The following is a 57,671-nucleotide window of genomic DNA, read 5'->3' on the forward strand; positions in this document are numbered from 1 at the left end:
GGCGTGATCTCCCTGGACGGCAAGGGCGAGACCCAGCCGGCCAAGGCCACCGGCGACGGCGTGCGTGAGCCGCTGAACCGCCGCGCCACCGTCGACATCAACTTCTAAGGCGCTAGGGGGCCGGTCGTGATCGGCCCCCGAAACCTTGGTCGATTGATTGATCAGGCCGCCGAACTCGATCTGGGTTCGGCGGCCTTGATTCAAGAGCTTAGGTTCAAAATCGGGTTCAGTTTCGCCTTGCCAAGACTCCCGCCGGGCTATTAATAGAGCTCGCTCCTCGAAAGATATCAGCGTTTGCTCGCGCCGTTTGATCCTGACCAGTTTGAGCTAGGTCTTCAGGTCCAGGTTGATCTGACTGGCCGTCGCTTCCTCATCGTGTCCGCGCCTTTCGGCCGTTTCGGACGCGTGCTGGCGCATGCCATTGAGGCGCGTGGCGGTGACGTGCGGCGTATGCTATTCAACGCTGGAGATGTCTCGAACTGGGGCCGTTCGGGCGGTCTGCCTTTCCGCGAGAGAGCGGAGCTGTGGCCAGAAAGACTGGCGGCTCTCGAGACCGAGTTCACAGATATCATCGTGTTCGGGGAGGGCGGTCCCTATAATCAGGGCGTCCTGAATCAGGCGAGCCGGTTGAAGGCGCGCGTCTGGGTTCTCGAGAATGGTTACTTCCGGCCTGACTGGATCACTCTGGAGCGCAACGGAGTGAACGGCTCCAGCGCCTTGCCTCGCTCGGCGTCAGGCTATCCGCCGCCGCCGCCGGAACTCCCGGTCTCGCGCCCTGTCGGCAAAATTCTGCCGCACCACGTCATCAACATCAGTCTCTACCATGCGGTGCAGCCGCTGGGGTGGTTGCTGTTTCCGCGCTTCCGCCATCACTATTCGGCGTCGCCATGGCGGCAATGCCTTGGTCATGTTCGCCGCTATCTGGGGCTAGGCATGCGGCCGCAAGGCGCCAGCAACGCTGACCGTCTTCGGACCAAGGGGCCTTTCTTTATCGCCTGCTTGCAGCGCGACGGCGACGCCCAGTTGCTGCGCTATTCCGACATCCACGACAATCTGTCCTTCCTGGCGCGGGTCATGGATAGCTTCGCCGCCGGCGCGCCGGCGCACAGCCGCCTGGTCGTCAAGAACCATCCCCTCGACCCGGGTATCGTCAATCTCGCCCGCGAGACGCGCCGGATGGCCGAGGCGCGCGGGCTGAAAGGCCGCGTCGATTTCATCGACGGCGGCAATCTGGCTCAGTTGTGCCGGGCTTCGGAGGGCATGGTGGTCAACAACTCCAGCGCCGCCTTGTCGGCCCTGGGGTTCGGCACGCCGGTCAAGGTGTTGGGGCAGGCCTTCTTCGATTTCGAGGGGCTGACGGATCAGCAGCCCTTAGACGCCTTCTGGCAGGCGCCGCGGCCCGCGGAACGCCAACTGTTCGCCGCCTTCCGCGCCTATGTGATCAATCGCACCCAGATCAACGGCAATTATCATGAGCCGCGCGTCATGGCGGCGACGGCCGGGCGGGTGGCGGACGCTCTGTCGACTCGGCTTATTTAGGTCGCTGAAAGGCCCTTTTTCGGTGTGGCGCCCAAGCCACCCTGAAGCGCTGTCATCATTCTGTCATCTAGCTGTCGCCCGAGCGTCGGACGGGGGGCCTAAAGCCGCCTCATCAATGACCGCGCGGATCGTCGTTCTGGCATCTGGCGTCGTAAAGGGATCACAGCACCAATGTTGAACCGCAACCTCGCCTATGGGGTTTCCGCCGCAGCCATCCTGTTGGCGACCTCCAGCGCCGCCTTCGCCCAGGAAACCACGGGCGGTATCCGGGGCGTGATTACGGATGCTTCGGGCGCGCCGGTCGCCAACACGGCCATCGTCGTCACGCACGTGCCGTCGGGCACCAGCACCACGACCGTGACCAATGAAGACGGCCTGTACACGGCGCGCAACCTGCGCGTTGGCGGCCCTTACACTGTGGCTGTGGTCATCGATGGCCAGACCGAGACGGCGACGCTGGGCAGCGTCGGCATCGGCGCCCCGACGGTGTTCGACGTTACGGTGTCGGCTGAAGTCGATGCCGGGGCTACGGAAGTCGCCGAAGTGGTCGTGCGCGGCGTGCGCGCCGTCCGCACGTCGCCGACGGCTCGTCTGAACCTAGAAGACATCGAGACGCTGCCGTCCATCAGCCGCGACATTAAGGACATCGTGCGCACGACCCCGTTCGCCACGGTGGACCCGACGAACAACGACGCCCTGTCGATCGGCGGTCAGAACACCCGCTACAACGCCATGCTGATCGACGGCATCAAGCAGAGCGATGACTTCGGCCTGAACGGCAACGGCTATCCGACCCTGCGTTCGCCAATCTCGCGTTCGGTGCTGCAAGCGGTCAGCGTCGACGTGGCTCCCTACGGCGTGCAGTACGGCAGCTTCACCGGCGGCGTGATCAACTCGGTCACCAAGTCGGGCGGCAATGAGTTTCATGGTGAAGCCTTCTGGGAAGTCACCAACGACGATCTGCGCGGCGACAGCTTCAGCTACAAGGACTTCATCTCGGGCGAGCGCCAGAACCGCACCCTGACCGGCGCCTTCGAAGAGAAGACGTGGGGCGCCACCCTGAGCGGCCCGATCATCAAGGATCGCCTGTTCTTCCTGGTGAACTACGAGAAGTATGAATCGACCCAGCCGGTTCTGTCGGGTCCGGAAGGCTCCAGCGCTGTCAACCAGGCTCCGGGCATCACCCAGGCTCACGTCGATCAGGTTCGTGATATCGCCAAGCGTGTCTATGGCTATGATCCGCTCGACTGGTCGGCCGACGCCCTGACGGTTCAGGACGAGAAGTATTTCGCCAAGCTGGACTGGAACATCAATGACCAGCACCGCGCTGTGTTCTCGTACCAGCAGACCGAAGGTAGCGATCTGCGCCTGAACAACACGACGACCAGCGGTCCTTACGTCAGCGTCGGTTTGCTGTCGTCGGCCTATCAGATCGACCAGAACCTGAAGGCCTATAAGGCCCAACTATTCTCGGACTGGACCGACACCTTCTCGACCGAGTTCTCGATCAGCCGCAAGGAAGTCGAGAACCTGTCGACGGGCCTCGCCGGCAACGACTTCGCCGCCATGCAGGTCTATCTGGACGCGCCTTACGGTACGAATACTGGTGTCCGCCGTTCGGTCCGCTTCGGCCCCGAGCGCTCGCGCCACGCTAACATGCTGACGGTCGACACCACCCAGTATCGCCTCGTCGGTAACTGGGAAGCTGGTTTCGGTCACCGCATCACGGCCGGCTATGAGCGTGAAGAACAGGATATCTTTAACCTGTTCGTCCAAGTGGCCAATGCTGAGTATGAGTTCGCGTCGCTGGCTGACTTCGAGGCGCGTAAGGCTGCTTCGGTCGGCTACACCAACGCCGCCAGCAACAACAAGAACGATGGCGGCGCCAGTTTCGGCTACGCGCTGAACACCCTGTTCTTCCAGGACGAATGGTCGGTCAGCCCCGAGCTGACCCTGACGGCTGGTCTGCGCTACGATTGGTACACCTCGGATGACAAGCCGCAGTTCAACCAAGCCTTCTACGACCGCTTTGGCTTCCGCAACGACACCAACCTGGACGGCATCAGCATCCTGCAGCCGCGCTTCGGCTTCAACTGGCGCCCGGACCCGACCCTGACCGTCTACGGCGGCTTCGGTCGCTTCCAGGGCGGTTCGCCGAACGTCTGGATCTCGAACTCCTATTCGAACCCGGGCAACCTGACCGGCTCCTACCAGTGCAAGCGCGACCGTAACTATCAGTCGCAGTTCGCTGGCAGCTTCGGCCTGTGCGAGAGCGGCGTCTATCTGGACAACATCGACGGCCTGAACCCGAACGACCAGTTCAAGGACAAGGTCACCGAGAGCGCCGAGAAGGGCACCGGCAACATCAACCTGATCAGCCCGTCCTTTAAGACGCCGTCGATCTGGAAGACCTCGCTGGGCGTCAACAAGATCTTCGACCTGAGCCGCTTCCACATGGGTGCCGGCTGGAGCGTGACGGCTGAGTACGTCCACTCGGAGCTGGAAAACGCCATCGGCTGGGTCGACCTGAGCATGGCCGACACCCAGAACGGGACGGCGCCGGACGGCCGTCCGATGTTTGACCCGAACCCGGTGCGTCGTGGTCAGCAGGTGCTGATGCTGACGAACCTGAACGGCGGCAAAACCGATCAGTTCGCCATTGGTCTGGACAAGGCTTGGTACGAAGGCTGGCTGAACGGCGCGGGCTTCAACCTGTCCTACACCTATCTCGACAGCACGGATCGCTCGCCGGCTACGTCGTCGACGGCCAACTCCAACTTCGGCAATATCGCCCTCTCGGATCCGAATGACCCGGAGCTGGCGACCTCGAACTATGAGATCGAGCATGCGCTGAAGCTGAACCTGACCTACTCGCGCGCCTTCTTCGGCGACTACCGCACGCGCTTCAACCTGTACGCCCAGCGTCGTTCGGGCCTGCCGTTCAGCTATACCTTCGGCACCAGCCCGGCGAATCTGTACGGCGAGTATGTCACGACCCAGCGCCAGCTGCTGTACGTGCCGACGGCTGACTCGGCGGGCAATGTCACGGCCACTAGCGACCCGCGGGTCACCTATGGCCCGAACTTCAACGTTGGCACCTTCAACGATTTCCTGCACCAGTCGGGCTTGATCAAGTACGCCGGTGAAATCTCGCCGCGTAACGCCTTCAACTCGCCGTATGTCACGACGGTCGACCTGCACATCTCGCAAGAGCTGCCGGCCTTCTTCCCGGGCGGCGCCAAGCTGGAAGGCTACCTCGACGTCAAGAACCTGGGCAACCTGATCAACGACGAGTGGGGCACGATCCAACAGATCGGTTTCCCTTACACCTCGAACAACGTCGCGGCGTCGATTGTTGACGGCAAATATAACTTCACGGGCTTCACGCCTCGCAGCCCGGCCACCTTCGGCACCGAGTCGGTGTGGCAAGTGAAGGTCGGCGTCCGCTACCGCTTCTAAGAAGCAGCGCTGATTGAACGAGACGGAAAGGGCGGTCCAGCGACGGGCCGCCCTTTCTCTTTGTTCGCTCTACAGGGCCGTCGCGTTGCCTGAGGCGTCAGGCGCTTCCCGTCGCCATTGAACCCGGAAGCGTCAGGGCCTATCTCGCCCCCTTCGTGCTTCATCCTTTTGTGTGGACGTTTTCGCCCTATGACCCTGCCTGTTCCCGCTGAATGGACTCCGCATCGCGCGATGTGGGTCGGCTGGCCCAGCCACGCCGATCTGTGGGAGGAGAACCTCGAGCCGGCTCAGGCCGAGGTCGAGGCCCTGGTGCGCGCCCTGGCCGGGCCGGGCCGCGAGCAGGTCAAGCTCATGGTCGGCAATGACGAGGCCCTGGCCGACGCCCGGGCGCGCTTCGCCGATGTGGCGGGCGTGACGGTTGTGGCCGGGCGGTTCGGCGACATCTGGCTGCGCGACACCGGGCCGATCTTCGGCGCCAGCTCGGCCTCGGCTCAGGCCTTCGTCTTCAACGGCTGGGGCGGTAAGTACGACCTGCCGCACGATGATGAGGTCGCTGATCAGATCGGCGAACAGACGGGCGTCGCCCTGACCCGCCATGACTTTATCCTGGAAGGCGGCGCTGTCGATCACGACGGCGAGGGCACGGTGCTGACCACGCGCCAGTGCGTCCTGAACCGTAATCGCAACACCGGCTGGACGCAGGAGACGGCCGAAGCCGCCTTCGCGCAAGCCCTGGGCGCCAAGAAGGTGCTGTGGCTGGGCGACGGCCTGCTGAACGACCACACCGACGGCCACGTCGACAATCTGGCCCGCTTCGTCGCGCCGGGCGTAGTGGCCTGCCCGGTCGGCTTCGGCCCCAAGGATCCCAACGCCGAGGTCTATGACCAGACGGCCCAGGCTCTGGCCGCCATGACCGACGCCGCCGGTCGTCCGATCAAGGTGCTGCGCATCCCTTCGCCCGGTCTGATCTTGGACGAGGACGAGCGCCCGGTCCCGGCCAGCCACATGAACTTCCTGATCGCCGACGGCGCCGTCGTTGTGCCGACCTATGGCAATGACATGGCCGCGCGCTTGGCCTGCGAAGCCCTGGCGACCGTCTTCCCCGATCGCGAGATCATCCCCCTGCCGTCGACCGCCATCCTGTCGGGCGGCGGTTCGTTCCACTGCATCAGCCAGCAGGAGCCCGCCTGATGACCCGTCAGATCACCGTCGCCGCCATCCAGACCGCCTACGGCGAGGATATGCAGGCGAACATCGACAAGACCATCGGCTTCATCCGCGAGGCGGCGGGCAAGGGCGCTCAGGTCATCTTGGCGCCGGAGCTGTTTCAGGGGCCGTACTTCTGCGTCTCGCAGGAAGAGAAGTGGTTCGGCGCCGCCTATCCCTGGCGCGAGCATCCGGCCGTGACGCAACTCCAGCCGGTGGCCAAGGAACTGGGCGTGGTCCTGCCTGTCTCGATCTTCGAGCGCGAAGGGCCGCACTACTTCAACAGCCTGGTGATGATCGACGCCGACGGCGAGCTGATGGGCGTCTATCGCAAGAGCCACATCCCCGACGGCCCCGGCTATCAGGAGAAGTATTACTTCCGCCCCGGCGACACCGGCTTCAAGGTCTGGGACACGCGCTTCGGCTGTATCGGCGTCGGCATCTGCTGGGACCAGTGGTACCCGGAAACGGCGCGCGCCATGATGCTGCAGGGCGCCGAGGTGCTGCTGTATCCGACGGCTATCGGCACCGAACCGCATGACGACACCCTGGACACGGCCGCCCCGTGGCGCCGGGCCATGCAGGGGCACGCCGTGTCCAACGTCGTGCCGGTCGTCGGCGCCAACCGTATCGGCTATGAGCAGGTGACGGAAGCGGGCCAGACCTACTACGGCCACTCCTTCATCGCGGATCATCGCGGCGATCTGGTCGAGAGCCTGGACCGGGAGGAGGGCGTCCTCGTCCACACCTTCGACCTGGACTTCCTGGATCGCCACCGCGCGGCCTGGGGCTTCTTCCGCGATCGCCGCACCGACCTCTACGGCGCCTTGGCGACAGGGCGCCCGGCCTGATCCGGCTCTAGCGGAATACCTGATCCAAACGAAAAAAGAGGCGGAAGACCGGGGTCTTCCGCCTCTCTCATTTTACGCGTTGAACGCTATCAGAACCTCAGCGTGGCGCCGAAGGTGAAGTAGCGGCCGATCGCGTCGTAGGTCTGCGGGAAGGTGTTCCCGTTGTTCGCGGCCGTGGTGCCGATCTGCGAACCGACGATCGGCGGCGACTTGTCGAACAGGTTGTTGATCGTCGCCGTCAGACGCACCGACTCGGTGATGTCCCAGCGGCCGCTTAGGTCGAAGTAGTCGTAGCTGTCGATCTGGGCGTAGTCCGGGAACCACTTGGTGTTGCTCGGCTCGACTTCGACGTCGGACAGGTGACGCCAGCTCAGCGAGGCCGAGTAGTCGCCCAGCGTCCAGGTGGCGCGGCTGTTCCAGCGTTGCTTGACCTTGGGCTCGCCGCACGAGACCGAGTAGTAGTCGACGCAGTCACGCAGCACGGAGACCGGGGTGGCCTGGGTCTCGTGCTTAGTGAGGATGCTGCCGTTGACGCTCAGGTCGAGACGGCCGACGTCGCCCAAGCCGAAGTCGGACAGTTCGACGCGGTAGTTGGCCGCGATATCGAAGCCCGAGACGCGCTCGTTGCCGGCGTTGGTCGTAGGGCGGATGACGCCCTTAGCGTCGACGCCGTTCAGCGAACCGTTGGCGGCGCTGCGCTGGATCGCCTTACAGCTGTCGTTGAACGCCAGCGTTGGGTTCAGAGCCTTGTCGTAGCAGCCGTTCATGACATCAGCCAGGCTGGGGCTGTTGATCGTCTTGTCGATCTTGATGTCATAGTAGTCGAGGCTCAGGCGCAGGCTCGGCACGAAGGCCGGTTGCCAGACGGCGCCGATGGTCCAGGTGTCAGCCTCTTCCGGACCCAGGTTCGGGTTGCCGCCGGTCTGCTGGTTGACCTGGCCCGAGTTGGGCTTGGCCACGTAGCCGATCGCGCCTTCCGGCACGCCGGTTAGACGGCACAGGTTGCTCAGCGTGCCGGCGGTGTTGGCGTCGGCGCTGTTGATCAGGTCCAGCTGGCACGGATCGATCGCCATGTTGCCCAGGCCGGTGACCTGCGGGTTGAACAGTTCGCCGATGTTCGGGGCGCGGGTGGCGCGCTGATACATGGCGCGGACGCGGACGTCCTCGATCGGCGACCAGTCGCCGCCGAACTTGTAGCTGCCGTAGTTGGTCTTCGAACCGCCGGCCTTGAACTCGGTCTGGCGGTAGCCGGCTTCCAGGTTCAGGCTGTGGATGAACGGCATGTTCTCGATCAGCGGCACCGCCAGTTCGGCGAAGGCTTCACGCAGTTCGAACTGACCGTTGCGATCCGGAACCGGCGCGCCGGTGCCCAGGATTTCGCCGTTGGCTTGCGAGGCCGCATCGCCGCGGGTCTCGGCGCTGGACCGGCGCCATTCCGCGCCGAAGGCGACGGCTATCTGACGCTCGCTCCAGGGGCTGCTGAACTGCTCCGGCAGGATGCCCGAGATCGAGCCCGAGGCCACGTCCTGCTTGATCGTGGTTTTGCTCATCGACGACAGGTTGATGTAGTCGATCATTTCCTTGGTGATCGTGCCTTCAGGACCGAAGACGTTGATCGGCACGCAGCCCGCGACCGGGGTCGAGGCGCCGGGAACCAGGCACTGGGTCGACGAGACGGTGTTCAGGGCGTTGCGCAGCTTGGACAGCGAACCCCAGTTGCGGCGCGTCAGCAGCTGCTGGGTTTCACCGTGCGAGATGTAGGCGTCGTAGTTCCAGTCGGCGTTGATGTCGCCACGCACGCCGGCCAGCAACTGGACAGTCTTGTTCTCGATGTCGACGGGACGGGTGCCCATCTCGGTGAAGCGACGGTTGATGGTCAGATCCATCATGGTGTCGCCCGCCGCGCCGGCGACGCACTTGGCCGGATCGATCAGCAGGGCGCCGCAGAATTGCTGGCGCATGGCGTCCGGAATGAACGGATTGCCGATCGGCACCTTGTAGGTGTTGCCGAAGGTGCCGCTGGAGGCGTTGTCCAGCGAGACGTCGCTCTGGACATAGGTCAAGTGGCTGTAGACTTCGGCGGCCGAGTTGATCTTGAAGCTGCCCAGACCGTTGATCTGGTAACGGCTCAGCGGCGTCTGGTACAGGTTGTACGGATTGTAGTTATAGCCGGCCGAGTTGTAGTTCGGGTGGTCCGAGCCGATCAGGGCGCCCGTGGTGGGGTCCAGTTCAGCGCCCGACGGCAGGGCGACGCCGCCCTTGACGGGGGTCAGGTCGAAACGACCGGGGACCGAGGTGCCCGAACCCAGCGGCTTGCCAGAGGTCGAAGACAGCGCGACTTCGCCCCAGGGGCGACGCACCTGATACAGCGGATCGGTCTTGGTGTAGCCGAAGCTGACGACGGCGTTGCCGCGGTCTTCGGCGAAGTTGCCGCCGATGGTGACGTCGAACTTGCGACGAACGGCGTCGTCCTCGCCCGAGAAGCCGTAGGAGGAGTTGACCTCAACGCCTTCGAAATTGTTCTTCAGGATGAAGTTGACCACGCCGGCGACGGCGTCGGCGCCGTACACGGCCGAAGCGCCGCCCGTGACGGTGTCGACACGCTCGACCAGGGCCAGCGGGATGGTGTTGGTGTCGACCACGCCTTCCAGGTTGAACGGCACGACGCGGCGGCCGTTGATCAGGACCAGGGTGCGGTTGGTGCCCAGGCCGCGCAGGTTAATGGTCGCGCCGCCGCCCGAGCCGTTGTTGGTGGCCGAACCGACGGCCGGCACGGCGGCCGGCAGATCCTTGACCAGTTCTTCAACCGCGACGGGCTGCGACATGGCGATGGATTCGGAGCTCAGCGACGTGATGGGGCTGGACGCCTCATAGCCCGGCTGGCGGATGCGCGAGCCGGTGACGACGATGGCGCTGACTTCGGAAACTTCTTCTTCGGCCGTTTGGGCGAAAGTCGGCGTGGCGGCCATGAAGCTGAGGGCGGCGCCCCCGATGATGGTCGAGGCGAGCAAGGACTCGCGGACAATTCTCTTTCTCAAAAGAGACCCTCTCCTGAACAAAACAAGCCGTCGCCCGCCCCCTACGATGGGGCTGAACCGACGGCTCGCGGTACGTGCAGGACCGAACGGCCTGCGCCGACGACATTACGGCGAGGCTTGCCTCAAGCAAGTCAGAATTGCGTCAATAATGGCACAGACTGGAATAAATTGCCCTATACTGAAATATATTCGGAATATGAGGCAAAAATTACGCTCATTTTCGAAAATTGTCACGAACCGTGTTCTGCGATGCGCCGTCGCGATCATCGGCGCTGCTGCCCCAGGGGTAGCCCTTGTCGGCGCCGCAGTAGGCGCGGCCGCCTTGCCGGGCGTTTTCGACCACCAGGCGCGGACGCCAGCGGGCGACGCCGGTGAAGGCGTTGTCGGTGATGATGTTGTACGACGGCGTCTGGTGGCGGATGACGCCGCGCTCGCCGCAGTTGCGATAGAGGAAGACGCCGGGCCGCCCGCCCAATTCGAAGCGATTGCCGGTGATGCGGTTTCGCGCCGATCCGTCGACCGCGATCATCTCGCGCTCGGTGCGGGTGCGGAACAGATTGCCTTCGATCCGATTGTCCGCGCTTTCGGCGTCCAGGTAGAGGGCGGTGGCGACGCTGCGGCCCTCGAGCGTGGATCGTGTCAGGCTGAGACGGGTGACGCCGGGACCGACGTAGAGCGGGATTGATCCCGTCCCCCGGATGATCACCTCATCGAGCGCAATATGGCTGGGCGCGGCCGCCTGGGCGGCGGCGGTGTGGTCGGCGGTGCGGGAGGAGGCGCGCAGGTCGTCATAGCTCCCGTCCGCCCCCATGCCCCACACCCGCACCGAGCCGTGGATCAGGCAGCGCGAGATGCGCACGTCCGTCGGACGGCTCCAGCGGTCGACGGCGATGCGGCGCGACCAGACGGCGATGGAGGGCGAGCGGGTGCTGACGGCGACGCCGGGGCGGCCGACGGCGCCGCCAGCGCAGTCCAGGCCCGCGCCGGAGGCCTCGGCGCCTTCGATCAGGAGGGGGCGCACGATCACCTGTCCGGGCGTCAGGAACGCGCGGCAGGTCAGGCGGTAGGGCGTTGTCGTGTCGGCGGTCAGTTCGGTCAGTTCCGAAGCGTCGCACGGGCGGGCGGCGGGCAGGGACCAGGTCTGAGCGCCGGTCAGGATCAATCCCGCCAGCAGAGCCGCCATCAGGGCAGGGGCGTGGCCAGCGCCAGCGCCTCGGAGGCGCAGCCGGGCGCCGTCGCGCCGCGCGCGCAGGGCCGCCATCCCCGCGCGGGCGGCGGCCAGGTCGGCGGCGAAGGCGGGCTGAGCGGCGGCGGCGGCGAAGACAGCGCGGCCCAGATCTTCGCCCGCGGCGACATCGCTGGGATAGTGCATGCCGCAGACCAGACGGCTTTGACCGATCGCATGGGCCATGCGGCGGACCTCGTCGGCGAGCGCGGGGTCCAGGGCGGCGAAGGCCTCGCCATAGACTACGGCGACGGTCGAGCTGCCGGAAGGATAGGAGGCGCTGCGGCGTCCGGCCTCGGTCAGGCGTTGGCAGGCCTGACGGGTCGGGTCGTCGCCGACGGGACGGGCGCGAAAGGCGCGCGACTTGACGGATTCAGCGGCCGTGTCGGCATCGTGGAACAGGCGCTGCATCAGCCGCGTCAGCTCCGGCGCGTCTTCGGGCGTCAGCTGAACGCCCAGGGCGCAGTTGAAATGCTGCAGCGCCAGCGGCGGGCGCAATTCGGCATGGGCGGTGGCCAGCAGCCAGCGGTCGGTATCTTCCAGCGCCGCCATGCGCGTCGAGCGCGCCTTGTCCGTCTGGTCGACGATCGAGCCGGGCGCGGGCGGGCCAGGCAGGGCGGCGGCCAGCGTTTCCAGCGCGGAGGCGTCCAGATAGCCGGATGGGGCGGCGGCGGCGCGAGCCGCTTCGGGGCGCAGGGCCGCCGGGGTGCCGGCGCAGGCGCCCAGCAGCAGAGTCGCGGCGGCGGCGGTCGCGACGAGCGCCGGGCGGGTGATCACGCCCCGTCGCTCCAGCTCAGCTGAACCGAGGTCAGGCCGTCTTCGTCGGGCGCGGCCACGACCTGAAGGCTGGCGCCTTTTTCCGTACGGGCGGAGGCGCCGTAGGCGCGCGCTTCGCCCTGGTTCATCGCCATGATGGGGAACAGGCCCGCCTTTTCGGCGCGCTGGCGATAGAAGTCGATTACGGCGTCGGGCGTGGCGTCGGTCGTGAAGGTGACGATGCCGCCCGGGCCGTCGGGGCCGGACGCCGTGACGGGCGCCGCATCGGTCTGAGCGCCGGGATAGAGGGCGGCGAAAGCCGGAGCGCCCTTGATGGCTGTGGCGGGCGCGGCGGGCGTCGCCGCGGCGGGCGGAGCCGCCGCAGGCGCGGCCTCCCTCGCCGGTTCGGCGGCGGGAACCGAGGGCGATTCGACTTCGGGCGCGGCCTGACTGCGGTCATCGCACGCCGCCAAGCCGACGCTCAGCGCCAAGACGACGGTTGCCACGCTACGCTTCATTCAGCCTACGTCCTTAATCCCTATGCGACTATCTGCACCGTGGCCTATCCGTGCGGCGGCAGCAAGGCGGTTCAACCCGTAGGAGCGTCCACGTCGTCGCCGGGCTGGCCCGTCGACTTGCGGGCCTGTTCCGGGCCTCCCGCCGGACGCGAGTGGGTTTCGGCCATTTCGCGGCCCTGGCGAGCGATATCGGCGTTGATGGCGTCCTGGTCCGGATCGATCTCCGAGCCGGAAGCCGAGCCTCCCCGCAGCGAGCCGGCGCGGGTGTCGGAACCGGAATCGCTGCCTTGCAGGGCCTTCTTCAGGGCGTCCTCGACGTGGCCCAGATCGGGTTTCTCGCCCATGGCGGCGGCCTCGCGGGCGTCTTCGTTCTCGGCGGCGGGATCGGTCATGGAAGGTCTCCTTGCTCGTGCAAGACAAGCGGACCGGTCGCGCGGAGGTTCCCGCATTCACGCGAGGCAATGTTGCGCGTGCAAAGAAAAAGGGCCGGCGGAGCGATCCGCCGGCCCTCGTCTTTGTCGCGGGATCGAGAAGGCGCCGCCTTCCGTTCCGCGCGGGTCTTACTTGCCGAACAGCTTGTTCCAGCGGCGCGGCTGGCGCTTCTTCCACGTTTCGCGGTGATAGGCGTCCGAACCGATCAGCGGCACGACGGTCGTGGCTTCGGCGAAGACCATCTGTTCGTAGGTGGTCTGGACCTTGCCCCACGAGGCGGCTTCCTGAAGCGTCGAGGACGAGCAGGCGCCGTCGCGCACGTCGGCGACCGTGATCTGGACCGCGTACTTGTGCATGTCGGCGTCGACGCCGAGGATCTCGGCGCAGACGACGGTGTCCTGGGCGAAGTTCTTCGGCACGCCGCCGCCGACCATGAACAGGCCCGTGACGCCCGCCGCGATCTTGATGTCGGTCAGTTCGCGGAAGTCGGCGATCGCATCCAGCATCATGTAGGGCTTGCCCTCGGCCATGCGCTCCTTCTGGTGCTTGACCAGGCCGAAACCGGCCGAGGAGTCGACGAAGGCCGGGCAGAAGATCGGCGCGCCTTCTTCATAGGCGGTCTGGATCAGCGAGCCGGGCTTCTTGGCGTTGCCTTCCGACAGCCACTTGCCCATCTCCCAGATGAACTCGCGCGAGGAATAGCCGCGCGGCTCCAGGCGGCTGGCGATCTCATAGATGGCGTGGTCGCAGGCCTGCAGTTCTTCTTCGTCGATGTAGGTGTCGTAGATGCGGTCGATGTAGTGCGAGCGCAGGATGTTGTCGTCCACCTGGCCGGCGGCCTGATAGTGCTTGAAGCCCAGGGCTTCGAAGAAGTCCATGTCGACGATCGAGGCGCCGGTGGCGACCACGGCGTCGACCATGCCGAACTTCACCATGTCGCGGTAGACGTCCATGCAGCCGCCGGCCGAGGTCGAACCGGCCAGGATCAGCCACGGCGAGCAGGCCTCGTCTTCCAGGGCCATGTTGAAGATGTCGGCCGCGCGGGCGGTGTCGCGCGAGCTGAAGGACATCTTGCGCATGGAATCGATAATCGGGCGCGCGTCGAAGCTGGTGATGTCGATGTGCTCGACAGTGGTGGCCAACAGCTCCGCCTTGGCGTTGGAACGAACCGGTGCGTTCATCTCTCGGGTTTCCCTTTGGTTTGAGCGCCCGTCGTCAATAAGGAACAGCGGCCCGGACGGAGCGACGGGCCGCTGCTTGTACCAAAGCCTTGAGACATTTTTCAGTTCAAGGCGTGATGCGATGGATCAGCGCTTGCGCTTGCGCTGGCCCGCCTTGCCCTTGGGACGCGACAGGCGGACGACCTTGCGGGCGTTCTCCTCGGCCGTGGTGCGCACGGTCGGGATGGAGCGCGGCGCCAGGCCGTACATCGAGCCCATGGGAGCGTCCTCGACGGCGGCGATCTCGTGTTCGCCATAGCCGTTGAAGCCGGTCGACATGGCGACGCCATAGGCGCCCATCATGCCGATCTCGATGAAGTCGCCTTCCTGGACATCGGCCGGCAGCCAGAACGGGCCCGGCATGTGGTCGATGCTGTCGCAGGTCGGACCATAGAAGCGATAGGGCTTCAGCTCCGACGACGACTCGCCGTCCCGGACCAGCTTGGTCGGGAAGGGCCAGCGCGAGTGGGTGGCGTCGAACAGCGAGCCGTACGACCCGTCGTTCAGATACAGGGCGTCGCCCTTGCGCAGGTCCACGCGGCACAGCACCGACGAGGCCTCGGCCACCAGCGCGCGGCCGGGTTCGCACCACAGCTCGGTCGTTTCCGACACCGGCATCTCGTTGAAGCCGCGATGGATGGCGTCGGCGTATTCGCTCAGGTCCGGCGGGACCATGCCCGGATAGACCGAAGGGAAGCCGCCGCCGACATCGACGATATCGACGAAGACGCCCGCCTTCTTGATGGCGCGGCCGACCTGAGTCATCGCCGCCTCATAGGCCGAGGGGCGCATGCACTGCGAACCGACGTGGAAGCTGACGCCCATCTGACCGTCCTTGACCGCGTGGCGCGTGGCCTGCAGCAGGGCGGGGGCCTGGTCCGGCGAGACGCCGAACTTGCCCGACAGGGAATAGGCGGCGCCGTCCGCCGACACGCCCATGCGGACGATCAGGTTCAGGTCGTCGGCGTGGCCGGTCGACTCGAGAATCTTGTCCAGCTCGTCATGGCTGTCGAGCACGAAGGTGCGCACGCCGTGGTCGGCGTAGGCGGCCTTGATCGCGCCGCGGCTCTTGACCGGGTGCATGAAGGCCAGGCGCGCGTTCGGGCTGACCGAACGAACCAGTTCGATCTCGGCCAGGGAGGCGACGTCGAAGGCGTTGACGCCGTTCTCGACCAGAACCTCGATGATCCAGCGCGAAGGGTTCGCCTTCACCGCATAGAAGACGTCGGCTTTTAGATTATCCTGGAACCACTGCGCCGCTACGGCAACGGAGCGGGGACGCACGAGTGCGACCGGACGCTCCGGGGACCGCTGACGGACCAGGTCCAGGGGAAGCTGGTACGTGTGCAATTCACGTAACCCCCTGATGATTGTTAAACCCAGACCCGGCGTTAGCGGCGCAAGATAGGACCTACGGGGTCCGCCGGAACGCGCGATATGGGGGCATTGGCCTGTCATGTAAAGTGGAAATTTCATGGCGGGGTTGCATGGCGCGCGCGCCGCAGCGCTCGGCTGAATCGGCGCCGCACTGGACGAAATCGACGCAGACATGCCATTAAGACTTGCCCTTGCGCCCGTCTCGCGTCATGCGGCGCCCCCTTTGTCGCAACCTCATCCATGGGTTCATGAGTTCTTCAACAGCCGCCGTCGCGTCCGTTCGCGACGTCTCGAAGACCTACGGGGCCAGAAAGGCGCTCGACGGCGTGTCCGTCGAGGTCGGCGCCGGTGAAATGGTCGCCCTGATCGGTCCCTCTGGTTCGGGCAAGTCCACCCTGCTGCGTTCGATCACGGGTCTGCACCCCATCGATCCCGGCGGAACCATCACGGTCTTCGGCGAGGTCGTTCAGCAGAACGGCCGCGTCACGGGCGCCGTGCGCCGCGCGCGCAGCCGCCTGGGCATGATCTTCCAGCAGTTCAATCTGGTGGGGCGGCTGAGCCTCTTCTCCAACGTCATGCTGGGCGCCCTGGGGCGCCTGCCGTCGTGGCGCGGCCTGTTCGGCGTCTGGCCGGGCGCGGACAAGGACAAGGCCATGGCGGCCCTGCACCGCGTCGGCGTGTCCGACTACGCCGCTCAGCGCGCCAACACCTTGTCGGGCGGCCAGCAGCAGCGCGGCGCCATCGCCCGCGCCATCGTCCAGGGCGCCAAGGCCATCCTGGCCGACGAGCCGGTCGCCTCGCTCGATCCCGTGTCGGCCCGCAAGGTCATGGAGCTGCTGGTCGAGCTGAACAAGCGCGACGGCATGGGCGTGATCGTCACCCTGCACCAGGTCGACTACGCCATTCGCTACTGCAACCGCGTCATCGCGCTGCAGAAGGGCAAGGTGGTCTATGACGGTCCGTCCACGGGCCTGGACACCCAGCGCCTGATCGAAATCTACGGTCCCGAGTACGAGGACGCGTTCTGGGAAGCCAAGGCATGACCCGCATCGCCATCAATCGCCGCCTGCTGGGCGCCGCCGCCATCGCCGCCATGACCCTGGGCCTCGCCGCCTGCGGCAAGGGCGAAGAGACCAAGTCGGGCGCCGCGCCCAGCGAAATCACCTTCTCCATCCTGTCGGCGGAAGGCCAGGCCTCGGCCGGACCGCTGTGGCAGCCGCTGCTGGACGACATGTCCAAGGCGATCGGCGTGCCGGTGAAGCCCTATTTCGGCTCGAACTACACGGTTCTGGTCGAGGCCATGCGCGGCAACCACACCCAGGTCGGCTGGTTCTCGGCCAAGCCTGAGGTCGAGGCCATCGACCGCGCCAACGCCGAGGTCATCGCCCGCACCGTCAACCGCGAAGGGCTGGACTCCTATCAGTCGACCCTGATCGTCAAGAAGGGCTCGGGCATCACGCTGGACAAGGTGCTGGCCTGCGGCAAGCAGTACAATTTCGGCATCGGCGACGCCCAGTCGACTTCGGGCACGCTGGCGCCCATGACCTTCCTGTTCAACGCGCGCGGCGTCGTGCCGTCGCAGTGCTTCAAGACCGTGCGCTCGGCCAACCACCAGGCCAACGCCTTCGGCGTGGCCACCGGCGTGATCGACGTGGCGACCTCCAACAGCGTCAACCTGGTGTTCATGCGCCGCGAGAACGCCCAGCTGGCCGATCAGATCGAAGAGATCTGGACCTCGCCGCCGGTGCCCGAGAGCGGCATCGTCGTGCGTGAAGACCTGGACCCGGCCCTGAAGGAAAAGATCCGGGGCTTCTTCCTGACCTACGGCCAGGGCGAAGGCCCCGAGGCCGAGCGCCAGCGCAAGGTGCTGGCGGGCCTGGAGTATTCCCGTTTCGCCCCGGCCGATGATTCCTATCTCAACCCGATCCGCGAGATGATCGCCGACCAGAAGCGCGGCGAAGCCGAAGCCAAGGGCGACAAGGCCGGCGTCGCCGCCGCCGAAGCCGAGCTTCAGCGCCTGCGCAGCCTGCGTGAGGTCCAACCTTGACCGCAGCTCCGCTTCCGACGTCGCCGGTTCCGGCCGCGCCGCAAAAGTCCGCCGTCTCCTGGGCGATGGACGTCCTGGTCTGGGGCGGCGTGATCGCCGTCCTGCTGTACAGCGTCGACGCGGTCGACCTGGGCAACATCTCGCGCCTGTTTTCGGGCAACGACAGCATGAAGATGTTCGTCCACGACCTGCTGCGGCCGGATTTCTCCGACTGGAAGATGTTCGTCGCCAAGATGTGGGAGACGATCCAGATCGCCCTGTGGGGCACCTTCCTGGCCGTGCTGTTCGGCATTCCGCTGGGCCTGGCCGCCGCCCGCAACATGGCCCCGGCCTGGGTGGTGACGCCGGTGCGCTGGCTGATGAATCTGCTGCGCTCGGTGCCGGACCTGGTGATCGGCCTGCTGTTCGTCACCGCCGTGGGCCTGGGCCCGCTGGCCGGCGTTCTGGCCATCACCCTGAACACGGCGGGCGTCCTGGCCAAGCTGTTCTCCGAAGCGGTCGAGTCGATCGACAAGGGTCCGGTCGAAGGCGTGCGCGCCACCGGCGCCTCCAAGCTGCACGAGATCGTCTGGGGCGTGATTCCCCAGGTGGCGCCGCTGTGGACCTCCTTCGCCCTCTACCGTTTCGAATCGAACAGCCGCTCGGCCACCGTGCTGGGCCTGATCGGGGCGGGCGGCATCGGCCAGGTGCTGTTCGACAGCATGAACGCCTTCAACTTCAAGGCCGTGTCCGCCATCGTCATCATCGTGGTCATCGCCGTGACCCTGATCGACACCCTGTCCCAGATCATGCGCAAGCGCCTGCTCTGACGACGTATCGGGCAGGTTTGCCCTGACTGTCACAAAGGTCTGGCCGGACCGTCACATTTTCCTGCTTTAAGCGTCGTGCACTGACGACTGGAGAAGGTCCGGCCATGATCCGCACACTGAAGTTCACGGCCTGCGCGGCCGCCCTGCTGGCCCTGGCGGCCTGCGGAAACAACGAGGGGGGCGGCGCCCCCGGCTCGCAGAAGGCTCGGACGGGCATCTGGGCCGCCGGTTCCTCGACCGTCTTCCCCTTCGCCACCCGCGTGGCTGAGACCTTCGCGCGCAACGGCGGCGGCGGCTCGGCCCCCCGCGTCGAATCCCTGGGCACCGGCGGCGGCATTCAGGCCTTCTGCTCGGGCGTCGGCCCTTCGACCCCGGACATCGCCAACGCCTCGCGTCCGATGAAGCAGAGCGAGTTCGACCGCTGCGTCCAGAACGGCGTCACTGACATCGTCGAGATCAAGATCGGCTACGACGGCATCGTCGTCGCCACCGCCCGCACGGGCCAGAGCTTCAACCTCGAGCTGAACGACCTTTACGAGGCCCTGGCCAAGGAAACGCCGGGCGCCGACGGCCAGCTGGGCCCGAACGCCGCCAAGACCTGGAACGAGGTCAACAAGGCCCTGCCGGCCACCCGCATCCAGGTCTACGGCCCGCCGCCGACCTCGGGCACGCGCGACGCCTTCCTGGAGCTGGGCATGGCGCCGGGCGCCAAGCTGATCCCGGCCGTCGCCGCCATCGAGAAGCAGGACAAGACCCGCTTCGAAACCATCGCCCACACCCTGCGTGAAGACGGCGCCTGGATCGACTCGGGCGAGAACGACAACGCCATCGTCCAGACCCTGAACCGCACGCCGGGCTCGCTGGGCGTGTTCGGCTTCTCCTTCCTCGAGCAGAACATGGACACGGTGAAGGCCGAGACCATCGACGGCGTGGCCCCCTCGGTCGCCACCATCGCCGACGGCTCCTATCCGCTGGCCCGCAGCCTCTACATCTACGTCAAGAAGGCCCACATCGGCGTGACGCCGGGCCTCGAACAGTTCGTTCAGGAGTTCATGTCCGAAGGCGCCGCGGGCCGCGGCGGCTATCTACAGGACCGCGGCCTGGTGCCGCTGGTCGCCGACGAACTGGCCGCCGAGCGCGCCAAGGCCTCGGCCATGACCTCGATGGCCCGCCCGAACTAGGCGGCGAGCAGACTCGAAGAAAGACAGGCCGCCCGTTCGCCGGGGCGGCCTGTTTTCTTATGCGCCGGCGTCCGGCCGGATCGCGCAGGCCTCGGCCAGTATGGCGAAGGGCAGCAGCACCGCCCCGTGCCGCGCCCGGAAGGATCGGGCGGCGTCGAATACCTCGGGCGTCTCGAGGCCTTCGACCGCCGCATCCTCGCCCTCAAGGCGGCGCTGCATGGCGTCATGCCATCCGGCGGCGGCGTGCAGCCTAAGGCCCTGGGCGCTGCGCACGACCAGAGCCGTCGCCGCCGCGCCCAGGGTGCAGGCGCGGACGCGCCAGCCGAAGGCCTTGATCCGCAGCGCCGCGTCGAGGGCGATATCCAGCGTCACTCGGCTGCCGCACAGGGGGCTGACCTGGGTCAGAGACAGGTCGGCCCCCTCCAGGCGGCGATCGTTGCGGACTGTCGCCGCCAGCGTCCTGATCCGATCGTGATAGAGGCTCGCGAGCGGATCGTCGGGGGTCATGCGGCGCCGTCGTCCTTCATCTGACGGCCCAGCACGCCCAGGAAGCGGATGGCGAAATGCAGGCCGCGGCGGACGTCTTCGTCACCCGCCGCCCGCACCAGGCCCAGCAGCGACGGCGGCGGCGTGTGGGCGGCCTGGGCTCCGGCGTAGCGCGCGGCGTTGCCCAGGGTCCAGGCGGCGCCGACGCCCTCCTCATAGACCTTCATCAGCTTCTGGATCATGGCGTCGTCCGACATGTCGACCGCGTCGGACAGCAGGGACAGAAGGTCGATGACGTTGTCGAAACGCTGTCCCTGAAGCAGGGGGGCGGCCTTGTCGATCAGATGCTGGACGCCGCGCTCGGTGGCTTCGTCGATGACGATGGCCGGTGCGGGGGCGGTGGTTTTGGCGGTGCTCATGGTGTCTTTCCCCTTGGTTTCAGTGTCTGCGGCCATGGATCAGACGATCCCGCGGGCGACGGACCAGTAGATGCCGCGGTTGAAGGCCTTGCGCAGAAGGCCCCCGACCTTGGTCGGCGGGGTGGGGTGGACGTCCTCGTCATAGTCGTACCAGAGCGGCATTCCGACCTCGAGGCCCATCTGGGCGACGGCCTGAACCTTGCCGTCATAGGCGTCGACGGTGCGGCCGATGCGGATGTCGCCAGCGATGTTGTTGACGATCACCGGGCACTGGTTGTGGCAGGAGCCGCCCGCCTTGCTGACCGGCAGGTCGACGGTGTCGCCCATGACATAGGCGTTCGGATAGCCTTCCATCTGCAGCGTCTGGCGGTCGGTGGGCAGCCAGCCTTCGTTGTTCGCCGCCTGGGACACGCCGCTTTCCAGCACGGCGTCCACCGCCCGGATCGGCGGGGTGCACATCAGCAGGTCGAAGCCCTCTTCCTTGCCCTCGGCCGAGGTGGCGATCTTCTTGTCGGGATCGACCGAATTCAGGGTGAAGCCGCGCTGGTATTTGATGCCCTTGCTCTCGAAGATGGAGGGCAGGATCTCGCAGGTCTCGTGCTGCAGGAACAGGCAGTTGCGCAGCAGCTGGGCCACGCTGGGATAGGTGTAGACGATCTCGACCTGATCGCGGATGCCCCGGCGACGCAGGTACTCGTCCAGCATCAGGGTGGTTTCGATCGGGGCGATGCCGCACTGGTGCGGCACGTTCGGGGTCTCGGGGAAGTTCACCGTGATGAAGATGCGGCCCTTCTCGAAGCGGCGCAGCTTGTCGGCCAACTGGCGGGCCGGGTCGTGCTGATAGAAGTAGTCGCCCGCTTCCTTCAGTCCGGGAATGCGTTCCGGCGCCGGCAGGCAGCCGGTCGAGACGACGATGTAGTCATAGCCGATGACCTGACCGCTCTGGGTCTTCACGCGTGAACCGGCGAAGTCGAACTGCACCACCTTGTCGACCATGAAGTCGATCTCGGGGCGCAGCAGGCTGCGTTGCTTGCGGCGCAGCTCTTCGTTGAAGAACATGTCGAAGGCCACATACATGAATGCAGGCTTGTAATAATGCCACGGAGAATCGCTCAGCATGGTGACCTTCACCTTGCCGCTGGCGATTTCAGGATACAGCTTCGCGACCAGACTGTTGGCGGTCATGGTCCCGCCGATGCCCCCGCCGACCACCAAGATGTGCTTGGTCAAATTCTCGCCCTCCTCAAGACGTCGCGGACGGCTCGCCCTTCCGCCTGACTGAGGACGATAGCCGAAGGATTTGTGCGCCGGAGATCGGAGCTTTCCATTTTGCAAAGGTCGCCGCCGAGCCTAGGCTGCGACGGTGCAGGCGGTGAGGATGGGGTGTGATGGAACCGGATGCGGAGGAACGCATCAAGGCGGCCGCTCAGGCTCAGGTGATCGAGTGCCTGAACCGGTTCTATGCGATGGAAACAGGGCTGTGGGGCGGTCCTCTGGACGCCTTGATCGTGCGGACCATCATCGTCGGCGACATTCAGGGACGGCCCTATGACCTGTCGGCGCTGGCCGGCGTCCTCGACATTCCGGTGTCGACGATCCACCGCCGGGTCAACGATCTGGTCGAGCGCAACTTGCTGGAGCGGAGCGCCGTCGGCCGGTCAGTCTATCTGAAGCCCACGGTTCAGACGCGCCAGGCGCTGGACATGACGTTCGACGACATGCTGGCCACGTTGACCCGCCTTTACCGAGGCGACGTGGGGCCGCGCTGCGGCGTACCTGAATGATCAGGCGGCGACGCGCCGCCGCAGCCGCGCCACCCGGCGCAGGCGACGCCAGAAGCGGCCGCGCGCGGGCTCGGGATAGGGCTGCAGGTTTTCGACGAACTGCTCGGCCGAGGCGCGCCAGCTGAACTTCTCCGCATAGGCGCGGACGTCCTTGCGATCGAGCTCCAGGCACTTCAGGCAGGCGGTCTTCAGGTCGTCGTCGATGAAGCCCGCGCCCGAGCCGGGGATGATGTCGATGGGGCCGTGCGCCGGATAGGCGGCGACAGGGGTGCCCGTGCCCATGGCCTCCAGGATCACCAGGCCGAAGGTGTCGGTCCAGCTGGGGAAGACGAAGACGTCGGCGTCGGCGAAGCAGCGCGCCAGATCCTCGCCGAACTTGGCGCCGAGGAATTTCGCGTCAGGATACTTCTCTTCGAGCTCGGCGCGGGCCGGGCCGTCGCCGACGATGATTTTGGTGCCGGGCAGGTCCAGCCCCAGGAAGGTCTCGATGTTCTTCTCGACCGCCACCCGGCCGACGTTGAGGAAGAAGGGGCGAGGCCAGTTCTCGCCGCCCATCTCCTTGTAGATCGGCTCCAGGTCGGGGCGGAACAGCTCTGTGTCGACGCCGCGCGTCCAGGGCGAGACGTTCTTGAAGCCGTGCTCGACCAGTTCGTCGCGCAGGGTCGGGGTGGCGACCATCAGCCGGCCCGACGGCTTGTGGAACCACTTCATATAGGCGTAGCCGACCTGCACCGGGATCGGGAAACGGGCCGAGACGTATTCCGGGAACTTGGTGTGATAGCTGGTGGTGAACGGCAGCTTCCACTCCACGCAGATGCGCCGCGTGGCGATGCCCAGGGGGCCTTCGGTGGCGATGTGGACGGCTTCGGGCTCGAAGGCGCGCAGACGTTCGCGAATCTCTTCCTCGGCGCCCAGGGCCAGGCGGATCTCGGGATAGGTCGGGCAGGGGATGGTCTTGAACTGGCTGGGTTCGATGACCTCCACCTCATGGCCCATGTCGCGGCATTCAGCCACGGTGCGGGTCAGGGTGCGGACGACGCCGTTGACCTGAGGCTCCCAGGCGTCGGTGACCAGAACAATGCGCATGAAGTCGATAGGGCCTTGAGCCGTTTCGCGGAGCCGAAACTTCTAGACGCTCCGCATGACGAAGGCGAGACGGCATGATAGAGCAGGGTGTGAACAGGCTTCACCTCTTCGCGAACGGCCATGTTGAGCCGCACCTCATTTCTGGTTGAGGGTTTTTCCAGAAGATTCTGCGCGCCGTCGAATCCTGTGCGGCGTATGTCGCAATCATGCGATGCACATTCGGTCTCAGTCGCCATATATGCGGAAATTCACAGGATGGATTTCATGACGTCGACCGATCTTCGCCATTGGGATGAGCTGGACCGGAACAAGTACCGGGACGAACGTGAGGTGGTGGCCGAACTGCTGGCCGCCGAACCCTTGACGCCTGACGGTCGCGCGGCGGTCCTGAACGATGCTGTCGGCTTGGTCGAAAGCGCCCGCAAGAGCCAGAAGCGCCAGGGCGTGGTCGAAAGCTTCCTGCAGGAGTTCAGCCTGGGCACCCGCGAAGGTCTGGCTCTGATGTGCCTGGCCGAGGCCCTGCTGCGAACGCCTGACGCCGACACCCGCGACCGCCTGATCGCCGAGAAGATCGGCTCCGCCGACTGGGCCAGCCACATGGGTCAGTCCGACAGCCTGTTCGTCAACGCCTCGACCTGGGGCCTGATGCTGACCGGCAAGCTGGTGGACGTCGACGATGAAGCCCGCAGCGACCTGCCGAACTTCCTCAAGCGTCTGGTCGGGCGCCTGGGCGAGCCGGTCATCCGTCAGGCCGTCGCCACCGCCGTCAAGATCATGGGCGAGCAGTTCGTCGTCGGCCGCACCATCGAGGCGGCCCTGAAGCGGTCGGACCGCGAGAACTGGCTGTGCAGCTTCGACATGCTGGGCGAGGGCGCCCGCACCGCCGCCGACGCCGAGCGCTATGAAAAGATCTACGCCGACGCCATCGAGGCCGTGGGCAAGACCGCCAAGGGCGAAGGCCCCGAGCGCGGCCACGGCGTCTCGGTCAAGCTGTCGGCCCTGTCGCCGCGCTATCAGGCGGTGCAGGAAGACCGGGTGTGGGAAGAGCTGTATCCCCGCATCCTGCGCCTGGCGCTGATCGCCGCCAAATACGACATCAACTACACCATCGACGCCGAAGAGGCCGACCGTCTGGCTCTGTCGCTGAAGCTGCTGGAGCGGCTGGCCCGCGAACCGGCGCTGGGCGACTGGCAGGGGCTCGGCCTCGCCGTTCAGGCCTATCAGAAGCGCACGACCGAGACGGTGGCCAAGCTGGCCGAACTGGCCAAGTCGTCGGGCCGCCGCCTGATGGTGCGCCTGGTCAAGGGCGCCTATTGGGACACGGAGATCAAGCTGGCCCAGGTCAACGGCCGCACCGACTATCCGGTCTTCACGACCAAGCCGGCGACCGACCTGAACTATCTGGTCTGCGCCAAGGCGCTGATCGAGGCCTCGCCCTACATCTTCTCGCAGTTCGCCACCCACAACGCCCACACCCTGGCCGCCGTGCACCGCATGGCCGCCGATCGCGGCGTGACCATCGAGTTCCAGCGTCTGCACGGCATGGGCGAGGCCCTCTATGACGGCGCCAAGGCCGAGTGGGGCGACGTGGTCGTGCGCGCCTACGCCCCCGTCGGCGGCCACGAAGAACTGCTGCCCTACCTGGTGCGCCGCCTGCTGGAGAACGGCGCCAACTCCTCCTTCGTCCACGCCCTGCTGGACGAGCGCGTGCCTGCGGCCGACGTGGCCGCCGATCCCATCATCTCGGTCGAGGCCCAGCCTGACCGCCATCCGAAGATCCCTGTACCCATGAACATCTACGGTGACCGCCAGAACTCCCTCGGCCGCGACTATTCGCAGGCTTCCGACCGCGAGCGTCATGCGGCGGCTCTGGAGCGCGTCGACAGCGAGAAGCTGACCGCCGGCCCGATCATCGGCGGCAAGCTGCGCGCCGGGGTGAACGCCCAGGACGTCACCAACCCCTATGACCGCTCGCGCGTGCTGGGCCATGTGTCGGAAGCCTCGGTCGAAGACGTCGATCTGGCCGTCAACACCGCTGCCAATGCTCAGCTCGCCTGGGATCGTCTGGGCGGCGCAGGCCGCGCACCCGTCCTGCGCGCCATGGCCGACGCCCTGGAAGCCGATCTGGACCGTCTGGTCGCCCTGCTGTCGCGTGAAGCGGGCAAGACGCTGAACGACGGCGTGGCCGAGGTGCGCGAAGCCGCCGACTTCTGCCGCTACTACGCCCTGCTGGCCGAGCGCGACTTCGGCGGCCGCCAGACCCTGAAGGGCCCGACCGGCGAGACCAATGAACTGGTTCTTCACGGCCGCGGCGTTTTCGCCTGCATCAGCCCGTGGAACTTCCCGCTGGCCATCTTCACCGGCCAGATCGCCGCCGCGCTCGCCGCCGGCAACGCCGTGGTGGCCAAGCCCGCCGAGCAGACGCCGCTGATCGCCGCAGAAGCGGTGCGGCTCTACTACAAGGCCGGTCTGAACCCTGACCTGCTGACTCTGGTCCCAGGCCGCGGCGAGACCGTCGGCGCGGCGCTGACCAACCATCCGGGCGTCGACGGCGTGGCCTTCACCGGCGGCACCGACACCGCCTCGAGCATCAACCGCGGCCTGGCCGCGCGTCCGGGCGCCATCATCCCCTTCATCGCAGAGACGGGCGGCCTGAACGGCATGTTCGTCGACACCACGGCGCTGAAGGAACAGATCATCGACGACGTCATCCTGTCGGCCTTCGGCTCGGCCGGTCAGCGTTGCTCGGCCCTGCGCGTCCTCTATGCGCCCAAGGATTCGGCCGACGCCCTGATCGAGGGCCTGAAGGGCGCCCTGGCCGCCCAAGTGCTGGGCGACCCGACCGACGCCAAGACCGACATCGGCCCGGTGATCGACGCCGAAAGCCGCGCCAACCTGGAAGCCCACGTCGAGCGCCTGTCCAAGGAAGCCAAGATCATCGCCCGCGCGGAACTGCCGGCCGGCGCCGAAATGGGCGACCTGTTCGCCCCGACTATCGCCGAGATCCCGACCCCGGACTTCCTCGAGCGCGAAGTCTTCGGCCCGATCCTGCACGTCTATCGCTACGAGCCGAAGGATCTGGAGAAGGTCGCCGGCAAGCTGGCGGCGCGCGGCTTCGGCCTGACGCTGGGCGTACACAGCCGCATCGACGCCTTCGCCCGTGAGGTGATGGAACTGGTCCCGGCGGGCAACGTCTACGTCAACCGCTCGATCATCGGCGCGGTGGTCGGCGTGCAACCGTTCGGCGGCGAAGGCCTCAGCGGCACCGGCCCCAAGGCCGGCGGCCCCAACAGCCTGATCCGCTACGCCGCCGAAAAGGCCATCAGCATCAACATCGCCGCCCAAGGCGGCGATCCGGCGCTGCTGAATCTTTAGCGTCTGATTTGTGACGGCCTTAGCGACGTCTCGGTCGTAGCAATCCTACGCAGTCCGAGACGTCCTAAAATTTCACATGGCCTAGATTGCCTTGATCCAATAGCGCACCTATCCGCAGGCTCTGGGCCAAGATATGCATTAGTGACTGGTGAATGTCTTCGATGACACCGTAGTTGCTTGCTGCCACGTGCAAGGAAATATCCGCCTCTGAAGCTACGGGGCCTCCGTCGAAGCCTGTCAGGGACAGCACCTTCATACCCTTGTCGTGAGCGGTCCTGACCGCTGACACGATATTGGGGGAGGTTCCAGATGAACTTATCGCCACTAGAACGTCATCTGGTCGACCGAGTGAACGCAGCGGTAGTGCGAACATCTCTTCGACGCCGATGTCGTTGACGATTGCGCTCATCAGTTCTGGTGCCGACGACAGACTGTGAACCCGTGGCTTGAGCGATGTTCCAGCCTGAACGCCCTTTAGGCAGTCGCATAGCAAATGATTGGAAATCGCCGCCGAACCGCCATTCCCGCAAGAAAAAATCGTACGATCACTCGATATGGTTTCTTTCAGGAGTATTTCTGCAGCCAGTATATTCTCTCTTGAGACTGAATCCCACGCCCTGATGATTTCTTCAAGATAGGCTTCGAGATACTGGTCGGCACCTGAAATCGGTTGGCTTGGAAAGAGCGTCATTTTATTTCTGCTCGTTATCTTTTCTAAGTGAAAGCAAGATTTCCGACCCGGCCGGCTCAAAGTTGAACGCTACGCGTCGAAGGCCGACGGCTTTCTCAATACCGTCGTGGAGATCAGGTGGCGCGAAGAAAGCCAAAAAGCCGCCCGAGCCTGCACCCAGCAACTTGCCGCCCTCTGCGCCTGCGGCAATAGCGGCGTCATGCCAACGGTCGATGTCTCCGTTGCTGATGCCGCTTGCTAACCCCTTCTTCAAGGACCAGTTCTCGCGCAAAATTTCGCCGAAACTGTCAAGTCGGCCTATGCAAAGCTCATCTCGTAAAAAATAAGCCAGCTCGACCATGCGGCCTAGTTGTGCACGTGATTTTGAATCGTCCGTAACCTGTTCAGATTGTCGTGCGAGAATGTCAGACGCGCTGCGCGTCACGCCCGTGTAGAAAACGACCAGCTTTGAAAATAGCTCAGTCAGGATTTCCGGTCGAATGCTCAGGGGCTCTACCGAAACGCTGCCCTCAGGATTAAACGCGATGAGGTTCAACCCTCCGTAGGCCGCAGCATACTGGTCCTGTTTACCGATCGGCGCGCCGCACCGTTCGATCTCGATCTCGCTGGCAGTGGCAGCCAGCCACTCGGCAGAGGAATTTAGGCCCTTGTAAGCATTGACAGCATTCAAGAGCCCGACGGTAAAGCTGCTCGAGGATCCTAATCCCGTTCCTCTGGAAGGGATGTCCGCTGTGGTCGTTACTTCGACGCCGCCCTTGATGTCCATGGTCTCAAATGCTGCGCGGAAAAGTCTATGCTGGATTTGGTCAAGCGAGGCGACTTCTTCGGTTTGTGAGTAGGCTAGGCGGATGCCACCGTCGAACTTCGGATTGATGCTGACGTAGACATACTTGTCGATCGTCGTACTCAAGACTGCGCCGGGCGCCGTCTTGTAGAATGCGGGTAGGTCGCTGCCGCCGCCCACGAAGCTCATTCGCAGCGGAGTTCTTGATATGATCATAGTGAGAAGGTGGGCAAAGAAGCAGTTTGCCGCTGGGACCGAACGGAAAATCGCGACAGAATTCGCATGTGGCTTGTGTAATCCATCAGGCGTGCTGCTCCGGCCCGACGATTTCCTCGATGGCGCGGATGATCGTCTGGGCCGAAGACCGCGAAGGCTTCCAACCTGTGTCCGTCAAGCGCTGAACCGAATACCGGAAGGAAGGAACATCGCCGACCCAGCCGCGGGAACCCTTGCCGTAGACGATGGCGGCGTTTGGGGAAACACGGTCACGCACCGTCTCGGCAATGAAGCGAACCGTCACGCCGTCGTCGCTGGGGCCGATGTTGAAGGTCAGGCGGCGGCCTTCCAGTGTTGAAATATGCAACATCGCCTCGATCAGATCATCGACGTGGAGATAGGCCTTCCGCTGAGTGCCGTCTCCCAGGACGTCGAGTCGTGCAGGGGTGGCGCGCAACTTATTCACGAAGTCGAAGATGACCCCGTGTGTCGCCGGCGCGCCGACGACGTTGGGAAAACGATAGATTTCAGCCCTCGGAAGATAGGCTTCAACCGCTGCATTGATCTGGGCCTCTGAAGCCAATTTCATGGCGCCATAGTTCGAGATCGGCGCCAGTGGGCCGATGTCCTCAAAAATAGCGACATCCCCGAATGGCCCATAGATCGCGGAGCTCGAAGCAAATCTGAGAGTATGAGCCTCGGTTCGCCTCATCAAATCCAGCACGCCAAAGGTTGTCTGGAACGTCCGGTGCAGGTCGATATGAGGATCTGCAATGCCTGCGGGAATGTCTGAGTTGGCGGCGAGATGCCAGACATCGTTCAGTTGACCGCCGACGGAGGTCAGGGCTTCGGCCATGGCGCCGGCGTCAGCGCAGTCGACCTGACGAAACTGGACGCGCGAATCCTGAACAAGCGCAGCGATGCGATCTTCGCCCCCGCGTGAAAGATCGTCTAGAATCAATATGCGGCGACCTGAGGCGGCCAGATGCTCGACAAGGTTCTTGCCAATGAAACCGGCTCCGCCGGTGACGATGTCGATCTTGTCGAAATCCATGGTCGCTCCCTGAGGCTGGCCTTATAGTCAAAAAATGGCGATCACAACCGCTTACTGTTCGGAGGCCTAAGAGGCGCTTTCAAGCCTTTAGGCTTTCCTCTATTCAACCCGCTCTCGGGATTAATAAGGCCGCACTTGACGGGCGGCGAGGGCACCATGTCATCCCGACGGATTATTGTCAGTGAATGCAACCATCGAGATCCAGGCATGACCGTACAAATTCGTCAGGCTGTCATCCTTTGCGGAGGGTTGGGTACGCGTTTGGGCGGGCTGACGCGTGACACGCCCAAGCCTCTCCTACCGGTGGACGGTACGCCGTTCCTGCAGATGTTAATGCAGGAGATCACACGCTACGGCATTGATCGCTTCTTGCTTCTTGCGGCCTACAAGTCCGAACGCTTCCAAGATTTTGCTGGGCAAGCGGCTCAAGCTCTCGGGCGTTCTGTGACGGTTGAAGTCTCCATCGAGCCCTCCCAGGCTGGTACGGGAGGCGCCCTGTTTCATGCGCGTGAAAGACTGGACGACGCCTTCTACCTCTTTAACGGCGATACTCTGCTGGATGTGCCTCTCGACGCCCTTGCCCGGAAACTTGCAGATTCGCGTAACATTGGCTGCCTCGCTCTCAGACATGTACAGGACGCCTCGCGATATGGCGTAGTGGATGTTGACGCGGATCGGATCGTTCGGTTCGGCCGAGCGCCATTGCCTGGAGAATCTGCGTGGATCAACGGCGGCGTGGCGGCGTTTCGCCGGTCTTTCGTCGACAGATTGCAAACTCGGGGGGCATTCGAGGTCCAAGCCTTGCCGGACCTCGCCAGCGAGGGGGCGCTTGCTGCGGTCAAGGCGCAAGGTTTTTTCATCGACATCGGAGTGCCGGCTGATTTTGAACGCGGCCAGATCGAAATACCCAACTACCGACGCCGACCAGCCATCTTTTTCGACAGGGACAGCGTGGTCAAGCTCGATCATGGCCACGTCGGTCAAGTCGGGCGATTCGAATGGGTGCCCGGTGCTCGAAAAGCGATCGCCATGGTCAATTCGAAGGGCTTTTACGCCTTCCTGGTTACAAACCAGGGGACAGGCGCCAGGGGGCTATATTTGGAAGCGGACCATCACACGTTAAGTCGGCATATCCGCGCCGGATTGTCGCAGTTTGGTGCGCGGTTTGATGATGAGCGGTACTGTCCTTTTCATCCTGATGGTGTAGACCCTGCCTGCAAGAAGGCGTCAGATCGGCGCAAACTCGAGCTAGGCATATTGCTGGATTTGATGCGGTTTTGGCCGGTTGATAAGGCTCGAAGCGTAATGATCGGAGGCCGGGACAGCGATATGAAGGTAGCCGCTGCAGCAGGAATTGTCGGTCGTCATTTTACCGGTGAAGGCCCTCTGGATGATTTCGTTTCCGGAGTTCTGGACGACCTGTCGGAAGGGGACGGCGTTGAAAGGATGAAGTAAGTCGCCCGCAGTGATTGCGCTGTGAGGGCCATAAGCGCAAATGGCGTGCGACTTTAGTGAAATTGCCTTCGAGCCGATCTGCTTCATGAATAACAAGACGCTAATGACTGCAGACGGTGCCGACCTGCCTCGGCCCCTGCGCGTGCTGAGAAAGCGTCTTCGTGCGTTAGGCCTATGGTCGACCGCCAAAGGAAGGGGCAAGGCTTCTCCGGATTGGGGATCGCTGGCTGAGATGGGCAAGGCCGCTCCTCGCGCTTTGCAGCACTGGTTCAAGCCGATGGACCGTTATTCGGCGTGGCGGGCAGTCAACGTCCTTACGCCGGCCGCGCTGTCGGATTTGCAGCAGGCGATAAAGGCCGCGAGGCCGAAAGTCCGATTTTCGATCATAACCCCTGTCTACAATACCGGTGCGGAGCATCTGCACGAAACCGTCCAATCTGTGCTTGGTCAGGTTTATGGCGATTGGGAGTTGTGGTTGTCCGATGACGCCAGCACCAACGCTGACACGCTCCGCGCCCTGGACGAGGTTGCTGGTCTGGATAAGCGTATCCGTACCCTCACGTCGTCGCAGAACGGGGGGATCAGTGTGGCGACGAACGCTGCGGCGGCCAAGGCGAAGGGCGATGTTCTGGTCTTTCTCGACCATGACGACTTGTTGACGCCAGATTGTTTGGCGGAACTGGCCCTTTACTACACGGCGCATCCGGACGCGGATATCGTTTACAGCGATGACGATAAGCTCGATGACGAGGGGCGGTTCTATGCGCCTCAATTCAAGCCCGACTGGTCGCCGGCGCTTCTGACCAGCTTCATGTATATGAGCCACGTGTTCACGGTCAGGCGTTCGTTGTTCGCGGAACTCGGCGGCTTCCGATCCGATTTCGACGGCTCCCAGGATTATGACTTCGCCCTGCGCGCCAGCGAACGAGCCAGGCATGTCGGCCACATTCCCCGTGTCCTGTACCACTGGCGCGCCGTCGCGGGATCGACCGCGGTTTCCGGCGAGGCCAAGCCGCACAGTTTCGAAGCGGGAAGGCGAGCCGTTCAGGGTCATCTAGATCGAGTAGGTGTTGCTGGGCAGGTGACGCACCCCGACTGGGCGCAGGCCGCCAAGGTGGGCATGTTCTCGATCCGGTTCCCGGATGAGGGGCCGTGGGTCACAATCATTGTGCCGACATACAACGCAGTAGATCTGCTGTCCGTCTGCCTGAAGTCGCTCGAACTCACGACGTATCGCAATTATCGGGTGATGGTCGTGGACAACGACAGTGATTGCCCGGACACTCTGGCCTACCTTCAGAGCGTGTCGCTGGAGCCTCATGTTTCGGTCGAGCGCATTGCAAAGAGCGACGGCAAGTTCAACTACGCAGCCTTGATGAATGAGGCGGTGGCTTGTGCGGACGGCGATCTGATCCTGTTCCTCAACAATGACACCAAGGTCATTGAGCCTTCCTGGCTCAGCCAGATGGTTGGGTTGGCGGGGTTCGAAGGCGTTGGTTCTGTCGGCGCACGCCTTCGGTTTGCGGACGACCACATTCAGCACGCAGGCATCATCCAGGGGTATCACGACGGGTTGGCGGGCCATGCTTTCCGAGGGCTCCATGCCAGCCAGTGGGGCTATCTGGGCTTGATGCGCGCGCCTCACGAGCAGATGGCGGTGACGGCCGCCTGTATGCTGACGCCGCGTGCTCTATTTCAGGAGATGGGCGGGTTTGACGCCACGACCTTCGCGGTCGCCTATAATGATGCGGACTATGGTTTCCGGCTGCATCAAGCGGGCTACCGGAATCTGTATTGCCCGGAGGCGGAACTCTATCATTTTGAAGGCCGCACCCGGGCCAAGGTCGACGATCCCAGCGAAGTCGCATCAATGCGCAAGCTCTATGGTCGTGCGGTCGATCCTTTTCACAACCCAAATCTATCTCTAGATGACGGGTTGTTTCAGGTTGCCGCAAGGCGATTGCCGATGCGTGCTAGTCGGCCCGTGAGGGTGGGGGTTTTTAGCCACAACCTGCGCCAGGAGGGAGCTCCCAAAACCCTATGTGATCTCATCATCGGACTCGCCAGCTCCGGCGTGATCGAGCCAATCATTTACGCGCCAGCCGATGGGCCGCTCGGACTTGTTTATGCAGAAGCCGGTATTGAGGTGCGTTTATTGCCTTGGCCGTCGCCCAGATCAAATTTGCCTGATTATATAGCTGCGCAATCCGTCCTTGCGATGGAACTGCGGTCTGCGAAGTGTGAGGTGATAGTTGCCAACACGCTTATTGCTCATCACGTCATCGGTGGGGCTGCCCGCGCAGGCCTTCCTTCGATTTGGTGTCAGCATGAGAGCGAGCCTTGGTATGATTATTACAGCGCTCTCGAGCCGGCCGTACAATTTCATGCCTATGCAGCTTTTGCTCAGGCCTACGCCGTCACCTATGTAGCTGATGCTACAAGGCTAGCTTGGGCTCCCACTCAAACCCGGCACAACGCGGTCACCATACGGCACGCCATCCCCGCTTCGGTTCTAGCTGAAGAAACGTCGCGATGGACTCGACGGGAAGCTCGTCGGCGGCTTGGTCTTCATGAAGACGAGGTCGCTGTGATCCTCCCCGGTACCGTGTGTGCTCGCAAGGGCCAGCAAGATATCGTTGATGCGGCGTTCCTCCTGTCAGCCGGCGCACTACAGCAGGTCAAGATTTTTATCGCCGGTGCGCTGGTTGAGGATGAATACGCTGTGCGTTTGGCCGGCATGATCGAATCTGGGCATCCAGCCGCCGCTGAGCGGATTGTATTGGTTGGGCCTGTCGAAGACATGAGCCTCTATTATACGGCAGCAGATATACTAGTTTGCACATCCCGGATCGAAAGTGCGCCTCGCATTCTCGTTGAGGGCATGGCGTTCGGTCTACCTATCATCACCACCCCTGTATTCGGCATCCCTGAGGTGGTCGAGGAAGGGGTAAACGCCATCTTTTATCGTCCAGGCGACACGAAGGCGCTTGCTGGGCACATCTCCGCACTAGCGATAGATAGTGAGCGTCGAGCAGTCATGGCTGATGCAGGACGCGAAGTTCTCGAGTCACGCCCTAGCTATGACGATATGATCGTTAAATATGCCGCCCTTGTCCGAGAGGCGGCTCTTTCCGGGTCTTGGAAGCTAACAGATGACCAATATTGAAACGACCTCTGCTCACTGGGACGCCAAGTACGCGGCTGCGACCCAATCGGCATGGGTACAAAATCCGCTGGTTGCTGAAGCTCTCTATTATCGAATGACGGGCCAGCGGGGATACTGGCTAGATTGGGTTTTCAGCCAACTCGTTGGGCCGGTCCAAAATCTCCTTTCGGTTGGATGCGGCGATGGCGGGCATGAGTTGCTCATGGCGCGGAGGGGCTTCGCTGAGAACGTGGTTGCGTTTGATGCTGCGCCCGACGCTATCAAACGGGCTCAGGAGACAGCGGTAGCGGAAGGGTTGCCAATTGAGTTCAGCAATCTTCTTTTTGAGGAGTTTGTCCTGAATCAAGGGCCAGAGAATAAATACGATGCCGTGTTCTTTTCTGGTTCTCTCCATCATGTCACAGATCTCGAAGGCATGCTTTCTGCAGTTCAGAAGGTTTTAAGGCCAGGTGGGAAGGTGATTGTGAATGAATATTGCGGTCCCTGTTATCAGCTTTATCCGCCGCATCAGGTGGAGATCGTGGACAGAACCATCGCATCATTGCCCGAGGAGTTTCGCTCGTCTGACCGGTTGGAGTTGCCGAACATGCAGATGATTATGGCATCCGATCCAACCGAAGGAGTGCGTTCTGCACTGATACCAAAGCTTGTGCCGATGTATTTTGAGCCAGAGTATGAACGGTTCGTTGGTGGAGCTTTGCTTCACCCTCTGTTCAGTTGTTTGAACGCAAGTCGCGTGAATGACGGATCACCGGAGAGCAACCTTCTCGTTAGAATGCTGATATTCCTAGAGGATGAGCTCACCCGTTCTGGCGCGCTCCAGCACGACTTCATGTTGGGCGTTTACGCTAACACATTAAAATAGCCTAAATATTTCCTTATTATTCTTGCGGTAACCTTTTTGAGCCCGATGGCATCTTGATGTGCCGTTGACCGTCAGGGGGAGCTATGTAGCCTCCCCCAGACGATATGGGTGCAGCGTGTTCGAAGGTGCGCAAGTATTTTTACTGTCTGGTTTGAATGTGAAATGAAAAGATGAGCTTTCGCTAGACTGTTTTGATGGGCGTTTGATGATTGTGAATCAGCAGTGCTGAGCTTTAAGTCGCTAAGGTTGTGTCGAAGGGGTTTTCTTTGTCTGTGCTTTTACGTAATCTAAGGAATGTGGGGCGCGCTATTAAGCGTCGCAAGCGGTGGCGACCGTCCCTAGCTTTGGCGAAGGCCGTCTATTTCAATCCTCAGTGGTATCGTAAACAGCATGCGAGCTCGCTGACAGCTCAACTTGATCCGTGGGGGCATTACAAGCGGCATGCGCGTCTGCCAGGCTATGACCCAAATCCGGCCTTTGCGAGTTCTTGGTATGCCGAGAAGTATTTGGCGAATAACGCTCAAGAGACGCCGATAGGCCATTACGTCCGACTTGGCGCATCTTTGGATATGCGTCCGTCGCCGATTTTTGACCGCGGCTGGTATTTGAAGGCTAACGCGGATGTTGCGGCGGCCGGGATTGAACCGCTTCGGCATTTTCTGGAGCATGGGTCCGCCGAAGGTCGCTCTCCAGGGCCCTATTTCGATGCTAAGTGGTACAAGGCGCAGCACAAGTCGTCCGGAGCGGCTCACGCTGATCCACTAGGGCACTATTTCAATCATGCGAGGCAGGCGGGCTATGATCCCAATCCAGCCTTTGCGAGCGCTTGGTATGCTAATCAGGCGTCGGATTTAGGTAGGCAAAATCCGCTTATCCACTATCTAGATCGGGGAGTTGGGTTAGAGGCGAACCCGCACCCACTCTTTGATGCCGTGTGGTACCGTGAAGAAATAGGGCCCGACAAGACAGAGGCGCTGCTGCATTATCTAACACAGGGAAGCGATGCTGGTCGCAATCCCCACCCCTTGTTTGATGCCAGATTCTATTCGGAGCAGGCGGGGCTGGAAGGTGTTCATCCTCTGACGCATTATATGGTCGCGGGTTTGACCTCCACGATATCGACCCATCCCTTATTCGATGCCATCAAGTATGCGGCGGCGATGAGGAGTAAGCCAAAATATCGAACCCTTCTTGAGCATTTTGAAATGCACCCTGCTGGCCAGGCGGGCATAAGCCCCCTGTTGGATGTCGAATGGTATCTTGCAAGCCACGGTTTGTCTGGGGAAACTAATGCCCTGGCTCATTACCTCAGAATGGGTTCACGCAGGAACCACAACCCCAACGAGTTGTTCGACTTAAAGTCCTACGTTGAACGCTATCCTGATATTCGGCGCGCTGGCCTGGAACCGCTCAGTCACTATGCCCGTTGGGGGTGGATGGAGGGGCGTCAGCCTAGCCCGAAATTTGACGGTCGCTTCTACAGCCTAACTCAGAAAAAATGGCCCGCTAAAACCGATCCATTAGCCCGCTTCCTTGAGGAAGGCTCGGACGAAGCGTTGATGCATCCGTCGAGGGCTGACACTGCTCTTTCCCAAAAGATGAGGGGCGTACGCTGCACGCCTGATAGCCTCGTCGCTGCCATTGGCGTTGTTGTTTACAACGAATCTGAAGAGCAGATCGCGCGCATAGTCGAAACGTCTTCAGTGGCCCTGAGGAGGGCGGGTGCACAATCGCCCAAGGTTATAATTTTCGACAATGGTGGTACGATCCCGGATGCGCATATTCCGGATGGAGTAATATTCATACGCCGTGGATTGGATCAGGGGTTTAGCGTTGGCCACAATACGCTGATGCGCACAGCTTTTGACGAGGGGGCTGATGTCTATATTGGCGCCAATCCAGATGGGGCCTTCCATCCCGATGCGGTGATAGAGCTATTAAAGATGGCGACGGCTCAGAATTCAGGAGCAATAATCGAAGCTATCCAGTTCCCAGATGAGCATCCTAAATTTTATGATCCGTCGACTTTGGAAACGGATTGGATTTCGGGTGCCTGCTTCTTGATACCGCGTAAGGCCTATGACAGTGGCGTTATGTTCGATGAGCAGTTCTATCTTTATTGTGAAGATGTCGACATTTCCTGGAACGCAAGGCGCCTGGGTTTTAAGACTCTGATTTGCCCTACAGCGCTTTTCTATCATGACGTGTCGGATCGAGGACACGATCCATACCGCTATGGTCTCATGCTAACGAGTGCCCGATACCTCGCACATAAGTGGGATAATCCAGCCTTTAAAGAATGGGCTGAAAGGCAGCTTATTGAGAGCGGACTTGCCAGCGCGCTGCATGAACTGCCTGACGTGTCACAGCTTCCCATTATCGACGAGGCGAGCGAATTCACTGATTTTGATCATTACTTCCATTTTACGGGTGTTCGATGGGACTGAGCAGCGCTTTGAAAATGCCGATTGCTGACGCTTATGCGCCGGGTCTCGATGTCATTATTCGAGTTCACGATTCTAGCCGGCTATTTGAGCTCGACAGAGCAATTTTTTCGCTTGTGAATCAACAGTTTGCGCCAATACAGCCTGTGATTGTCATGCAGCGCTTCAGCAGCGATGAGGTGGAGGCAGTTAGGAGGCTTGTAAGTCGGTATAATTGGAATCGCCACCATCAGCCTGTGATGGTGGAAGTTGAGGGAGTGGGCGATCTTCGCTCGAAACTCCTGAACGCCGGATTCGCGATTGATAAAAATAGATATGTCGCCATTCTTGATAGTGATGACTATGTTTACGAAAATTCATACTCCCGCCTTATAGGCAAGCTGCAGTCTGGAGGTTCTGCGGTTGCCTTTGGCAATATTAAAGTGAAGCACGTCGTGGTTTATGACGAGGAGTGGATCTACAATCTTTCTTCTAAATCAGATGTTTATATTGGAGATGGATTCCTCGACTTAGTTCGAGAGAATTTCTGCCCTATTCATAGCTTTGTGATTGATAGGTGCGTCGTTAAGGCTGAGGATCTCTATGTCGATGAGTCCTTAACGAGGCTCGAGGACTATGATCTTTTGCTGCGGTTGGGCCGTAAGTATGTTTTCGATTTCTCTTGCCGCGATAAGCATGTCGGCGTTTATAACTGGCATATAGATGGAAGAAATAGCATTCAAGTTTTCGGGCAAGATCCTGAAGTTTCCCGGCTGAATGAAGAGCAATGGGTTGGTGCGAGGGCGAAGGTTTGGAATAGGAAACTTCTACTTCGCACAAAATCTAGCGCAAATAACGAAGTTCGGTAAAGATATAATGTTCAGTTGCAGCGAAATGATAAAATTGTTTGTGCCCGAAAGGTGTTGTTGCAGCCCAATGCAGGGGCCTGTGGCGGATCCATTTGTCATTTGTAAGGCCGATGCTAAGTTTAATTTTTGCTTGGTAGGTGCTTGAAGATGGTGCCTGCAGACACGCCTGTCTTCATACTTGCCGGTGGCTTGGGTACGCGACTGAAAGAGCACACCGAGTTCCGACCCAAGCCGATGGTCGAGGTCGGCGGCCGGCCGATCCTGTGGCATATCATGCGATGGTACGGAAAGTTTGGCTTCCGCAAGTTCGTTATCTGCGCCGGTTTTAAGTCGGAAGTGATCAAGGATTACTTTCTGAACTACGACGCTATGAATTCGGACTTCACCACTAATCTGGCAGACAGAAGCATCGAGATTCACGGCGCTCACCACGATGAGGACTGGGAAGTCACGGTCGCCTATACGGGCGAACTGACGATGACTGGCGGCCGCATCGGTCGGGCCGTGAGCAAGTATCTGGGTGATGCGGAGCATTTCGCCGTGACTTACGGCGACGGCGTTACCGACGCCGATCTGGAAGCTGAGTTCGCTTTCCACCTGAACCACGGCAAGGTAGGCACGGTGCTCGCTATCAATCCGCCCTCCCGCTTTGGCGAACTGCTGACCGACGGAGACACTGTGACGACCTTCGCTGAAAAGCCGGAGTTGTCGAACACATGGATTAACGGCGGCTACTTCTTCTTCCGCCGCGAGTTCGCCAAATACCTCAATGAGAATGAGGGTTTGGTGCTCGAGAAGGAGCCCCTGACCCAACTTGCGGCTGACCACGAGCTAAACATATTCCGCCATCGATCGTTCTGGGCATGCATGGATACGCAGCGCGACCGTGACGAACTCGATGAACTCTGGCGATCACGCAATGCGCCGTGGGATACCCGCGACAAGTGATCGCTGACTTACACCTAACGCTCTGATCTCAAGGAAAAACATGGCCAACCCTATCGTCCTCGAAGACCTCGAGCGCATGTATTCTATCGTCGGTCGTCGTGACCGTTTCGAAGGTTCGACGATCGTCGTTACGGGGTGCGCGGGGTTCCTGGGTTTCTACTTCCTGCAGTTTCTCGTACGCAAGGCAGGGGACCTCGGCATCAAGAAGGTGATCGGTCTCGACACCTTCCTGCTCGACAAACCCAAGTGGCTGACTGAGCTTGTCGAGGAGTTCCCGTCGGTCTTGGATTTGCGCGCGTTCGATATTTCGAAGGACGACATCGCCAAGGTGGATGGCGCAGCAGATGCGCGCTTCGTGATTCATGGTGCCTCGATTGCCTCGCCGACCTTCTATCGCCAGTATCCGGTGGAGACGATCGACGCTAATATCTGGGGGCTTCGCCACCTCCTCGATTTCTATCGCGGTCGCGACACCCTCAAGGGCTTCCTGTTCTTCTCCTCGAGCGAAATTTACGGCGACCCTGATCCCCAGTTCATCCCCACGGACGAAGAGTATCGCGGTAGCGTTTCCTGCCATGGGCCGCGCGCCTGCTACGACGAATCCAAACGTTTCGGTGAGACCATGTGCTGGGTTTACGCCAAGCAGTATGGCATGCCCGTAACGGTCGCGCGGCCGTTCAACAACTATGGTCCCGGCATGCGCCTAGGCGACAAGCGTCTGCCTGCCGACTTCGCGACGTGTGTGACCGAGGACCGGGACATCGTGATTCTGTCCGACGGCACGCCGACGCGGACATTCTGCTACGTGTCAGATGCGGTTACCGGCTATTTCCTGTGCCTGCTGCACGGTCAGTACGACTATTTCAACATTGGCATCGAGAAACCCGAAATCATGGTCAAGGATTTCGCTAAGCTTTACCAGCAGGCCGGTGCTAAGATTTACGGCTACAAGGGGCAGGTCTTCTACGAGAAGAGCGACGATCCTGAGTATATGACGGACAATCCTAACCGTCGCAGCCCAATCATTACTAAGGCGCGCACTATTTTGGGGTATGATCCTCAAATTCTCGTCGAGGAAGGCATTGGTCGCTACCTCCGATTCCTTAAGCACGAAAGTCAGTAAGCATGAAGCTCGCAGTCGTCGGCACCGGTTACGTCGGTCTCGTTTCGGGTGTTTGCCTGGCCGCCAAGGGCCACGACGTCACGTGTGTGGATATCAATCCCGCGATCGTGGATCGGCTCAACAGGGCTGAACCGACCATCTATGAAGAGGGGCTGCCAGAGTTGCTGAAGGAGGTTCGCGACAGCGGGCGTTTCCGAGCGACTACCCAGATCACCGAGGCGCTGGATGGATCCGATCTAGTCCTCATCGCGGTGGGAACGCCGTCCGAAAACGGCGTGATCGATCTCAAATATATTCGCCAGGTCGCCGGCGAGATCGGGGCTTATATCAAGACCGCGGGGCGACACATCTCGGTCGTGGTCAAGTCGACCGTCGTGCCCGGAACAACGGACACTGTTGTGCGTGAGGAAATCGAAGCCGCGTCGGGCTTTAAGCACCCGGCTTTCGGCCTGGGCATGAACCCCGAGTTCCTGCGTGAGGGCGAGGCGATCGAGGACTTCGCCGAACCGGATCGTATCGTGCTAGGCAACGAGGATCCCGAGACGCTTGCCCGTCTGGAGGAACTCTACGCTCCGTGGAGCGTCGACAAGGTTCGGGTCAACACCCGCACTGCGGAGATGATCAAGTACGCCAATAACGCCCTGCTCGCGACGCAGATCTCGGCCGTGAACGAGATCGCCAACCTCGCGGCGGCGCTGGGGGGGATCGACGTGCTGGACGTGGTGGGTGGCGTGCATTTGGACAAGCGCTGGAATCCGATCCTGGAGGCCGGCGCGCGCGCCAAGCCCCAGATCCTGACCTATCTCGTGCCGGGTTGCGGTTTCGGCGGGTCCTGCTTCCCCAAGGACGTCCAGGCTCTTCGTAGCCAGGGCGAGCAGAATGGGCTGCCCATGCGTATGATGAACGCGGTTCTGGACGTAAACGACGCCCAGCCGTCGCAGGTGCTGGATATTGTCGAACGCGACCTGCCGGACCTGTCCGGCAAGCGTGTGCTGGTGCTGGGGCTGGCCTTCAAGCCGGGCACGGACGATGTCCGTGAATCCGCCTCCCTGAAGATCGTCGATCAACTCGTGGCCAAGGGCGCCGACGTGGTCGCCCACGACCCCATCGCGGTCGACCACTTCAAGAAGGCGGTCGGGCCGGCAGGCGAACAGGTCCGCTATGTCGAGGACTGGGAAGCCGAGGTCGCGTCGGCCCAGGTCGTTATCGTCGCCACTAAATGGCCGGACTACGCCGTCCTGACGTCACAAGATCTGTCGGGTAAGTTGCTGTTCGACGCCCGCAGGATGTTCCCGCCGGCTCAGGTCGGGGGCGCCCAGTATCTTTCCATCGGCCGACGGATCGCTTGAGATGAAGTACCAACCCACTGCCGTCGAAGGTTGTTTCGTGGTCTCGCTGGAGCCGCGCGGGGACGAACGCGGCTTCTTCGCCCGGATGTTCGATTCTGAGGAGTTTGCCAGCATGGGGATGGACAGCCTCTATCCCCAGATTAACACTTCCCTCAGCGCCCTAGCCGGCACTTTGCGGGGATTGCATTATCAGGTCGCGCCTCATGGGGAAGCCAAGTTGGTGAAATGCCTGAAGGGCTCGGCCTTCGACGTGGTGGTCGATCTGCGGCTAGGCTCGCCGACCTACGGTCAGTGGGCTGGCGAGACGTTGACGGACAAGAATCGGCTGATGATGTATGTGCCGAAAGGGTGTGCTCACGGCTTTATGACCCTGGAGGATGATACCGAGATGCTTTACCCCGCGTCCGGTCCCTACAATGGTCCCGCTGAGCGGATCCTGCGGTGGAATGATCCTCGTTTTTCTATTGAGTGGCCGCGCCAACCAAATGTCCTATCTGACAAGGACCGCGATGCCCCCGACTATGACCCTGATTGGCATGAGCCAGGATATTGAATTAAGAAAGAGATTGCAGGCGGTGTGTTGTTTTTCTGCTTGTTTCGGGCGCGCGTTGAGGTGTTGAGATCTTGAGAATTGGCTGCCGTTTTGTTTTATTTATGTTGGATTTAATTCTATAATTCGCGCCGGGCATGTGCTGGATTGTTTTGGAGTTCTGTCTAGGAATATTTGGACCGAATCTAAAAGATTTATCTATGGTGCATGATTAGTATGTAATTGGTGCCCCTGCATCTCAGAGTATGATTAATCTTGTTCCGAGTTCGGTCTCTAAGTTGCCGAGTGAAGTGCATGTTGAGGCAGGGTATCTAAACCTGTTCGTGGATCCGCGAGTTGACTGGGTAATGGAGCGCTTGGGTGGATGTTTGGCGAATCTTTCATTGGTCCTGGTCCGCTAGAAACTATGCCTACCTATCAAATAATAGGAAATAGGGGTGCCCTTTTTGCGTTCTATTGAGGTTAATCATTTAGCATTCATGAGAAGTAAGCCCGTTTTAATGGAAGTGGGGCGCTATTTTAATTATTAAAGAGTTGTGATGTGCTAAAATTTATATCCTTTCGGGCGCCCTTGATCTTCTGAGGGGGCCATTTTTGCGTTTTGGTGAGTAGATAGTTAAGGGTATTGGAATGAAAATTCTGCTGACTGGCGCGAGTTCATTCACCGGGTCATGGTTTGCGTCGGAGCTCACTGCCGCGGGCCACGACGTGACTGCGACCTTCCGCGGAGCTATGGGAAGCTATGTCGATACGCGCGCAGAACGCATTGCGGGTGTTTTGGATATGGTCGAACCGATCTGGGGTGTTGAGTTCGGCGACGCCGCCTTCTTCGATGCGTTGGGAGGTCGGTCCTTTGATCTTGTCTGCCACCACGCCGCAGAGATGACCGACTATCGCAGCTGGGATTTCGACGCGATCGACGCCACGGCCAAAAACACCCGTGGCGCGCGCCGACTGTTGACCGATCTTGCCGAGAGAGGCGGGGGGAGGTTGATGCTTACAGGCAGTGTCTTTGAACCTTACGAAGGTGTGGGCGACCCCGATCAGCGTGCTTTCAACCCATATGGGCTTTCCAAGCATCTGTCGTTCGAGGTTTTCCGTCTTGAAGCGGAACGTCTCGGTCTTTCTCTCGGAAAGTTCGTGATTCCTAACCCGTTCGGTCCTCGGGAGGAATTTAGGTTCACCTCCTACCTTGCTCGGGAATGGTCCCTCGGAAAACGGCCGGTTGTTGGAACGCCCGCCTATATTCGCGACAATATTCACGTCTCCTTGCTGGCTGTAGCCTATAGGGAGGCGTGCGATGGCTTGCCACTGTCGGCCGGGCTGACCAGAGTGGCGCCAAGCGGATATGTGGAGCAGCAGGGTGCCTTCACGCACCGGTTTGCCCGAGAGATTGCCGCCAGAACGCCGTGGGAATGCGATTTCGCCAACGCCGACCAGCAAGATTTTCCGGAGCCTTTGTTCCGAACCAACGCTGATCCCCATCCCAACAAGGGTGAGTGGTCAGAGTCTGACGCCTGGGATGCTCTCGCGGTCTATTATCTAAGAATGTTCCCAGGGTAGGCTAATGCGACCAAGCGTTTCTAGCCTATCTACGGAGGCACCGTAGGGCATCGTCGGTTGTCTTGACGGTGGCAAGTGGGCGAAGGATCTAACGAAACAAGAGGGGCTTGGTCGCCATCAGATACAGTACAAGAACGAGCAATTTCAGGTCCGAAAGTTGGCCGCTGATCGCAGCGTTCCGTAAATCGACCAAGGCGATCTCGTAAGTTTCGATCATTTCGTTTTCATCAGCGAGGCCTCCGCCCGGTCCTTGTCGGTTCGCCAGACTATAGGGCGCGACATACAAGCATGATCGTTCGGTGGAGATGCCGGGCATCGTCCAGGAATCGACCACGAGTTCAAGAGAAGCCAGGGCAAGCCCAACTTCTTCGTAAGCTTCTCGCCGGGCGGCCTGTTCAGGCGTTTCGCCTGAGTCTACCAGGCCGGCAGGGCACTCGAGAATGCGTGTCTCCTCGCCTCGATGAAGGAGCGAACTGCGAGGCATAGAAATGACGGTAGCCACGCGGCGATCAGGGTCAAACGGTAGAACGACGGCGGCGTCGCCGTGGTGCTCGACGTGCCGCGCACCTAAGCACTGGCCTGACTGCGACAGGCTGACCCTATGAACCTGGAGCCAATCCGAATAAACGGCCTCGCTTCGCGATATCCGGGCGGTTTCTATAATGGGCTTCATGATTGCGGCCGCATGATACGGGTGGTTTGGCACGACAGCGACTATAGCATTGCGTCTGAGCCGGGTTCAGCGCAAATGTTCATATGCCGAGTCATGCTTTGACTTCGGCTCAATTTCCAAGGATCAAGCTCGGGTTTGTATGCGAGAGATCAAAAATCAGGCGCGGATTATCGGTGCCCTTTTGATGCGAGAACTGATCACGCGTTACGGGCGTGAGGGTTTGGGGTTTTTGTGGCTGGTCCTGGAGCCGCTGATCTTCTGTCTTGGTGTCATGGGGATGTGGACGCTAATTAAGCCGGAGTACGAGCATGGGGTTCGCATCGCCCCGTTCATAATGACAGGCTATATGGGTCTGCTCCTGTTCCGTCACATGGTGAGTGCCTCGATGGGAGCGGTGCAGGCCAATATTGGCCTCTTGCATCATCGGCGGGTTAGACCCATTCACATTTATATAACGCGAGCCATACTCGAGACCACGGGCGGAGCTTTGGCGTTTATGATCGTCTATGTGACGCTTTTAATCTTGGGCGTGGTGCAAATGCCGTCTGATTATCTGACGCTTTACAGCGGCTTTCTGTTGATGGCTTGGGTGGGGATGGGGTTCGGAATTACTCTCGCATCCTTGGCGATCCGATTCGAAGTGCTGGATCGAATTGTCTCTGTCTTAATGTACCTTATGATCCCCCTATCAGGAGCCTTCATAATGGTGGACTGGGTGCCCTACTCTTATAGAGACATCTATCTGCTGATCCCGCTTCCTCACACGATCGAGATGATGCGTGCAGCAGTTTTCGGTGAGTTTGTTCCGACTCACTACAATCCCTACTACCCTCTCTACTTTGGGGCCGTGATGAATGTTATTGGACTGCTAGTTTTGAGCGATGCCCAGAAGTTCATTGAAGTCGACTAAAATTAGGTTCCTGAAAAGCGATGTCTGAAGTCAATATCCGATTCTTGGGGCCTATTTTGCGCCCGCAGCCAGGTGATCCGTCTTCTGGACGACGTTCCTTGCCTTGGGTTTTTATTGCTCTCGTACTGATGCCAACTGCGGTCGCAGCGGTTTATTTTCTTATGATTGCTTCGCCTAGGTACGTGTCTGAGGCGCAGTTCATCGTTCGGTCGTCCGAGGAAAGAACCGTAAGTTCTTTGGGGGCGGCTTTGGAGGGGGTGGGTATTGGCGGTCAGTCAGCTAATGCTCATGCTGTACTAGAGTATATAAAATCTCCTGACGGTCTCGCCGAATTGTCTAGAACGGTTGATGTAAGGGGGGCTTACGCTAGGCCAGGGATAGACGCATTCTCGCGTCTACCTCGCCCATTCTCAGATTCCTCGAACGAGACATTTAGGAAGCAGTTCAATTCGTACATAACTGTTGGGTATGACTCTCAAACTGGTATTAGCACTTTACGAGTGCAAGCTTTTGCTGCGGATGACGCACAACGAATCGCTGATGGATTGCTGAATGGTGGTGAGGCACTCGTCAATCGTTTGAGCGAGCGGTCTTCAGCGGATGCTGTCGCTCAGGCTGAGCGCAATGTGATTGAGGCGCAGGCTCGCCTTGATCGATCCCTTGGAGCATTGACAGCGTTCCGAAACCGCGAAGGGATCATTGATCCCACAAGCAGCGCTCGAGCGAGCGGAGAGCTTGTGGGGCAACTGAGCTTGAACCTCGCTACTATGCAGGCTGAGCGCAATCAGATTGCTATGGACACTCCGAACAGTCCGCAGTTGCCGATTGTGGACGGCCGCATTCGTGCTTTGGAGCGGCAAATCGCCATCGAGCGTGCAAAGATCGTTGGTGACGCTTCATCATTGGCGCCCCGGATTTCAAGCTACGAGAACCTTCAAACCGAGCGTGAGTTTTCTGAGCGACTACTTGCTTCTTCAACAGCTGCCTTGAACGCAGCACAGCTCACAGCGCGGAGTAAACGGCTCTATATCGACCGTATTGTGAATCCAGACCGTCCTGACCGAGCCGTGGAGCCGCAACGCCTATTGTCCTTACTGACTGTTTTCGCGTCTTTGATGTTGATCTACGGGCTTGGATGGCTTGTGTTTGCTGGAGTTCGTGAGAGCCGCGTTCACAGATGACGTCAGAGACTGGTATCGGCCTGCGAGTTAAGGACTTGGGTATGACTTACCCAGTCCACGGCGCTCGCCCTGTCTTCAAGGGGCTTGAGTTCACGTTGAGCGAAAAGGGCCGAATGGGTATCCTGGGTCGAAACGGCCAAGGAAAATCCACCTTGATCAAGATACTGGGCGGTATAATGCGGCCAACGTCTGGTAGTGTTCAGTGGAACATGAAAGGCTCTTGGCCGATCGGCTTTGGTGGGGGGTTCCAGGGCAGCCTGACAGGTATTGATAACATACGATTCATTACGCGGGTGTACGGTAAAAAATTCGATGCAGTATTTGACCGTGTGGAAGGTTTTGCAGAACTGGGAGCCGCGCTGAACAGGCCTGTGAAACATTATTCGTCAGGCATGCGAGCGCGTTTAGCCTTTGGTTTGTCGCTGGCCATCGAGTTCGATTGCTACCTGATTGACGAGTTGGTCGCCGTAGGCGATGCTCGGTTTCAGCGGCGCTGCAACGAAGAATTGTTTGAACGCAGGGCGGACCGCGCCTTTCTGATGGCTTCGCACGACCTCCACATGATTGCTGAACTCTGTGAACGCGCTCTTGTCATCGAGAGCGGACGGGCGAGAATTTTCGACGACGTGCACGAGGCCGTCGACGTCTACACATGGCTGAGATCTAGCTAATGGGGGCGGCTGAGCGTATCTGGCTTGTCCAGGCACCGTCCTTAAGCGCGCAGGCTTGGCGAGACGTTCTGGCTCAGGCCTGCCTCGAGCGTGGGTGGGATTTCGCCGTTCATGAGCGAGGAGATGAGCTCCCAAACGGCGTTCCAGACCGCTCTCTATTGATTGTGGCTTGGTTTGATGAGGCGGAAGAATCTGAGGGCACTCGCCGGGCGGTGCAGTTGTCTCCACCAATGGAAGCGGTCGCCGTTTTTAAGGCTCAGTGGAATCTTGACGATCACGATGCCTACTATTGTGCCTCCCAAAGGCTTGCTGCGGCGTGGGAGGTGTTTGAGCGGGGCGCATCATTAGTGAGTTGGTCCGACGATGCGGCAATCGAGCTTGGGGGCTTGGGACGGATTGCAGGACCGGAAATTCAACCTTCGGTTGACGCTGCGCTTGTAGATCATCCGCTTTCGATGTTCGAGCGAGGTTCACGAGCCGGGGAGCGGACAACGTCGTGGAGCCCTGGAATCTTTCTCTATCCGGACGCGCGTCCCAGCGAGGGGCCAATAGGCTCTTTCCCCTTGCTGGGGCGTCGCCGTCTGCTGATGAACGGACCCAACATCTCCCTGCCGGCTGGCTCGTGGAGCTTTGTGGCTGAGATTTCGATAGAACCTCCAGGCAGAACCGAACTTCTGGTCGAATGGGGCCACGGGCACGACGTCGCTTCTATCCTTACCCCAATCAGCGTCGCCGGGAGGTATGAGCTGTCTCTCAAAAAAGAGTGGGAAACATCATGCCCGGCTGATTTTAGGATTAGTCTTATGATTCCTGCGCTTGATGGAGATTTTTGTTTCCATGGCGGCATTCTGACGCGCAACATTGGTTGAGTAGTCAGTAAATGTTGTAGCGCTAATTAAATATTGAGGCCCCGTTTAAGGCGTTGGTGAAGGTACTGACCATACTCTGATTTTCCCAAAGTGTTGGCGAGCCGTTCTAGTTGACCTGCGTCTATAAAGCCCTTCTCGAAGGCGATTTCTTCAGGGCAGGCGATCTTAAAACCTTGGCGTTTCTCAAGCACGCGAACAAATTCCGCAGCTTCTAGCAAGCTGTCGGGTGTGCCTGTGTCGAGCCAGGCAAAGCCTCGCCCCATAACCTCGACAGATAGTTTATTCCGTTCGAGATAGATGCGGTTGACGTCTGTTATTTCGAGTTCGCCGCGATGTGACGGCTTTAAAACTCGCGCGATTTCCACCACTTCAGCATCATAAAAATAAAGACCTGTAACAGCCCAATTCGACTTGGGCCTAGTTGGCTTTTCCTCAATGGATAAGGCGCGCATTCGGCTATCGAAATCAACCACGCCATAACGCTCGGGGTCCGTGACGTGATAGGCGAACACTGTCGCCCCATCAGAGCGGTCTATGGCGGCAGCAAAAAGGTCTGTTATGCCGTGCCCGTAGTAGATGTTGTCGCCCAGAATAAGTGCTGATGGACTTGCCCCGACGAAATCTGCGCCGATGATATACGCCTGCGCCAACCCGTCGGGCGTGGGTTGGACGGCGTGCTGTATCTCCATTCCCCATTGTGAACCGTCCCCAAGTAAGGCTCTAAAATTGGGGGTATCTCTTGGGGTCGAGATCACAAGGACCTCTCTAATCCCTGCAAGCATCAGGGTTGATAGGGGGTAGTAAATCATTGGTTTGTCGTAGACAGGCATGAGCTGCTTCGATGTGACCAGTGTCATTGGGTGCAGACGGGTTCCGGATCCACCGGCGAGTATGATGCCTTTCATTGAATTCGATTCCGTAATATTCTTTGTCTGTAGTATATTGTATTTTAATTTGCTTTGAGGGTTTAGTTGTTGTGGTTGCTTCTGAGCCCGGCGCGTTTCGTGCATTGACCTGCATTTAAGATGGCTTTCCACCAGGTCTGGTTCTCCAGATACCATGTCACCGTCTTCTCGATCCCCTGTTCGAAGGTGAGTGATGGTTCCCAGTCTAGGTTATCGCGGATCTTCGATGCGTCGATGGCGTACCGATGATCGTGACCCGGGCGGTCGGGGACATAGGTGATCTGGTCGGCATACTTGCCGCCGGGCTTGGGCTGCACCCGGTCTAGGATCGCACAGATGGCTGTCACCACTTCGATATTCTTGCGCTCGGCGTTGCCGCCAATGTTATAGGTTTCACCGGGCCTGCCCTTCTCGAAAACAGCCTGAAGCGCGCGGGCGTGGTCATCGACAAACAGCCAGTCGCGTACATTGGAGCCGTCGCCATAGACCGGCAAGGGCTCGCCGTTCAGGGCGCGAATGATGATCAGCGGGATCAGCTTTTCAGGGAAATGATAAGGACCGTAGTTGTTGGAGCAGTTGGTCACCAGCACCGGCAGGCCATAAGTATGGCCCCAGGCGCGGACCAGATGGTCCGACCCGGCCTTGGAGGCCGAATAAGGCGACCGAGGATCATATGCAGTCGTCTCGGTGAAGAAGCCGTCCGCACCGAGCGAGCCAAAGACTTCGTCGGTCGAGATGTGATGGAAACGGAAGGCGGCTTTTTCGGCCGGGGGCAGGGTCTGCCAATAGCGCAGCGCCTGATTCAGCATGACGAAGGTGCCGACCATGTTTGTCTGGACGAAGGTGTCGGGTCCGTCGATAGAGTGATCGACATGGCTTTCGGCCGCGAGGTGGGCGACGACAGCGGGCTTGAATTCGCGCAGTGCGCGGGACACCGCATCGGCGTCGCAGATATCGGCCTGAACAAAGCTGTAGCGGCTGTTGGACGCAACCGGCTCTAACGAACTCAGCACGCCTGCATAGGTCAGTTTGTCGAACACGAAGACCTCATGGTCAGTGTGTTCGATCAGGCGCCGCACCAGGGCCGAGCCGATGAAACCGGCGCCGCCGGTGACCAGGATACGCATCGGTTCTCTCACGATCAGCCTGCGGACAGCGGCTTGAGTGGCTGCCCGTTGTATTCAAAGGGGCTTTCGAACTCGGTCAAGAAGGGCAGGGCCCTGTCCTTGTCGGACAGGACCGCGCCCGAGGCGGGCAGAGGCCAGTCTATGCCGATGGTCGGATCGTTCCAGACGATGCCGCCGTCGCAATCTGGCGCATAGACGTCGGACACCTTGTAGGCGACCTCCACATTCGGCTCGAGGGTGATGAAAGCATGGCCGAAACCGACCGGCACGAACAGTTGCTCTCCGCCTTCGGTGGTCAGCTTCGCGCCCACCCATTCGCCATAGGTCGGCGAGCCGCGACGCAAATCCACTGCATAGTCCATGATCGAGCCTCGAACACATCGTACCAGCTTGGCTTGAGCATGAGGGGGGCGCTGGAAGTGTAGGCCGCGAATCGTGCCAGTTTGCGCCGAAAACGATTGGTTATCCTGAACGAAGCGGACGTCGAAGCCCACAGCCCTGGCGCGTGCCTCGGAGTAGGTTTCCATGAACCAACCGCGCGCGTCACCGAAGCGCGGCGCGTGAAGCAGGACAGGAGAGGAATTTATCATGCCGGGAATCACGATCGCAATGTAGTTTTGAGTGTGTGTCTAATATCTAGCAGTCGTTCTCCCATGGTACGAGAAATGAAATCAACACATCGGCGCTTCCTTCGTGAGGCTTTTTAACACCCTGAAAATGCGCCTGCTTGGAATTCGGCGGGAGCGGATGCGTCGCCGCTTGGGGGCGACAGCGGGGGATGATGCTCGCCGTTTCAACCGGCTGGATGACGCCATAACGGCGTACGAAACCTATCTGGCGAAGGTGCCGCATGATCTAGGTGTCCAGCTTCGCTTGGCGGGCGTCCTGCGTGAGGCGGGGCGATCAGAAGAGGCAGCTATTCGCTTGGCGAAGTTGGCCGAAGTCCGACCGGACAAGGTCAAAGTCAAGCTTGCCCTAGCAGATACCCTGGATGAAATCGGATCGCTTGATCGGGCCAAGAGCATCTATTCCAGCGTTCTTGAGGACGATCCGTCGAATGGATTCGCACAGGACGCCCTGACCAAGATCGTTCACGCGGCGGCGGCTCCCGACTTGGCGCAACCAGTTGCGCCGGCTGGGGGCGGCGACGCCAGATTCGTGAATGTTCTGATTGCTGCGGCCGGCGCCTCGGCCGCATCGGTCATGGCGACCGCTCGTTCGGTTAGATGTGCACCGAACATAACGCTGTCCGTTTCAGCTCCGGATTTCGAGGGGGAGCTGTCCAAGGATGAGGGTTTTGCCATCAGTACAAGTAGGCCCGATAGAGCCGAGGATGAAACGGTCACCCTTCATGTGGAGGCTGGCGTGGTTCTAAAGGCCGGGGCGTTGGACTGGCTCCTCTGGGCGATCGCCCAAGGAGCGACTGCGGCCTATGCTGATCATGAAGATTCGAGCGGAAAGGCCGTGCTTCAATCGGCTCCCGACCGTTTTGATCTCGCCACAAACCCCATTCCTCCATCCCTCGTGATTTTCCAGAAAGGTACACAGGGAGCGATCGTGCCCATCTCTGAGAGACTTGGCGAAGCCATGGCGGTGGGCTTGGTCATGCATGTACCGCTAGTGTTGTCACGCGCGGGTAAGGCGCGCTCCCAGGCCCTTGAGAGCGCGCCCAGCAATAGCAATGAAAATCATGTACTTGTCGTGATCCCAACACGAGATGCGGTGGATGATCTCGTCGTAATGGTTAGAAGTCTCTTGAACCTAGCCGCGCAGCCTAGTTCTCTGGAAATCGTCGTCGTCGATAATGGCAGTCAGCAGAGCATTGTGCCGGAAGTATTTGGGGATGTATGCGGTGCCATAGTCAGCGTCGTCCGCATCGATGAACCCTTCAACTGGTCGAGACTGAACAACCTGGCTTGTAAGGGACGGAACCAGCCAATCATTGTTTTCGCCAACAACGACATGGAAATGTTGGCGGCCGGTTGGGACGATCACCTTCGAAGCCTCCTGAACATGGACCAGGTAGGTATTGTCGGTGCGCGTCTACTTTATCCCAATGGCCTGTTGCAGCATGGTGGCATCGTCCTGGGCGCGCTCAATGGTGAACCGTTGCATGATGGGTGGCGCGTTAAAGGGGAGGACGCTGGCCCCCTTGATCGATGGATCCGACGGCGGCCTGCGACAGCGGTGACTGGGGGGTTCATGGCGGTGCGCCGGACGCTCTTTGAGGCAGTAGGCGGCTTTGATGAGATAGATCTGCCGATTTCCTGCAGCGACATAGATCTCTGTTTGAAGGTGGGAGCACTGGGCTGGACGGTGTTATACGCGCCGGAAATTGAGCTGAGACACCACGAGTCGTTAACACGTGGTCATGCTCACGATGGCGCGGAACGGCGTCGGGCCGAAGCGGAAATGGCGGTCCTGCTGGCGCGGTGGGGCCAGCGGGCCGCCTACGATCCGACCAGGAACCCTCAATGGGAGACGAGAGGCGTTCGTCTCTATGCCGGGCGGCGGCCTTTGACGACCGATCAGGTGGTGGATTGGGCGCTAAAGACCGCCAGCCGCCCCGAGACGTCGTTTCAGGAGGATACGCCCACTTTGGCGTAGAGATCGCGAAGTCTTTCCTGATAGGCGCTCTGACTGAACTTAGCCGCTTGGACCCGCCCGCACTGCGTGGCGTTGGCACGCCAATCAGGGTCCTTGTCTAACATCCTTATGCCTCGGCTGATGGCCTGAACGTCATAGGGATCGACTTGGAGCGAGGCATCGCCCGCGACTTCGGGCAACGAACCCTGATCGGAAGTCAGCACAGGCGCCCCCAGGCTCATGGCCTCAAGAACCGGCAGGCCGAATCCTTCATAGAGGGATGGAAACAGGACGCCTTTGGTCCCTCGGATTAGGCTGACCAGCATCGGGTAGGACATGTACTCAAACTGGTGAATACGGCTGGCGGCGCCGTGTACCTTGTGGGCCTGGTTCAAGAGTGCCGTTTCGGGTTCGGACATCCAGCCCGGTCCGCCGACCACTACGAGCGGTGTTGAAACACCTGACGCCAGATAGGCCTCGACCAACCGGCCTAGGTTTTTCTTCGGCTCGACGGCGCCGAAATGCAGGAAGTAGGCGCCCCACTCCAGTCCGAATGCCGCTTCCAACTCGGTCTCCACCTCCGCCTGGGGACGGTTGACGAGAGCCGCCGGCAGGCTGACCGCCTGATATGTGTTGGTGACGCGGTCTTCCGACACCCCCAGCATGCGGATGACGTCCTGCCGGGTGGCCTCTGACACCACGGCGATATGATCCGCTCGCCGGGCCACTTCACGGCACATGTCGAGAAACAGCGGCTTGTTGTTCAACGTCGTGTGCGGCAGGCGCAGGGGGATCAGGTCGTGGATGGTGTAGATGTTCGGCGCGTTGCGCGCATGGACCGGCATCAGGGTCGTCCAGTGGGCCACGGCCGGCGCTGCCGAATGCCTGTTGTCAAACGTCACCGGCGTGCCGCGTCCGTGCTGTTTGAACGCTCTGTGCGCGCGCTGGAAAAGGTCTCGTGCTACCCAGCACTGATCCACCGGCGGTCGTGCGGCGTCACCTCCTGGCCAGATGACATCATTTGAAGTCTGAATAGGGCGAAGCGTGCGGCCCAGGGGGCTCAGGCGGGTGCTCAGATCGCGAGCGATGCGCTGTTTCAGTCGTAGGGGAACGGCAGGGCGCTCGGGGTCCAACAGCGCCACCGTCTCAAAGCCCTTGAGCTTGTCTGTCGAAAGGACAGGGCCGAACATGGCGCTGGTCTCGAAGCCGAGCGAGCGCGCGGTATACAGGAGGTTCCGGCTATAGGTGGCGATACCCGTGCCTTGGGGGCGAACCAAGTTGAAGCCGTCGATGCAGATGGCGCTCGTCATGATCAAGTTCTCGGGTGGGGACGTGGCGAGGGCCTGGCGGCTCTAGAAGTCAGAATGACGTAGCCGACCATCCCCCCGCACGGCTGAGGGCGCTGGGGTTGGGTTTGCCGATCTGTCCGCCGATCCAGCGGGCCGCAGCGATTAGGGCGTCCAGGTCGTAGCCGGTCGAATAGCCCGCGCGCTCCAACATGTAGACCAGATCCTCAGTGGCGATGTTGCCGGTCGCGCCGGGCGCGAATGGGCAGCCGCCGATGCCGCCGACCGAGGCGTCCAGCACGTCCACGCCCGCCTCCACGCCCGCATAGGCGTTGGCGAGGCCCGTGTTGCGGGTGTCGTGGAAATGCAGGCGCAGCGTGGCGTCGGGCGCGGCCTTGCGGGCGGCTTCGACCTTTTTCGTCACGCTCCACGGATCGCCGACGCCGATGGTGTCGGCCAGGGCGATCTCCTCGACGCCCAGGGCGGCGATGCGGGCGACCAGCTCGCCGACCTGCTGCACCGAGACCTCGCCGTCGAACGGACAGCCCCAGACGCAGGACAGGGTGGCCGACAGCTTGGGCGTCGCGCCCGGCGCGCCGTCTGCATTGGCGCGGCCTGCGATGATGTCGGACAGCATCTGCACCTGCTGGTCGACGCTGAGGCCCTGGTTCTTCAGGCCGAAGCCGTCAGTGGCCGACATGGCGACGTTGACCTCGTCCACCGCCGTGCCCAGGGCGCGGTCATAGCCCTTGCCGTTTAAGACCAGGCCGATGCGGCTGCGGCCCTCGGTGCGGGGCAGGGCGGCCATGACCTCTTCGGCGCCCGCCATCTGGGGCACGTATTTGGGGTGGACGAAGCTGACAGCCTCGATGCGCCTGGCCCCGGCCGCCTCCAGCCGCTGGACGAAGTCGGCGCGCACGGCGGGCTCCAGCACCGTCTTCTCGTTCTGAAGGCCGTCGCGCGGGCCGACCTCGACGATCTGGATGAAGCGGCTCATCGGCGGGGGCTCCCCTGGTTCGCGCTCCGTTGGCTCGATCCGGCGGGGGCGTAGACGGTCAGGCGCACGTCGTCGCCCGAGGAATAGTTGTGGCCGCTGACCACGCCGACGGCCCGCCCGGCGGCGCCCAGATCGGCCAGGGCGCGGCGGAAGGCCTCGTCGTCGCGGGCCTCGACGATGGCGGGGCGACCCTCGGCCAGGGCGCGGGCGGCGCCGGCCCCGTCGGTCAGCTGGGTGTCCTTGCCGGTCAGGAAGACGAAGCTGGGCTCATGGAAGGTGGTGATGGCCACCGGCCCCGGATAGCGGCCCTGAGCAGGGTTCAGCTCGGCCGAGTCCAGCGTCTGCACCAGGCGCGGCGCGATCGACAGCGGGCGCAGCTGGCGGATGGTCCCGGCCAGGCCCGCATGCGCCAGAATGCCGAAGGCGATGGCGATGAGCACCCCGGTGATGGCCGCGCGGTTGACCAGCAGGAAGCCGCCCACGGCGGCCGCCATGACGGCGAAGACGATGGTGACCGTGGCCCAGGTCTGAGCGGTCGAGCGGCCGAACTCAGTCAGGCCGTAGACGGTGATCAGGCAGATGACCACGGCGGCGAACAGGCCCAGCAAGGCGCCGGTCACGCGCGAGACCTTGCCGATCGGCTGGGTCAGGGCGGCGGCGGCCAGCAGGGCGATCGCCCCGACGGTCGGCAGGGTGTAGTGCCACAGCTTGGTCGGGGCCAGCTCGAACATCAGCCAGGCCGGGACCAGCCAGCAGACGGCGAAGCGGATCGCGGGTTCGGCCCGGCGATGCCAGCCAGTCGATAAGGCGGCGGGCAGCATCAGGGTGACGGGGAACAGCAGAAGCGGCGACAGCAGCACATACATGCCCGGGAAGCCGCCGTGGCTTTCGTGGGCGCCCGCGATCTTGGGCGCCAGGTCGCCGCCGATGGCCTCGCGCCAGAAGCCGCCGTCGGTGGCGATGGTGATGGCGATGGCCCAGGGTCCGACCAGCAGGGCCACCAGCGGCAACCCCCAGCCCCAGCCCAGCTGGCCCAGCCACTTGATGTTTCGATCCCACAGCGACAGGGCGATGATGGTCAGGGCCACGACCAGCAGGCCGATCGGCCCCTTGATCAGGATGGACAGGCCGATGCCCGCCCAGAACAGCAGCTTGTGCAGCCGGTTCGCCTTCTCGCCCGCCCGCGTGGACATGTAGATGCGCGCCAGCGCCGCCATCGACAGGGTGGTCAGACCTGCCAGCATTGCGTCGGTCTTGGCGATGCCCGCCTCGGTCGACAGCAGGAAGGTCGCGCCCAGCATGGCGCCCGCCAGGAAGCCCGCCCTCTGGCCGAACAGGGCCGCGCCCGCCCAGGCCACGGCCCAGGCCGCCAGCATGGCCCCCAGCAGCGACGGCAGGCGATAGGGCTGGATGTTGCGGTCCTCGACGTCCGAGGTCGCGGCCACGGCCGCCGCCTGCATCCAGTAGATGCCGATGGGCTTCTTCCAGCGCGGATCGTCTTGGAAGCGGATGTCGACATAGTCGCCGCCTTCCAGCATCTGGGCGGTCGCCTGGGCGAAGCGGCTCTCGTCCCGGTCCAGCGGCGGCAACAGCATCAGGCTGGGCAGGCCGGCGATCAAGGCCAGCAGGGCCGCAAGGACAGGGCCGCGCCAGCCGGCGATGTAATGATCCAGGTTCGGGCGGTTCATGCCGCTGTCGTATCACGCCGGATGCGGCGCCCGGAAGCTTCAGCTTCTTCATCGGCTGTGGACGCGCCGTTTCGTCAGAGCGCGGCCTGCGCTAAGGAAGGCCGATGATCGACCGCTCCGCTTCTTCGCCAGACATTTCCGTCGTCGTGCCCGTGCATGATGAATCCGGCGCCGCCGTGCCCCTGGCGCGTGAAATCGCCGAGGCCTTCGCCGGGCGGTCCTATGAGATGATCTTCGTCAACGACGCCAGCCGGGACACGACCCTGGCCGAGCTGCAGGCGGCCATGGCCGAACTGCCCGCCCTGCGGGTGCTGTCGCATGGAACCAACGCGGGGCAGAGCCGGGCGGTGCGCACCGGCGTCCTGGCCGCGCGGGCGCCGATCGTCGTCACCCTGGACGGCGACGGCCAGAACCCGCCCGCTGATGCGCCGCGTCTGGCCGACGCCCTGCTGGCCGCGCCGCCCAGCGTCGCCCTGGTCGGCGGGGTGCGCGCCAAGCGTCAGGACACCAACGCCAAGCGCCAGGCGTCGCTGTGGGCCAACCGCATCCGCAAGAAGCTGCTGGGCGACGACGCCGACGACACCGGCTGCGGGCTGAAGGCGTTCCGTCGCGACGTCTTCCTGCGGCTGCCCTACTTCGATCACATCCACCGCTACCTGCCGGCCCTGATGATCCGCGAGGGGTATGAGAACCGCTACCTCGACGTCGACCACCGCCACCGCGAGACGGGCCGGTCGAAATACACCAACTGGGGGCGGTTGCGGGCGTCCTTCTCGGACCTGCTGGGCGTGATGTGGCTGAAGTCCCGCTCGCGCCGTCCGGGCGACATCAGCGAGTTCTAAAAACGCTACCCCTACGCCGTCATCCTCGGGCTTGACCCGAGGATCGAGCGCAGCGACGCCCTCACTCCCGGC

The 57,671-nt window shown here is 61.6% G+C and carries 47 protein-coding genes; 27 read left to right on the forward strand and 20 right to left on the reverse strand.

Translation table 11 applies throughout. The annotated features are described in order from the left end of the window. The 5 genes from ACU5AP_RS12340 to aguB all read left to right on the forward strand — a co-directional run. The coding region (locus tag ACU5AP_RS12340; RefSeq protein WP_446681319.1) for a hypothetical protein at positions 1–108 on the forward strand (108 nt) is incomplete at its 5' end. 465 nt (positions 109–573) lie between these two features. Next, a complete protein-coding gene (locus ACU5AP_RS12345) occupies positions 574–1,539 on the forward strand; it encodes a capsular biosynthesis protein (protein ID WP_258317126.1) in 966 nt (321 codons plus the stop codon). Positions 1,540–1,710: 171 nt separating this feature from the next. Continuing rightward, positions 1,711–4,998: a TonB-dependent receptor gene (locus ACU5AP_RS12350; RefSeq protein WP_446681311.1), complete on the forward strand. Its 3,288-nt coding sequence runs from the start codon at positions 1,711–1,713 to the stop codon at positions 4,996–4,998. Between the two features lie 189 nt (positions 4,999–5,187). Further along, complete coding sequence (locus tag ACU5AP_RS12355; protein ID WP_128719437.1) at positions 5,188–6,189, forward strand: agmatine deiminase family protein; 1,002 nt, start codon at positions 5,188–5,190, stop codon at positions 6,187–6,189. Continuing rightward, the gene (gene aguB / locus ACU5AP_RS12360; RefSeq protein ID WP_128719438.1) at positions 6,189–7,055 is read left to right on the forward strand and encodes an N-carbamoylputrescine amidase; all 867 of its coding nucleotides are present in this window, start codon (positions 6,189–6,191) and stop codon (positions 7,053–7,055) included. Before ACU5AP_RS12355 ends, aguB begins: the two co-directional genes overlap by 1 nt. An 89-nt stretch (positions 7,056–7,144) precedes the next feature. Here the strand turns inward: aguB and ACU5AP_RS12365 are convergent, their stop codons facing one another. The 6 genes from ACU5AP_RS12365 to ACU5AP_RS12390 all read right to left on the reverse strand — a co-directional run bounded on the left by ACU5AP_RS12365 (position 7,145) and on the right by ACU5AP_RS12390 (position 15,594). After that, positions 7,145–10,093, reverse strand: coding sequence for a TonB-dependent receptor domain-containing protein (locus tag ACU5AP_RS12365; RefSeq protein ID WP_446681312.1), 2,949 nt, complete (start codon positions 10,091–10,093; stop codon positions 7,145–7,147). A 214-nt stretch (positions 10,094–10,307) separates the two neighbouring features. Further along, entirely contained in the window at positions 10,308–12,095 is a 1,788-nt protein-coding gene (locus ACU5AP_RS12370; protein WP_446681313.1) for a phosphatase PAP2 family protein, read from the reverse strand. After that, complete coding sequence (locus ACU5AP_RS12375) at positions 12,092–12,592, reverse strand: hypothetical protein (RefSeq protein ID WP_088491740.1); 501 nt, start codon at positions 12,590–12,592, stop codon at positions 12,092–12,094. Before ACU5AP_RS12375 ends, ACU5AP_RS12370 begins: the two co-directional genes overlap by 4 nt. Positions 12,593–12,663: 71 nt before the next feature. After that, complete coding sequence (locus ACU5AP_RS12380) at positions 12,664–12,984, reverse strand: ribonuclease (protein WP_128719441.1); 321 nt, start codon at positions 12,982–12,984, stop codon at positions 12,664–12,666. Positions 12,985–13,152: 168 nt separating this feature from the next. Next, positions 13,153–14,205, reverse strand: coding sequence for a 1,9-bis(guanidino)-5-aza-nonane synthase (locus ACU5AP_RS12385; RefSeq protein WP_128719442.1), 1,053 nt, complete (start codon positions 14,203–14,205; stop codon positions 13,153–13,155). Positions 14,206–14,331: 126 nt separating this feature from the next. Continuing rightward, the gene (locus ACU5AP_RS12390) at positions 14,332–15,594 is read right to left on the reverse strand and encodes a type III PLP-dependent enzyme (protein ID WP_040344588.1); all 1,263 of its coding nucleotides are present in this window, start codon (positions 15,592–15,594) and stop codon (positions 14,332–14,334) included. Positions 15,595–15,869: 275 nt separating this feature from the next. Between ACU5AP_RS12390 and phnC the strand changes: the two genes are divergently transcribed. The 4 genes from phnC to ACU5AP_RS12410 all read left to right on the forward strand — a co-directional run bounded on the left by phnC (position 15,870) and on the right by ACU5AP_RS12410 (position 19,658). Further along, the gene (gene phnC, locus ACU5AP_RS12395; RefSeq protein WP_003163979.1) at positions 15,870–16,664 is read left to right on the forward strand and encodes a phosphonate ABC transporter ATP-binding protein; all 795 of its coding nucleotides are present in this window, start codon (positions 15,870–15,872) and stop codon (positions 16,662–16,664) included. Next, on the forward strand, positions 16,661–17,668 hold the full coding sequence (phnD, locus tag ACU5AP_RS12400; protein ID WP_003163978.1) for a phosphate/phosphite/phosphonate ABC transporter substrate-binding protein: 1,008 nt from the start codon (positions 16,661–16,663) through the stop codon (positions 17,666–17,668). Before phnC ends, phnD begins: the two co-directional genes overlap by 4 nt. A 65-nt stretch (positions 17,669–17,733) precedes the next feature. Next, entirely contained in the window at positions 17,734–18,477 is a 744-nt protein-coding gene (gene phnE, locus ACU5AP_RS12405; RefSeq protein ID WP_003163977.1) for a phosphonate ABC transporter, permease protein PhnE, read from the forward strand. 104 nt (positions 18,478–18,581) lie between these two features. Beyond that, on the forward strand, positions 18,582–19,658 hold the full coding sequence (locus ACU5AP_RS12410) for a substrate-binding domain-containing protein (protein ID WP_396490206.1): 1,077 nt from the start codon (positions 18,582–18,584) through the stop codon (positions 19,656–19,658). Positions 19,659–19,715: 57 nt separating this feature from the next. On the opposite strand, the gene ACU5AP_RS12415 is transcribed toward ACU5AP_RS12410, so the two are convergent. The 3 genes from ACU5AP_RS12415 to ACU5AP_RS12425 are packed head-to-tail and all read right to left on the reverse strand — an operon-like array spanning position 19,716 to position 21,793. Then, complete coding sequence (locus ACU5AP_RS12415) at positions 19,716–20,165, reverse strand: iron-sulfur cluster assembly scaffold protein (RefSeq protein WP_289648329.1); 450 nt, start codon at positions 20,163–20,165, stop codon at positions 19,716–19,718. Then, positions 20,162–20,563, reverse strand: coding sequence for a DUF1641 domain-containing protein (locus tag ACU5AP_RS12420; RefSeq protein ID WP_088491741.1), 402 nt, complete (start codon positions 20,561–20,563; stop codon positions 20,162–20,164). The genes ACU5AP_RS12415 and ACU5AP_RS12420 overlap by 4 nt, the downstream gene beginning before the upstream one ends. 39 nt (positions 20,564–20,602) lie before the next feature. Next, a complete protein-coding gene (locus ACU5AP_RS12425; RefSeq protein WP_289648327.1) occupies positions 20,603–21,793 on the reverse strand; it encodes an NAD(P)/FAD-dependent oxidoreductase in 1,191 nt (396 codons plus the stop codon). 158 nt (positions 21,794–21,951) lie between these two features. On the opposite strand from ACU5AP_RS12425, the gene ACU5AP_RS12430 reads away from it, so the two are divergent. Beyond that, on the forward strand, positions 21,952–22,347 hold the full coding sequence (locus ACU5AP_RS12430; protein WP_128719446.1) for an ArsR family transcriptional regulator: 396 nt from the start codon (positions 21,952–21,954) through the stop codon (positions 22,345–22,347). Here ACU5AP_RS12430 and ACU5AP_RS12435 read toward each other — a convergent pair whose 3' ends face one another. Beyond that, on the reverse strand, positions 22,348–23,433 hold the full coding sequence (locus ACU5AP_RS12435) for a glycosyltransferase family 4 protein (protein WP_128719447.1): 1,086 nt from the start codon (positions 23,431–23,433) through the stop codon (positions 22,348–22,350). It abuts the gene before it with no gap. Between the two features lie 264 nt (positions 23,434–23,697). Here ACU5AP_RS12435 and putA point away from each other — a divergent pair, with 264 nt between their 5' ends. Continuing rightward, positions 23,698–26,808: a bifunctional proline dehydrogenase/L-glutamate gamma-semialdehyde dehydrogenase PutA gene (gene putA / locus ACU5AP_RS12440; protein ID WP_446681314.1), complete on the forward strand. Its 3,111-nt coding sequence runs from the start codon at positions 23,698–23,700 to the stop codon at positions 26,806–26,808. Between the two features lie 64 nt (positions 26,809–26,872). Here putA and ACU5AP_RS12445 read toward each other — a convergent pair whose 3' ends face one another. The 3 genes from ACU5AP_RS12445 to ACU5AP_RS12455 form a co-directional block, all read right to left on the reverse strand. Beyond that, positions 26,873–27,499 (reverse strand): D-sedoheptulose-7-phosphate isomerase, encoded by a 627-nt coding sequence (locus ACU5AP_RS12445; protein WP_191002028.1) that lies wholly within the window; start codon positions 27,497–27,499, stop codon positions 26,873–26,875. Between the two features lies 1 nt (position 27,500). Next, positions 27,501–28,472, reverse strand: coding sequence for a GHMP family kinase ATP-binding protein (locus ACU5AP_RS12450; RefSeq protein ID WP_223850986.1), 972 nt, complete (start codon positions 28,470–28,472; stop codon positions 27,501–27,503). Between the two features lie 112 nt (positions 28,473–28,584). Beyond that, the gene (locus ACU5AP_RS12455; protein ID WP_191002030.1) at positions 28,585–29,553 is read right to left on the reverse strand and encodes an SDR family NAD(P)-dependent oxidoreductase; all 969 of its coding nucleotides are present in this window, start codon (positions 29,551–29,553) and stop codon (positions 28,585–28,587) included. A gap of 207 nt (positions 29,554–29,760) precedes the next feature. On the opposite strand from ACU5AP_RS12455, the gene ACU5AP_RS12460 reads away from it, so the two are divergent. From ACU5AP_RS12460 to ACU5AP_RS12505, 10 genes are all read left to right on the forward strand, one after another. Further along, entirely contained in the window at positions 29,761–31,008 is a 1,248-nt protein-coding gene (locus tag ACU5AP_RS12460) for an HAD-IIIA family hydrolase (protein ID WP_191002031.1), read from the forward strand. 40 nt (positions 31,009–31,048) lie between these two features. Continuing rightward, positions 31,049–34,174: a glycosyltransferase gene (locus ACU5AP_RS12465; protein ID WP_446681315.1), complete on the forward strand. Its 3,126-nt coding sequence runs from the start codon at positions 31,049–31,051 to the stop codon at positions 34,172–34,174. Continuing rightward, positions 34,161–35,039, forward strand: coding sequence for a class I SAM-dependent methyltransferase (locus tag ACU5AP_RS12470; protein ID WP_191002033.1), 879 nt, complete (start codon positions 34,161–34,163; stop codon positions 35,037–35,039). The genes ACU5AP_RS12465 and ACU5AP_RS12470 overlap by 14 nt, the downstream gene beginning before the upstream one ends. 344 nt (positions 35,040–35,383) lie before the next feature. Then, positions 35,384–37,486 (forward strand): glycosyltransferase family 2 protein, encoded by a 2,103-nt coding sequence (locus tag ACU5AP_RS12475; RefSeq protein WP_191002034.1) that lies wholly within the window; start codon positions 35,384–35,386, stop codon positions 37,484–37,486. Continuing rightward, positions 37,477–38,331: a glycosyltransferase gene (locus ACU5AP_RS12480; protein ID WP_191002035.1), complete on the forward strand. Its 855-nt coding sequence runs from the start codon at positions 37,477–37,479 to the stop codon at positions 38,329–38,331. Before ACU5AP_RS12475 ends, ACU5AP_RS12480 begins: the two co-directional genes overlap by 10 nt. Before the next feature lie 147 nt (positions 38,332–38,478). Beyond that, positions 38,479–39,279, forward strand: a complete 801-nt coding sequence (gene rfbF, locus ACU5AP_RS12485) for a glucose-1-phosphate cytidylyltransferase (protein WP_191002036.1) — start codon at positions 38,479–38,481, stop codon at positions 39,277–39,279. A gap of 40 nt (positions 39,280–39,319) precedes the next feature. Further along, the gene (locus ACU5AP_RS12490) at positions 39,320–40,402 is read left to right on the forward strand and encodes an NAD-dependent epimerase/dehydratase family protein (RefSeq protein WP_191002037.1); all 1,083 of its coding nucleotides are present in this window, start codon (positions 39,320–39,322) and stop codon (positions 40,400–40,402) included. Between the two features lie 2 nt (positions 40,403–40,404). Next, on the forward strand, positions 40,405–41,751 hold the full coding sequence (locus ACU5AP_RS12495; RefSeq protein ID WP_191002038.1) for a UDP-glucose dehydrogenase family protein: 1,347 nt from the start codon (positions 40,405–40,407) through the stop codon (positions 41,749–41,751). A gap of 1 nt (position 41,752) precedes the next feature. Beyond that, positions 41,753–42,304, forward strand: a complete 552-nt coding sequence (gene rfbC, locus ACU5AP_RS12500; RefSeq protein WP_191002039.1) for a dTDP-4-dehydrorhamnose 3,5-epimerase — start codon at positions 41,753–41,755, stop codon at positions 42,302–42,304. Between the two features lie 627 nt (positions 42,305–42,931). Beyond that, positions 42,932–43,864: an NAD-dependent epimerase/dehydratase family protein gene (locus ACU5AP_RS12505; protein WP_191002040.1), complete on the forward strand. Its 933-nt coding sequence runs from the start codon at positions 42,932–42,934 to the stop codon at positions 43,862–43,864. Between the two features lie 88 nt (positions 43,865–43,952). On the opposite strand, the gene ACU5AP_RS12510 is transcribed toward ACU5AP_RS12505, so the two are convergent. After that, on the reverse strand, positions 43,953–44,537 hold the full coding sequence (locus ACU5AP_RS12510) for an NUDIX domain-containing protein (protein WP_446681316.1): 585 nt from the start codon (positions 44,535–44,537) through the stop codon (positions 43,953–43,955). A gap of 139 nt (positions 44,538–44,676) precedes the next feature. Between ACU5AP_RS12510 and ACU5AP_RS12515 the strand changes: the two genes are divergently transcribed. The 4 genes from ACU5AP_RS12515 to ACU5AP_RS12530 are packed head-to-tail and all read left to right on the forward strand — an operon-like array spanning position 44,677 to position 48,168. Next, positions 44,677–45,447 carry an ABC transporter permease gene (locus ACU5AP_RS12515; RefSeq protein ID WP_191002042.1) on the forward strand — a complete coding sequence of 257 codons (771 nt, stop codon included), beginning with the start codon at positions 44,677–44,679 and terminating at the stop codon, positions 45,445–45,447. A gap of 20 nt (positions 45,448–45,467) precedes the next feature. Then, positions 45,468–46,628 carry a chain-length determining protein gene (locus ACU5AP_RS12520; RefSeq protein WP_446681317.1) on the forward strand — a complete coding sequence of 387 codons (1,161 nt, stop codon included), beginning with the start codon at positions 45,468–45,470 and terminating at the stop codon, positions 46,626–46,628. 41 nt (positions 46,629–46,669) lie between these two features. Continuing rightward, positions 46,670–47,299 (forward strand): ABC transporter ATP-binding protein, encoded by a 630-nt coding sequence (locus ACU5AP_RS12525; protein ID WP_433942635.1) that lies wholly within the window; start codon positions 46,670–46,672, stop codon positions 47,297–47,299. Then, complete coding sequence (locus tag ACU5AP_RS12530; RefSeq protein ID WP_191002044.1) at positions 47,299–48,168, forward strand: hypothetical protein; 870 nt, start codon at positions 47,299–47,301, stop codon at positions 48,166–48,168. The genes ACU5AP_RS12525 and ACU5AP_RS12530 overlap by 1 nt, the downstream gene beginning before the upstream one ends. Before the next feature lie 26 nt (positions 48,169–48,194). On the opposite strand, the gene rfbA is transcribed toward ACU5AP_RS12530, so the two are convergent. The 3 genes from rfbA to rfbC (ACU5AP_RS12545) form a co-directional block, all read right to left on the reverse strand. Beyond that, the gene (gene rfbA, locus ACU5AP_RS12535) at positions 48,195–49,073 is read right to left on the reverse strand and encodes a glucose-1-phosphate thymidylyltransferase RfbA (RefSeq protein ID WP_191002045.1); all 879 of its coding nucleotides are present in this window, start codon (positions 49,071–49,073) and stop codon (positions 48,195–48,197) included. 62 nt (positions 49,074–49,135) lie between these two features. After that, complete coding sequence (rfbB, locus tag ACU5AP_RS12540; protein WP_191002046.1) at positions 49,136–50,200, reverse strand: dTDP-glucose 4,6-dehydratase; 1,065 nt, start codon at positions 50,198–50,200, stop codon at positions 49,136–49,138. Positions 50,201–50,214: 14 nt separating this feature from the next. Next, entirely contained in the window at positions 50,215–50,790 is a 576-nt protein-coding gene (rfbC, locus tag ACU5AP_RS12545) for a dTDP-4-dehydrorhamnose 3,5-epimerase (RefSeq protein ID WP_191002047.1), read from the reverse strand. Positions 50,791–50,947: 157 nt separating this feature from the next. Between rfbC (ACU5AP_RS12545) and ACU5AP_RS12550 the strand changes: the two genes are divergently transcribed. Then, on the forward strand, positions 50,948–52,807 hold the full coding sequence (locus ACU5AP_RS12550) for a tetratricopeptide repeat protein (RefSeq protein WP_191002048.1): 1,860 nt from the start codon (positions 50,948–50,950) through the stop codon (positions 52,805–52,807). On the opposite strand, the gene ACU5AP_RS12555 is transcribed toward ACU5AP_RS12550, so the two are convergent. From ACU5AP_RS12555 to ACU5AP_RS12565, 3 genes are read right to left on the reverse strand one after another with little or no spacing between them, the layout of a single operon-like run. Continuing rightward, complete coding sequence (locus tag ACU5AP_RS12555) at positions 52,780–54,096, reverse strand: glycosyltransferase family 4 protein (protein ID WP_191002049.1); 1,317 nt, start codon at positions 54,094–54,096, stop codon at positions 52,780–52,782. The two genes, ACU5AP_RS12550 and ACU5AP_RS12555, sit on opposite strands and share 28 nt — an antisense overlap. 49 nt (positions 54,097–54,145) lie before the next feature. After that, entirely contained in the window at positions 54,146–55,069 is a 924-nt protein-coding gene (locus tag ACU5AP_RS12560; RefSeq protein WP_191002050.1) for a hydroxymethylglutaryl-CoA lyase, read from the reverse strand. Beyond that, the gene (locus ACU5AP_RS12565) at positions 55,066–56,757 is read right to left on the reverse strand and encodes an ArnT family glycosyltransferase (RefSeq protein ID WP_191002051.1); all 1,692 of its coding nucleotides are present in this window, start codon (positions 56,755–56,757) and stop codon (positions 55,066–55,068) included. Before ACU5AP_RS12565 ends, ACU5AP_RS12560 begins: the two co-directional genes overlap by 4 nt. Positions 56,758–56,861: 104 nt before the next feature. Between ACU5AP_RS12565 and ACU5AP_RS12570 the strand changes: the two genes are divergently transcribed. Next, positions 56,862–57,599: a glycosyltransferase family 2 protein gene (locus tag ACU5AP_RS12570; RefSeq protein ID WP_191002052.1), complete on the forward strand. Its 738-nt coding sequence runs from the start codon at positions 56,862–56,864 to the stop codon at positions 57,597–57,599. Positions 57,600–57,671 lie beyond the last annotated feature (72 nt).

The sequence above is a fragment of the Brevundimonas sp. RM1 genome (assembly GCF_052907225.1).

Excerpts from the sequence above, each read along its gene's own strand:
- ACU5AP_RS12495 (WP_191002038.1), top strand. The coding sequence starts at position 40,405 with ATGAAGCTCGCAGTCGTCGGCACCGGTTACGTCGGTCTCGTTTCGGGT.
- ACU5AP_RS12510 (WP_446681316.1), bottom strand. The coding sequence starts at position 44,537 with ATGAAGCCCATTATAGAAACCGCCCGGATATCGCGAAGCGAGGCCGTT.
- rfbC (WP_191002047.1), bottom strand. The coding sequence starts at position 50,790 with ATGATAAATTCCTCTCCTGTCCTGCTTCACGCGCCGCGCTTCGGTGAC.
- ACU5AP_RS12465 (WP_446681315.1), top strand. The coding sequence starts at position 31,049 with ATGGCGTGCGACTTTAGTGAAATTGCCTTCGAGCCGATCTGCTTCATG.
- phnC (WP_003163979.1), top strand. The coding sequence starts at position 15,870 with ATGAGTTCTTCAACAGCCGCCGTCGCGTCCGTTCGCGACGTCTCGAAG.
- ACU5AP_RS12450 (WP_223850986.1), bottom strand. The coding sequence starts at position 28,472 with ATGAGCTTCGTGGGCGGCGGCAGCGACCTACCCGCATTCTACAAGACG.
- ACU5AP_RS12530 (WP_191002044.1), top strand. The coding sequence starts at position 47,299 with ATGGGGGCGGCTGAGCGTATCTGGCTTGTCCAGGCACCGTCCTTAAGC.
- ACU5AP_RS12410 (WP_396490206.1), top strand. The coding sequence starts at position 18,582 with ATGATCCGCACACTGAAGTTCACGGCCTGCGCGGCCGCCCTGCTGGCC.
- ACU5AP_RS12480 (WP_191002035.1), top strand. The coding sequence starts at position 37,477 with ATGGGACTGAGCAGCGCTTTGAAAATGCCGATTGCTGACGCTTATGCG.
- rfbF (WP_191002036.1), top strand. The coding sequence starts at position 38,479 with ATGGTGCCTGCAGACACGCCTGTCTTCATACTTGCCGGTGGCTTGGGT.
- ACU5AP_RS12565 (WP_191002051.1), bottom strand. The coding sequence starts at position 56,757 with ATGAACCGCCCGAACCTGGATCATTACATCGCCGGCTGGCGCGGCCCT.
- aguB (WP_128719438.1), top strand. The coding sequence starts at position 6,189 with ATGACCCGTCAGATCACCGTCGCCGCCATCCAGACCGCCTACGGCGAG.
- ACU5AP_RS12525 (WP_433942635.1), top strand. The coding sequence starts at position 46,670 with ATGACTTACCCAGTCCACGGCGCTCGCCCTGTCTTCAAGGGGCTTGAG.
- ACU5AP_RS12560 (WP_191002050.1), bottom strand. The coding sequence starts at position 55,069 with ATGAGCCGCTTCATCCAGATCGTCGAGGTCGGCCCGCGCGACGGCCTT.
- ACU5AP_RS12415 (WP_289648329.1), bottom strand. The coding sequence starts at position 20,165 with ATGACCCCCGACGATCCGCTCGCGAGCCTCTATCACGATCGGATCAGG.
- putA (WP_446681314.1), top strand. The coding sequence starts at position 23,698 with ATGACGTCGACCGATCTTCGCCATTGGGATGAGCTGGACCGGAACAAG.
- ACU5AP_RS12355 (WP_128719437.1), top strand. The coding sequence starts at position 5,188 with ATGACCCTGCCTGTTCCCGCTGAATGGACTCCGCATCGCGCGATGTGG.
- ACU5AP_RS12350 (WP_446681311.1), top strand. The coding sequence starts at position 1,711 with ATGTTGAACCGCAACCTCGCCTATGGGGTTTCCGCCGCAGCCATCCTG.
- ACU5AP_RS12470 (WP_191002033.1), top strand. The coding sequence starts at position 34,161 with ATGACCAATATTGAAACGACCTCTGCTCACTGGGACGCCAAGTACGCG.
- ACU5AP_RS12520 (WP_446681317.1), top strand. The coding sequence starts at position 45,468 with ATGTCTGAAGTCAATATCCGATTCTTGGGGCCTATTTTGCGCCCGCAG.
- ACU5AP_RS12555 (WP_191002049.1), bottom strand. The coding sequence starts at position 54,096 with ATGACGAGCGCCATCTGCATCGACGGCTTCAACTTGGTTCGCCCCCAA.
- rfbA (WP_191002045.1), bottom strand. The coding sequence starts at position 49,073 with ATGAAAGGCATCATACTCGCCGGTGGATCCGGAACCCGTCTGCACCCA.
- ACU5AP_RS12445 (WP_191002028.1), bottom strand. The coding sequence starts at position 27,499 with ATGACGCTCTTTCCAAGCCAACCGATTTCAGGTGCCGACCAGTATCTC.
- rfbB (WP_191002046.1), bottom strand. The coding sequence starts at position 50,200 with ATGCGTATCCTGGTCACCGGCGGCGCCGGTTTCATCGGCTCGGCCCTG.
- ACU5AP_RS12460 (WP_191002031.1), top strand. The coding sequence starts at position 29,761 with ATGACCGTACAAATTCGTCAGGCTGTCATCCTTTGCGGAGGGTTGGGT.
- ACU5AP_RS12570 (WP_191002052.1), top strand. The coding sequence starts at position 56,862 with ATGATCGACCGCTCCGCTTCTTCGCCAGACATTTCCGTCGTCGTGCCC.
- ACU5AP_RS12505 (WP_191002040.1), top strand. The coding sequence starts at position 42,932 with ATGAAAATTCTGCTGACTGGCGCGAGTTCATTCACCGGGTCATGGTTT.
- ACU5AP_RS12420 (WP_088491741.1), bottom strand. The coding sequence starts at position 20,563 with ATGAGCACCGCCAAAACCACCGCCCCCGCACCGGCCATCGTCATCGAC.
- phnE (WP_003163977.1), top strand. The coding sequence starts at position 17,734 with ATGGACGTCCTGGTCTGGGGCGGCGTGATCGCCGTCCTGCTGTACAGC.
- ACU5AP_RS12385 (WP_128719442.1), bottom strand. The coding sequence starts at position 14,205 with ATGAACGCACCGGTTCGTTCCAACGCCAAGGCGGAGCTGTTGGCCACC.
- ACU5AP_RS12375 (WP_088491740.1), bottom strand. The coding sequence starts at position 12,592 with ATGAAGCGTAGCGTGGCAACCGTCGTCTTGGCGCTGAGCGTCGGCTTG.
- ACU5AP_RS12430 (WP_128719446.1), top strand. The coding sequence starts at position 21,952 with ATGGAACCGGATGCGGAGGAACGCATCAAGGCGGCCGCTCAGGCTCAG.
- ACU5AP_RS12455 (WP_191002030.1), bottom strand. The coding sequence starts at position 29,553 with ATGGATTTCGACAAGATCGACATCGTCACCGGCGGAGCCGGTTTCATT.
- ACU5AP_RS12550 (WP_191002048.1), top strand. The coding sequence starts at position 50,948 with ATGCGTCGCCGCTTGGGGGCGACAGCGGGGGATGATGCTCGCCGTTTC.
- phnD (WP_003163978.1), top strand. The coding sequence starts at position 16,661 with ATGACCCGCATCGCCATCAATCGCCGCCTGCTGGGCGCCGCCGCCATC.
- ACU5AP_RS12435 (WP_128719447.1), bottom strand. The coding sequence starts at position 23,433 with ATGCGCATTGTTCTGGTCACCGACGCCTGGGAGCCTCAGGTCAACGGC.
- ACU5AP_RS12380 (WP_128719441.1), bottom strand. The coding sequence starts at position 12,984 with ATGACCGATCCCGCCGCCGAGAACGAAGACGCCCGCGAGGCCGCCGCC.
- rfbC (WP_191002039.1), top strand. The coding sequence starts at position 41,753 with ATGAAGTACCAACCCACTGCCGTCGAAGGTTGTTTCGTGGTCTCGCTG.
- ACU5AP_RS12490 (WP_191002037.1), top strand. The coding sequence starts at position 39,320 with ATGGCCAACCCTATCGTCCTCGAAGACCTCGAGCGCATGTATTCTATC.
- ACU5AP_RS12515 (WP_191002042.1), top strand. The coding sequence starts at position 44,677 with ATGCGAGAGATCAAAAATCAGGCGCGGATTATCGGTGCCCTTTTGATG.